This is a genomic window from Pseudoalteromonas nanhaiensis (assembly GCF_051235485.1).
Lineage (GTDB): Bacteria > Pseudomonadota > Gammaproteobacteria > Enterobacterales > Alteromonadaceae > Pseudoalteromonas > Pseudoalteromonas lipolytica_C.
The window spans coordinates 57,672-115,342 of the sequence record NZ_JBPNYQ010000009.1 but is presented as its reverse complement, the minus strand read 5'-3'; the positions used below and the strand labels follow the sequence as shown (position 1 = coordinate 115,342).

The 57,671-nt window shown below is 39.9% G+C and carries 39 protein-coding genes (2 of these 39 cut by a window edge); 27 read left to right on the top strand and 12 right to left on the bottom strand.

Annotated features, from left to right (window positions below; translation table 11 throughout):
* The 5 genes from ACSFVZ_RS10255 to ACSFVZ_RS10235 form a co-directional block, all read left to right on the top strand.
* A protein-coding gene (locus ACSFVZ_RS10255) for a hypothetical protein (protein ID WP_435558784.1) crosses the window boundary here: on the top strand, nucleotides 1-2,777 show its 3' portion. It extends 1,498 nt beyond the left edge of the window; the window shows 2,777 of its 4,275 coding nt (coding positions 1,499-4,275); its start codon lies off the left edge, out of view; it ends in the stop codon at nucleotides 2,775-2,777.
* Nucleotides 2,770-6,849, top strand: a complete 4,080-nt coding sequence (locus ACSFVZ_RS10250; protein WP_435558783.1) for a poly-gamma-glutamate synthase PgsB — start codon at nucleotides 2,770-2,772, stop codon at nucleotides 6,847-6,849. The genes ACSFVZ_RS10255 and ACSFVZ_RS10250 overlap by 8 nt, the downstream gene beginning before the upstream one ends.
* 249 nt (nucleotides 6,850-7,098) lie before the next feature.
* Nucleotides 7,099-8,331 carry a DUF642 domain-containing protein gene (locus tag ACSFVZ_RS10245; protein WP_135925642.1) on the top strand — a complete coding sequence of 411 codons (1,233 nt, stop codon included), beginning with the start codon at nucleotides 7,099-7,101 and terminating at the stop codon, nucleotides 8,329-8,331.
* A 428-nt stretch (nucleotides 8,332-8,759) separates the two neighbouring features.
* Nucleotides 8,760-10,004 carry a DUF642 domain-containing protein gene (locus tag ACSFVZ_RS10240; protein WP_435558782.1) on the top strand — a complete coding sequence of 415 codons (1,245 nt, stop codon included), beginning with the start codon at nucleotides 8,760-8,762 and terminating at the stop codon, nucleotides 10,002-10,004.
* Between the two features lie 340 nt (nucleotides 10,005-10,344).
* Nucleotides 10,345-12,063, top strand: a complete 1,719-nt coding sequence (locus ACSFVZ_RS10235) for a DUF642 domain-containing protein (RefSeq protein ID WP_435558781.1) — start codon at nucleotides 10,345-10,347, stop codon at nucleotides 12,061-12,063.
* Nucleotides 12,064-12,127: 64 nt separating this feature from the next.
* Here the strand turns inward: ACSFVZ_RS10235 and ACSFVZ_RS10230 are convergent, their stop codons facing one another.
* Nucleotides 12,128-12,658, bottom strand: a complete 531-nt coding sequence (locus ACSFVZ_RS10230) for a thioesterase family protein (protein WP_435558780.1) — start codon at nucleotides 12,656-12,658, stop codon at nucleotides 12,128-12,130.
* A 109-nt stretch (nucleotides 12,659-12,767) separates the two neighbouring features.
* Between ACSFVZ_RS10230 and ACSFVZ_RS10225 the strand changes: the two genes are divergently transcribed.
* A complete protein-coding gene (locus ACSFVZ_RS10225; protein WP_135925652.1) occupies nucleotides 12,768-13,256 on the top strand; it encodes a hypothetical protein in 489 nt (162 codons plus the stop codon).
* Between the two features lie 79 nt (nucleotides 13,257-13,335).
* On the opposite strand, the gene tyrR is transcribed toward ACSFVZ_RS10225, so the two are convergent.
* From tyrR to bcsE, 3 genes are all read right to left on the bottom strand, one after another.
* Nucleotides 13,336-14,892 carry a transcriptional regulator TyrR gene (gene tyrR, locus ACSFVZ_RS10220; protein ID WP_135925654.1) on the bottom strand — a complete coding sequence of 519 codons (1,557 nt, stop codon included), beginning with the start codon at nucleotides 14,890-14,892 and terminating at the stop codon, nucleotides 13,336-13,338.
* Between the two features lie 104 nt (nucleotides 14,893-14,996).
* A complete protein-coding gene (gene bcsG / locus ACSFVZ_RS10215; protein WP_435558779.1) occupies nucleotides 14,997-16,571 on the bottom strand; it encodes a cellulose biosynthesis protein BcsG in 1,575 nt (524 codons plus the stop codon).
* A gap of 169 nt (nucleotides 16,572-16,740) precedes the next feature.
* Complete coding sequence (gene bcsE, locus ACSFVZ_RS10210) at nucleotides 16,741-18,369, bottom strand: cellulose biosynthesis protein BcsE (protein WP_435558778.1); 1,629 nt, start codon at nucleotides 18,367-18,369, stop codon at nucleotides 16,741-16,743.
* Between the two features lie 119 nt (nucleotides 18,370-18,488).
* Here bcsE and bcsR point away from each other — a divergent pair, with 119 nt between their 5' ends.
* The 12 genes from bcsR (at nucleotide 18,489) to ACSFVZ_RS10150 (ending at nucleotide 38,342) form a co-directional block, all read left to right on the top strand.
* Nucleotides 18,489-18,692, top strand: a complete 204-nt coding sequence (bcsR, locus tag ACSFVZ_RS10205; protein WP_135925662.1) for a BcsR/BcsP family cellulose biosynthesis protein — start codon at nucleotides 18,489-18,491, stop codon at nucleotides 18,690-18,692.
* Between the two features lie 13 nt (nucleotides 18,693-18,705).
* The gene (gene bcsQ, locus ACSFVZ_RS10200) at nucleotides 18,706-19,425 is read left to right on the top strand and encodes a cellulose biosynthesis protein BcsQ (RefSeq protein ID WP_135925664.1); all 720 of its coding nucleotides are present in this window, start codon (nucleotides 18,706-18,708) and stop codon (nucleotides 19,423-19,425) included.
* The gene (gene bcsA, locus ACSFVZ_RS10195; protein ID WP_435558777.1) at nucleotides 19,415-22,078 is read left to right on the top strand and encodes a UDP-forming cellulose synthase catalytic subunit; all 2,664 of its coding nucleotides are present in this window, start codon (nucleotides 19,415-19,417) and stop codon (nucleotides 22,076-22,078) included. Before bcsQ ends, bcsA begins: the two co-directional genes overlap by 11 nt.
* Nucleotides 22,075-24,324, top strand: coding sequence for a cellulose biosynthesis cyclic di-GMP-binding regulatory protein BcsB (gene bcsB / locus ACSFVZ_RS10190; RefSeq protein ID WP_435558776.1), 2,250 nt, complete (start codon nucleotides 22,075-22,077; stop codon nucleotides 24,322-24,324). Before bcsA ends, bcsB begins: the two co-directional genes overlap by 4 nt.
* Nucleotides 24,324-25,439 carry a cellulose synthase complex periplasmic endoglucanase BcsZ gene (gene bcsZ, locus ACSFVZ_RS10185; protein ID WP_435558774.1) on the top strand — a complete coding sequence of 372 codons (1,116 nt, stop codon included), beginning with the start codon at nucleotides 24,324-24,326 and terminating at the stop codon, nucleotides 25,437-25,439. Before bcsB ends, bcsZ begins: the two co-directional genes overlap by 1 nt.
* Nucleotides 25,430-29,242 (top strand): cellulose synthase subunit BcsC-related outer membrane protein, encoded by a 3,813-nt coding sequence (locus ACSFVZ_RS10180; protein ID WP_435558773.1) that lies wholly within the window; start codon nucleotides 25,430-25,432, stop codon nucleotides 29,240-29,242. Before bcsZ ends, ACSFVZ_RS10180 begins: the two co-directional genes overlap by 10 nt.
* Before the next feature lie 244 nt (nucleotides 29,243-29,486).
* Nucleotides 29,487-30,917: a peptide MFS transporter gene (locus ACSFVZ_RS10175; RefSeq protein ID WP_075594538.1), complete on the top strand. Its 1,431-nt coding sequence runs from the start codon at nucleotides 29,487-29,489 to the stop codon at nucleotides 30,915-30,917.
* 115 nt (nucleotides 30,918-31,032) lie between these two features.
* A complete protein-coding gene (locus ACSFVZ_RS10170; protein WP_435558772.1) occupies nucleotides 31,033-33,756 on the top strand; it encodes a metallophosphoesterase in 2,724 nt (907 codons plus the stop codon).
* 314 nt (nucleotides 33,757-34,070) lie between these two features.
* Nucleotides 34,071-35,117, top strand: a complete 1,047-nt coding sequence (gene hppD, locus ACSFVZ_RS10165; protein ID WP_062564358.1) for a 4-hydroxyphenylpyruvate dioxygenase — start codon at nucleotides 34,071-34,073, stop codon at nucleotides 35,115-35,117.
* Nucleotides 35,118-35,272: 155 nt separating this feature from the next.
* Complete coding sequence (gene fahA / locus ACSFVZ_RS10160) at nucleotides 35,273-36,586, top strand: fumarylacetoacetase (protein ID WP_435558771.1); 1,314 nt, start codon at nucleotides 35,273-35,275, stop codon at nucleotides 36,584-36,586.
* A gap of 132 nt (nucleotides 36,587-36,718) precedes the next feature.
* Entirely contained in the window at nucleotides 36,719-37,864 is a 1,146-nt protein-coding gene (locus ACSFVZ_RS10155) for a M23 family metallopeptidase (protein ID WP_138556806.1), read from the top strand.
* The gene (locus ACSFVZ_RS10150) at nucleotides 37,854-38,342 is read left to right on the top strand and encodes a bactofilin family protein (RefSeq protein ID WP_135925682.1); all 489 of its coding nucleotides are present in this window, start codon (nucleotides 37,854-37,856) and stop codon (nucleotides 38,340-38,342) included. The genes ACSFVZ_RS10155 and ACSFVZ_RS10150 overlap by 11 nt, the downstream gene beginning before the upstream one ends.
* On the opposite strand, the gene ACSFVZ_RS10145 is transcribed toward ACSFVZ_RS10150, so the two are convergent.
* Entirely contained in the window at nucleotides 38,339-38,815 is a 477-nt protein-coding gene (locus tag ACSFVZ_RS10145) for a hotdog fold domain-containing protein (RefSeq protein WP_435558770.1), read from the bottom strand. The two genes, ACSFVZ_RS10150 and ACSFVZ_RS10145, sit on opposite strands and share 4 nt — an antisense overlap.
* A 166-nt stretch (nucleotides 38,816-38,981) precedes the next feature.
* Here ACSFVZ_RS10145 and ACSFVZ_RS10140 point away from each other — a divergent pair, with 166 nt between their 5' ends.
* The 4 genes from ACSFVZ_RS10140 to ACSFVZ_RS10125 all read left to right on the top strand — a co-directional run bounded on the left by ACSFVZ_RS10140 (nucleotide 38,982) and on the right by ACSFVZ_RS10125 (nucleotide 43,421).
* Nucleotides 38,982-40,154: a multidrug effflux MFS transporter gene (locus tag ACSFVZ_RS10140; RefSeq protein WP_435558769.1), complete on the top strand. Its 1,173-nt coding sequence runs from the start codon at nucleotides 38,982-38,984 to the stop codon at nucleotides 40,152-40,154.
* Nucleotides 40,155-40,379: 225 nt separating this feature from the next.
* Nucleotides 40,380-42,218 carry a S8 family serine peptidase gene (locus tag ACSFVZ_RS10135; protein ID WP_235382302.1) on the top strand — a complete coding sequence of 613 codons (1,839 nt, stop codon included), beginning with the start codon at nucleotides 40,380-40,382 and terminating at the stop codon, nucleotides 42,216-42,218.
* 97 nt (nucleotides 42,219-42,315) lie between these two features.
* The gene (locus tag ACSFVZ_RS10130) at nucleotides 42,316-42,948 is read left to right on the top strand and encodes a LysE family translocator (protein WP_135925686.1); all 633 of its coding nucleotides are present in this window, start codon (nucleotides 42,316-42,318) and stop codon (nucleotides 42,946-42,948) included.
* A gap of 8 nt (nucleotides 42,949-42,956) precedes the next feature.
* Entirely contained in the window at nucleotides 42,957-43,421 is a 465-nt protein-coding gene (locus tag ACSFVZ_RS10125; RefSeq protein WP_135925687.1) for a methylglyoxal synthase, read from the top strand.
* Between the two features lie 32 nt (nucleotides 43,422-43,453).
* Here ACSFVZ_RS10125 and yegD read toward each other — a convergent pair whose 3' ends face one another.
* The 6 genes from yegD to ACSFVZ_RS10095 form a co-directional block, all read right to left on the bottom strand.
* Entirely contained in the window at nucleotides 43,454-44,821 is a 1,368-nt protein-coding gene (yegD, locus tag ACSFVZ_RS10120) for a molecular chaperone (protein WP_435558768.1), read from the bottom strand.
* Between the two features lie 67 nt (nucleotides 44,822-44,888).
* Complete coding sequence (locus ACSFVZ_RS10115) at nucleotides 44,889-45,722, bottom strand: DNA ligase (RefSeq protein ID WP_135926299.1); 834 nt, start codon at nucleotides 45,720-45,722, stop codon at nucleotides 44,889-44,891.
* Nucleotides 45,723-45,805: 83 nt separating this feature from the next.
* Entirely contained in the window at nucleotides 45,806-46,462 is a 657-nt protein-coding gene (locus ACSFVZ_RS10110; RefSeq protein ID WP_235382304.1) for an HAD family hydrolase, read from the bottom strand.
* Nucleotides 46,463-46,527: 65 nt separating this feature from the next.
* Nucleotides 46,528-46,827 carry a hypothetical protein gene (locus ACSFVZ_RS10105; protein WP_135925690.1) on the bottom strand — a complete coding sequence of 100 codons (300 nt, stop codon included), beginning with the start codon at nucleotides 46,825-46,827 and terminating at the stop codon, nucleotides 46,528-46,530.
* A 108-nt stretch (nucleotides 46,828-46,935) separates the two neighbouring features.
* Nucleotides 46,936-49,197, bottom strand: coding sequence for a TonB-dependent receptor (locus ACSFVZ_RS10100; RefSeq protein ID WP_435558767.1), 2,262 nt, complete (start codon nucleotides 49,195-49,197; stop codon nucleotides 46,936-46,938).
* 368 nt (nucleotides 49,198-49,565) lie between these two features.
* On the bottom strand, nucleotides 49,566-51,251 hold the full coding sequence (locus ACSFVZ_RS10095; protein ID WP_435558766.1) for a mechanosensitive ion channel family protein: 1,686 nt from the start codon (nucleotides 51,249-51,251) through the stop codon (nucleotides 49,566-49,568).
* 157 nt (nucleotides 51,252-51,408) lie between these two features.
* Between ACSFVZ_RS10095 and ACSFVZ_RS10090 the strand changes: the two genes are divergently transcribed.
* The gene (locus ACSFVZ_RS10090) at nucleotides 51,409-51,957 is read left to right on the top strand and encodes an HdeD family acid-resistance protein (RefSeq protein WP_135925692.1); all 549 of its coding nucleotides are present in this window, start codon (nucleotides 51,409-51,411) and stop codon (nucleotides 51,955-51,957) included.
* Between the two features lie 23 nt (nucleotides 51,958-51,980).
* Here ACSFVZ_RS10090 and ACSFVZ_RS10085 read toward each other — a convergent pair whose 3' ends face one another.
* Complete coding sequence (locus ACSFVZ_RS10085) at nucleotides 51,981-52,853, bottom strand: mechanosensitive ion channel family protein (RefSeq protein ID WP_135925693.1); 873 nt, start codon at nucleotides 52,851-52,853, stop codon at nucleotides 51,981-51,983.
* A gap of 199 nt (nucleotides 52,854-53,052) precedes the next feature.
* Here ACSFVZ_RS10085 and ACSFVZ_RS10080 point away from each other — a divergent pair, with 199 nt between their 5' ends.
* The 4 genes from ACSFVZ_RS10080 to ACSFVZ_RS10065 all read left to right on the top strand — a co-directional run.
* Nucleotides 53,053-53,262: a hypothetical protein gene (locus ACSFVZ_RS10080; RefSeq protein WP_135925694.1), complete on the top strand. Its 210-nt coding sequence runs from the start codon at nucleotides 53,053-53,055 to the stop codon at nucleotides 53,260-53,262.
* Nucleotides 53,263-53,477: 215 nt separating this feature from the next.
* Nucleotides 53,478-55,616: a M3 family metallopeptidase gene (locus ACSFVZ_RS10075; protein WP_235382307.1), complete on the top strand. Its 2,139-nt coding sequence runs from the start codon at nucleotides 53,478-53,480 to the stop codon at nucleotides 55,614-55,616.
* Between the two features lie 147 nt (nucleotides 55,617-55,763).
* Nucleotides 55,764-57,191 (top strand): amidohydrolase family protein, encoded by a 1,428-nt coding sequence (locus tag ACSFVZ_RS10070; protein ID WP_435558765.1) that lies wholly within the window; start codon nucleotides 55,764-55,766, stop codon nucleotides 57,189-57,191.
* Nucleotides 57,192-57,290: 99 nt separating this feature from the next.
* Nucleotides 57,291-57,671, top strand: partial view of a carboxylate/amino acid/amine transporter gene (locus tag ACSFVZ_RS10065; RefSeq protein ID WP_435558764.1) — the start only. Its footprint extends 477 nt past the window's final position; 381 of the gene's 858 nt are visible here — the first part of the coding sequence; it begins with the start codon at nucleotides 57,291-57,293; its stop codon lies off the right edge, out of view.

Here is a 57,671-nt window from a genome sequence, read left to right as displayed (position 1 = left end):
TACAACCCTATGCGCCAGCAAGGAGAAAAGTTAAGTTACTAAATTGGCAGCAATCTATGCTAACCGCTAAGGATTTAGCTAAATCGGCACCATTAGATGCACTTGCCTTTTTAAAACCATTAACGCAAAACCCCGATCCATCAGTCGCAGAGCAAGCATGGCAAGTTAAAATAGATATTTTACGTGAACAACACCAGTTTCATCTTGCTACGAGTTATTTAGAAGGACTATATAAAAGTACGCAACAAAAGGAATTGCAACAGTTTGCATTAAGATCGCTATTAGAAACTTATCAAGCCGAACAGCAAGAGCTTAAACTGTTTGCGCTATGTGCTGGTAACCTAAATATATTAAGCGAGTGCAGAAATATACTGATCGAACTTGCAACTAAGCAACAGAAAAACCGACTTGCGCTTTGGCTTGCACATCAAGCAGAAGAATCTCAGATTGCCGAACAAAGTTATACGGCTCTAAACTACCATAGTTTGAGCTCTACAATAAAAGCCGAAAATAAACAGTATGAATTACTATCTGGTGCGCAAGAAACATTAATAAATTCACAAGGGAAGTTGCAAAACACCGTACTCTCTCAACATATGCCTTGGCAATATACAGCATTAGAACCAGTCCACCTGAGCATAAGTGCACGGACTGAAGCCAAGCAAAATGGCGAGTATCAAACCGCATGGTTAATGGCTGATAGTGAATACCAGCATAAATTAATACCAATCTTTAGTGATATACCTTCAAACACATTGGTCGTTGAAAGCCAACAGGCAGCCTCTGTTTCTTCAACGATGATCGTTAGTCTGCAAGCTGGAGAAACACTTAATTTATCAGCAGATCAGAAGACCTTTCTAGATGTCAAAGATATCACTGATTCGTTATTTACACGATTTGAGTATTATTCTGATGCTACGAACAAAGTAATCACAGGCGATATTATGTCGCTAATTTATGCCTATGATGCAACACAACGTGAGCTGTTAATTAATGGCCTATATTTATTATCTAAAAAGCGTTTAAACAATAATGAATACACGCAACTATTACAGCGGATCGCTACAATACCCGCCTCCGCTTCATTGACCTTTTTACAAAATAGAATAGAAAGTTTTGGTCACTGGCAACCTCTAGATAGCCTTGTAGATTATGCTGGTACACGCCTTTTCGATATCCAAAGTTCTGCACAAACTAGCTTTGCTGATAGGTTTAACCAATTCAAAACGCATTTAAAAAATAATGAAGGATTATTGATTCGACCATTCCACACACTTTACATAGATTTAGCCCAAACAGAGGGAGAACAAATTCGTTTCGTATTTAGTTTTTCTACTGCAGAGCTGGCTCAAGCTAATGTGGCAAACTTATCTATAAAACTCGCTAACAATTTAAAAATATGGTCAGTTACCGAGCAGCAGAGCATTCCTTTTACATTTAACAAACAAGAGCTAGATAATAACATTATTGCCCTTCACTGGCTTAATCCCTATTTATCTCAGCAACTAAAAGTTGAAGCACAACAATATATTGCAGGTCGTTGGAGAAAGTTAGATTTACCCACAACCATGCTATTTTATTCTGTAGTCCCTAACACACCACTAGTGGCAACGTTGAATGCAGATCGCTTGATTAAATTAGAGAAAATGAATAACTACAGTCGTAACGAACGTCAATTTTTCCACCCAGCAGGAAAAATTGAAGTCAAAGCCGCTGAGCTTGAGCATGTACGCCTTTATACATGGGAACTGAGTGATCTTAACAATAAGATTTCAGAGTTTACTCAAGCGCAAATTCCTTTGCCAGACTTAGTCACTTATCAAGCACCTGAGCAGCAAAAAATAGTAAGTGAGCAAACATCATTTCAAAGTGATGATTTAAATTGGCAAGCTTTCATTCTTTACGATCAACAAGAAATATTTCAGAGCGCTGAAAATATCCCAACGCGACGAGACATTGATGTTGGTGCTCGCTTACGTATTAACGACGAAAACAATTGGTATCAATTAGAAGGCTATTATTCATTTAGTGAAAACCAGACAGACATAATGGCGCTTAATGGCTATTATTCATGGCAAGATGATACAACCCCCTGGTATGCGGGTGCGCAACTTCAAAGCCGCTGGCAACCAGGTCATGATGGCTTTGACAGTCAATATGCTCTTGATGGCAGCCTTTATGTTGGGCAAAAATGGCAACGTGACTCAACACATCGCCATCAATGGCAACTGTCACCATTTATTCGCTATAGCAGCGCTGATTTAAACGATTATCTCCGTGACGACTTACTTAATTCAAGAGTGTTCAATTTTTATCGTGAAAACCATGCATCTGGTTGGCAGGGATTTTATCAATACCGCTATCAACCTTGGGTCGACAATTATTTAAATTTTAGTGTTTCATCCAGTTCAAATGATGATTGGACAAGCCTAGATTATTTACGCTTCAACACAAGCTGGAACCAATATTATCATGACCATATTTTCCAACTCGGCATTGATAGTTATTACCGCTTTAAGGATGAAAATCGTGCTACAGCCACTTGGCAATACATCACACAATTTGCTTGGCAAACGCAAATTAATTTAGGTGATTTCTCGCATGGTTGGCTAAAGGTTCGATTACAACAGGATTGGGTATGGGATAACCACAATATAAGTATCGAATTTTCATCAGGTAATAATCAGCATACAGGTTTTGCCCCTTTTGCACATGATGAAATTATATTCCCAACACTTCAGTTAAATCATTTGCTAGAGCACAGTGACTATGAGTAGTAACGGACTTACAAAACGCCTTGAAAATTTGCTTTTCGCAGATATTGCCAGTTTCTGGTTAGATTTATACCGTCAAAAATACCGCGAACTCGTAGATGAATTAAGTCAATGGGAGCTAATCAAGGATCAGCCTGAAGATTATGACGAAGATGACTGGCTATTACTGCAAGCCATTGCATTTTTAACTCATAAAATAGATACCTTACAAAATCAATTGACCAAGCTTGATAGCGATCACAGACGCTTTATTGAACGTTTAAATCATGCTGAGTTAAAAGCGGAAAGACAATTTCATATTTTAGACTATGCAGCAGCGCTTGGCGCAAGCAAATTGCAACTGCAAAAGGATCAAGAGGCATTTCAACGTTGGTTTGATGAAGGAGCCATCGTAAACCGATACCAAGATAAAGTCTCTGAGCTTGAGCAATCATTGAAATTCTTAATAGGTAAACTAGGTGATCTAACTAATCGTTATTTACGCATTCACTCGGGAGAAATAACTAAATCATGGTTAACACTTAACTTAGAAAGTTTCTTTTTAGGTTTATTAGAAAAAACTGAGAATGAAGCAATTCGTAACTCTATTTTTCGCGCTCTTGCCAACCAAGTTAATTTAATTAGTGAATATGTCGGCGAAACTAAGTTCGATTCCAATCTTGTTGAGCTACTACTGTTTTCTCTTGAGAAGCAATCAACACCTCATGCCGCTAAAGTAGATATTTTAGAGATCCTGATCAATTTAAGACCCACTTTTACCCGCTATTTTATGCGTTCACAAATTGATTTAGATGTCTTGCCAAATGCTAAAGTAGAACGACAACATTTGTTTCTACTGACATCTTTTTCAAAAATTATATGTAAACAACCAAAATTAAATGAGGCTAATTATAAATTACTAATCTTGCTTGCAAAACACGCCTATCCCCGTGTAAGACAGAGTGTTATTGAACAATGCCCACTATTACAGTGGCCTTTTGCTATCAAGCTTTTAATAGTTCGCTTACAAAAAGAAACTCAACAAGCTGTAAGGCTGACACTCATCAAGCAATTAACGGATCCTCGTTTTACCGAAGAGCTACAATCGTTTCATATATGGCGCCAACAGTTAAAAAAAGTACAAAGCTTTGCAGAAAAACGATTGCTGTTGGAGCTTACGCCACGGATCATGTTTAATTTACAAGTTGAATGTGAAGAGCAAAATCAAGCAGATATATTATTTAAGTCATTTATTAATGTATTAAATAAACAACTTGAGAATGAACAAAGTATTGCCGTCAGACGCGTTATTACCCGTGTTCGAGAGCAGTTAGTCAGCTTTATGTATCAGCAACAAGTTGCTGAGATCGAATTTAATTTAAACTCTCATTTAGATATAAATTTAAGCTCGAAGGAGATAGAGCAAGATTTACTTGGCCGACTTTTAAGCAAACAAGCACAAAATAATGAAGCCTTCAACGTAAAAGAAAAAAGTAAAAGCTATCTAATAACAAGGGGATATAAGCGTGGTTTCCGCTTTTGGCGGCTCTGGCACGAATTTAGAAACCCAAGCACAGGAAAACGCCAAAGTTTTAATCATACACAAGCTAGAAAGCCAAGTGCATTTATGCACGTCCCGAGCTGCACTGTTGCAGAGATCAGCAAAACAGAAGTGCCTGGCGAGCCTCGCTTCGATAATAAACAGTTCAGCGCTCGACCACACTTACCCATGCTTGATTTTTTATTAAGTATTTTGTCGCAGGATAACTTAAAAACACCTGCAAAATCATTTACACCTGATGGTATTTTAGTTATCACGCCACCCTCTAACATACTCAAACGTATGTATGCGTATAGTTGGATTTCATTCAACTTTGAAAAATTAGATGATCTACGAAATGGTTCAGAGGTTGAACAGCGAGATTTCTTAGATCTCATAAGAAGTAAAGGTTTTGTACTTGAATTTCAGCAATATGGGTCTGTTCTTGATGCAGAGTTTCCAGTGGAATCAAGTATTGCCAACTTATATAAGAAACTATCTATAACGCCTTTTTTATTCAATATGTGGGCAAGTTTTAAAGAGTATGCCTATTCACTTTATCAAAATAGTATTGGCCAATTAATCTTTTTTGTTTTGGCTTTTTCTACATACTTTTGGGCGCGCCATATTAGGATAAGTAAACAAATAAAATCGGATAGAGCAAAGATCCCCGTTTCAATCGGTGGCTGGGGCACCCGGGGTAAATCAGGAACTGAACGCTTAAAAGCTGCATTATTTAGTAGTTTAACCTTAAAAGTAATAAGTAAAACAACAGGTTGTGAAGCTACACTTATTTATGCAAGAGCAAGTGGAGAGCAGTTCGAAATTCCATTGTTCAGACCTTTTGATAAAGCGAGTATTTGGGAACAAAGTGATGTACTTCATTTTGCAACAAACGTGAAAGCTGATGTATTTCTTTGGGAATGTATGGGGTTAACCCCACGTTACGTGAAAATTTTAAGAAACTGGATGAATGATAATTTCTCTACGATTACCAATGCTTATCCAGACCATGAGGATATTTTAGGGCCAACAGGAATAGATGTCGCAAATGAAACAAGTCATTTTATTGGTGAAAATAGCCTAGTATTCACCAGCGAACAAAATATGGCTCCAATTCTTGACTTAAATGCGAAACAAAAGAACTCAAATTTAATTCAAGTACATTGGGCTGATAGCTTACAAATAACAGAGGACATACGCTCTCTTTATCCATACCAAGAGCACCCTGCCAACATCGCACTGGTTTGTAAAATGGCTGAGCATATAGGCTTAAATAAAGACTATGTATTTAAAGAAACATCAGCACGAATTGTTCCAGATATAGGTGTATTACAACATTTTGCCAAAGCACCAATTGCAACAATAAGCCAATCATTCGTAAATAGCATGTCCGCAAACGAGCGATTAGCAACATTAGAAAATTGGCAACGTCTCAATATATATCAATTAAACGACGATCCTAAAACTCAGGTCATCGCACTAATTAACAACCGTAATGATCGTGTTGCACGTTCAAAGGTATTTGCCTCAATATTAAGCAATGATCTCCGCTTTGACCGAATCGTAGTGATTGGTAGCAATGTAGATGGATTTTATAGCTATTTTTTAGATGCGCTCACAGAGAGAGTCGATAAGTTAATTGAAATTAATGATATTGAAAACTTAGAGACACTACTAGAGCAATTTAACCTACTCACAGGCTCACAAGTAAAGGCGCGGCTAAGTAGTGCTTATGGCAGCATGATAGCAGAAAACCTTCTCACCCTAAGCGAAGGAAGTGTCAATAAGTCTTGTATAAAAGAAATCACCGGAGACATTTCATCTCAAGAAATCGCGACTATTCTCTATACCCTGCGCCACTACTATCAGCGTATAGCTTTAGACTCTTTAAAGTGTGATATGCAAAAGTACAGGGATGAGATAAAAGAGCGATTAATTTTAATCACAAAGTCAAAAGTTACTCTACTTGACGACAGCAACATATCCGCAGATGAGATAACCAAAGCTATTGCAAACCTAGCTTTACCGAATACCCATCAAGTGATTGTGGGCATGCAAAATATTAAGGGAGCGGGATTAAATTACGTATACGCTTGGCAACAGTGGCAAAAGGTATCTCAAACTATAACAAAAATGCTGAGCAAACATTGCTCTGCAAAAGAATTTAGAACGGCATTAACAAACTTAAATATGATTGTATCATTTAATTTATTAGAAATAGATTATTTAAAGCAAAACTTAGTTACTCTTAAGAAAAGCCAGCTTGCACAAAATGAGTTTTGCCAAGCTGAAATAACTGCTCTTCAAGAGAAAATTTCTAGCGATAATACGTCAGTAAACGAAGAGAATTCGCAACCTCGTGCACTTCGTTATTTAAATCAAATGATCGAATCATTTTTAGATGCAGGTGCTGCTGTTAAGCGTAAAAAGCGAGCCATTCAAATTTATGATGATATTGCTGAAAAACGCATAACATTAGAAAAAGCGATAAAATTACTTAGTGAGATGAATCGAAACCAAAGCTCAGGGTGGTTTACTAAGAAATCGAAATAAGACTAACTTTATGTCGATTATATTAAAACAATATAAAACTTAATTATTTAAAATTTAAACAAGAGCAAAACGCACATTAAAAATCAGAATTTTCCTATTAAATTAAGAAATATAAAACTATCATAAACTTAGATTAGAAAACCCTGTAAAACCCACAAATAAACCCTGTACCTAAATTGAAAATATTCATATAAAGGATGAAAATAAAGAAGATAAAAACACTTTATCTAATCAAAGAAAGGATATTTTATGAAGAATTTAGTTTGTAAGTTAGCTGTATTGCCACTAGCGGTTGCCTCAGCGTTTGCTGTAGCAAACACAAATCTTGTTGAAAATGGATCATTTGAAGCAGAAGTTGTTAGTGGTCAATGGCAATTATTCAATGAAATTACAGGTTGGACACGCAGCGCTAATGCCCCTTTTGAAGTACAAACAAATAGTTTGGGTATTCTTAAAGCAAAAGATGGCCAACAATACCTAGAACTTGGCTCTACGCAACAATATAGCGTGTCTCAAGTTGTATCAACAGAAGCTGGTAAAATGTATGAATTTAGCTTCTATTACTCAGCACGTGCTTCTGGCGATGACACAGCTAGTAAAGTTGAAGTATTTTGGAATGGTGAATCTTTAGGCGTTGTTAATGCTAAATTTAAAGGCTGGACAAAATACAGCTTTACTGTAGAAGCGAGTGAAGCCAGTTCAGAAATCACCCTCAAAGGTATTGGAACAGGTGGTAGTACCGGTGGCTTTATAGACAATGTATCTGTCGCTGAAGTTGCAGAATATTGCTCAGTTAAATCTGGTTTATACGCGATTAATAAATTTGGTTCTGATACTGAAGGCTACATTTATCACTTAGATCCAGAAACATCTGCAGTTTCACCAATTGCTGGTGTTACTAACACTGCTGCAAATATCGCTGGTAAAGACGGAAAGCTCTACTTTATGGAGCAGTTAGATAGCGAAACTAGAGATTCAAAAATCTATAGTCTTGATTTAGAAACAAATACACAAAGCGAACTAGCAGATACTAACTCGTACACTATTACCCGTTCGACAGTTTCTCCTGATGGACTTAACTTGCGTGCAACAAGCAAAACTTACATGTACGACTTCAACCTTGAAACTGGGGCGAAAGAAGTATTAGGTAAATTTAGCTTCGAAGGTGAAGAGTTCACTGGCGGTGATATCGCTTATTCATATGATAATAACGTACTTTACCTATTAACTGATAAAGCACTTTACACTGTAGATGAAAGCACGTTAGAACTAACTTTAGTTGGTGAGCATGGTGTAAATTGGGCATCAGGCCTAGCAGTTGCCGATGATGGTACTATTTACGTTACTGGCAGAAAGAGTGGTCAAAGCGCGAAACTTTATACGCTAGATCAAAATACTGCTGAAGCAACTTTTGTATTACGCGGTCCTGCACATCTGAATGACCTAACTTACATTAGTGAATCAGTTTGCTCAGTTGAATAAATACATTTGATATTTTAATGCCAGTTTAATACTGGCATTATTTCAACATCCCATCATTTTTATATAAAAACCTCTCCTCAACATTGATTTAAAATTACGCGTAAAAAATCTAAAAAATAAAACACAAAATAAATAAGACCTTCAGAAAAAACACCTCGAAAAAAGCAATAACTTTTTAACTAGAAAAAATAAAAACACAAATACAAAAAACCTACCCAAAAAATAAATCAAAAAATAAACTTTAAAATAAGAAATTTCCTAGATAAAAACAACACAATAAAAGTCAACAGGTTAACAGGTTAACAGGTTAACAGGTTAACAGGTTAACAGTTAAATTAGACAACACTTAATATAAACAGACTAATATACATTTGAAAAAGAGCCGAATAATATTAGAATTTTAATATTAATACATAACGGAGAATGTCATGAAAAAATTTGTAACCAAACTAGCAGTTTTACCTTTAGCTATCGCATCTGGCATTGCAATGTCTAGTACAAATTTGGTAGAAAATGGTTCTTTCGAAAATACTGATCCTGTAACCGATCATAACGGCGAATGGCAGTTATTTGATCAAATTCCAGGCTGGACTAGAAGCAGTAATGCTAAATTTGAAATACAAACAAACAAACAAACGAGCTTACTAGCACAGGATGGTGAGCAACGCCTAGAGCTTGATTCAACAGAAAATTACAGCATCTCACAAAATGTATTGACACAAGCAGGTAAAAAGTATGAGTTAACCTTTTACTATTCTGCTCGTTCAGAAGGAAATGAAACAACAAATAAAGCAGAAGTTTTTTGGAATGGTACCTCTATAGCTTTAGTAAACAGTACTACTCGAGGTTGGACAAAATATAACTTCACTGTTGAAGCAACTGGCGGTACATCTGAAATAATGTTCTCTGGTGCGGGAACCTCTGATTCTTATGGTGCATATATTGATAACATCTCTTTAACTGAAGTTCCTGAGCCTTGCCCTGTCACTACAGGCTTATATGGTATTAATAATTTTGGTTCAGAAACCGAAGGCTACATCTACCACTTCAACCCAGAGTCAAATGCTGTAACCATTGTTTCAGGCGTGTCTAATACTGCATCAAATATTGCAAGTTATGGCGGTATGCTTTACTTCGTAGAACAGTTAGATAGCACAACGAAAGCTTCAAAGATTCATAGCTATGATCTATTAAGTGGTGTACAAGGAGAAGTTGCTGATACCACTTCATACCCTATTTACCGTTCTGTAGTGAAAGCAGGTGGCGAGACTTTACGGGCTACAAGTAAAACCTACATGTATGATTTTAACCTACTGACCGGTGAGAAGGACATCGTTGGAAAGTTAACATACTCGGGTGATACATTCACTGATGGTGACATTGCCTACTCAAGTGACAATAATGTGCTTTACGTACTAACTGGTAAAGCTTTATACACCCTTGATGAAGGCAGCTTTGAGTTAACATTAGTCGGTGAGCATGGTATTCACTGGGCATCTGGTATTGCGATTGCGGATGACGGTACCATCTATGTATCTGGCCGTGAAAGCAAAGAAAACGCAAAAATTTATACTCTAGATCAAAATACTGCTGCAGCGACATTCGTAATGGATGGTCCTGCACATGTTAATGATTTAACTTATGTTAGTGAAGCAATTTGCTCATTCGAGTAAATTGATATAAAGCCATAAAATGCCAGCTTGTGCTGGCATTTTTTTATCTCGCGAAACTAAAAAGAAAAAACAAGCTTTTAAATAGCATTAAAGAAAACCCTAATAACGACCACCAAAACAATAAAAACAAACTAAAATTTAAAATAAACACAATAGTAAAGTACAAAACAAAGCCAAAAATAATATGAAAATTCCTAGAAGCACCTTAATTTATAATTTTCAATAACATACAAAATTACAAACCTAACCAAAACAAGAAAACACAAACAACAATTGAAAACCACTTTAATTAAAATAAAATTAACTCATATAAATAAAACCAAATATAAATGGGTTAATCATGATTAAAAAAATATCAAAACTAGCAATATTACCTTTAGCTATCGCATCAACTTTTGCTGTTTCAAATACTAATTTAGTTGAGAATGGTTCATTTGAAGCTGATGAAATAAGTGAAAGATCTGGTACTTGGCAGCTTTATAATGAACTTTCAAATTGGAGCAGCAGTGAAAGTGTATATTTTGAAGTTCAAACCAACCTTTTAAAGGAAATGACAGCACAAGATGGTGATCAGTATTTAGAACTTAACTCAACAAAAAATTATCGTATCTCGCAAAAAATAACAACAACTCCTGGTAAAACATATGAATTTAGCCTCTATTATTCTGCACGTGTTAACGGTGCACAAGGTACAAATAATATAGAGGTATATTGGAATGGTAGATTATTAGAAGCTTTAAATAGTAGTCAAAAAGGTTGGACAAAATACACCTATACTATCGAAGCTAAAGGAACAAAATCTGAAATCGCAATTGCCGGTGCCGGTGCAGCAAACGGCTATGGTGGATTAGTAGATAATATATCTGTTATAGAAGTTACAAACCCAACAACAAACTTAGTTCAAAATGGCTCTTTCGAAGTAGACAGAGTAGCCTCTGCTGATGGCCGTTATCAATTTTTTGAAAACTTAACTGACTGGAGCGCCAATGAAAATCTTTGGCTTGAATTACAATCGTCTTCTTTAAATAAGATTGATGCTCAAGATGGTGAGCAGTACTTAGAGTTAAATTCAAATGGTGCTTATAGCGCTTTTCAAGAGATACCTACAGAAGCAGGTAAACAATATGAATTTAGCTTTTACTACTCTGGTCGAGTAGATAATGCTGAAGATGTTAATAATGTTGAGGTGTTTTGGAATGGTGAATTACTAGAAGCATTAAACACGACTCAGCGTGGTTGGACTAAGTATAGTTACACTGTTGAAGGCACGGATGTAAGTTCTCTTATCGAATTAGCAGGTACAGGTAGTCATGCAGGTATTGGTGGTTTTATTGATAACGTTGTTGTGACAGAAGTTGCTGAACCTTGTGCTGTTACTACCGGTTTATACGGCATCAACAACTTTGGCTCAGAAACAGAGGGCTACGTTTATCACTTTAATCCAGAGTCAAGCGCTGTGTCGATTATTGCTGGCCTTAACAATACGGCATCAAATATCGCTAGCAAAGATGGTATGCTTTACTTCATGGAGCAGCTTGATAGCAGCAGTAAAGAATCAAAAATCTACAGCCTAGATTTAGCCACTGACACACAAGCTGAAGTTGCAGATGTAACATCATTCCCGATTTATCGCTCGACGGTAACCCCGGATGGCCTATCTTTACGTGCTACAAGCAAAACATACATGTACGATTTTGACCTAGCAACAGGTGCGAAAACAGTATTAGGGAAGCTTTCGTATGAGGGGGATACTTTCTCTGATGGCGACATTGCATACTCAAGTGACTTCAACGTGCTATACGTTTTAACAGGTAAAGCACTTTATACTTTAGATATGGGTAGTTTTGAATTAACCCAAGTCGGTGAGCACGGTGTTAATTGGGCATCAGGCCTTGCAATTGCTGATGATGGTACAATTTATATTTCAGGTAGAGAAAACGGTGAGAATGCGAAAATCTATACCTTAGATCAAAACACAGCAGAAGCGACATTCGTGATGGAAGGCCCGTCACATGTAAGCGATTTAACATTTGTTAGTGAAGCAGTTTGCATGAAGTAAACTGAGTTTAAAGCCATAAAATGCCAGCTAAGCTGGCATTTTTTTATTGATCACTAAATTGGTATCATTTATTTGTTAGTTTCTTTTGCTCTAACATTTCTTTCCAATGCATCACTTCTGTTGGCAAAATAGGTGTTACACCTTTAAAGCCAGCGACTTCAAGCATTTCCTCAACGCTCACAACGCCATTCTTACGTTTAAATACACCACGCACATAAGCAATCGCATGTAGACCACGCTCAGAGTGAAACTTTTGCTCAATATAAAAGTATTTATGATCCCAGCCAACTAAACGCGTACTCACTGTGTATTTTTGAAGAGGTTTGATATCACGAATATAGGTAATTGCAGTCGCATTAACGATTGGGAACCAACGGCGTTTCATAATATGTTTTAGTAAGCCTACTCGCTCAGTCATCCAGGTACGAGCAAGATCCATCATCGCTAAATAACGAGAATTAGTCAGATGCAAATTAATATCGCAATCGGTTGGTAACGCTTTGAATTCAATATCAATCGTGTCTAATAATTGTTGATAATCACGATTACGTTTAATTTTAAAAAACAGCAGTATTAGTCGAAAATAGAGGTTCACAGTAAAGGTCTAACCAGTTGATAATTCACAAAGTGTATCACAGCATATTGCTAAGGCGAATAATCTGCTCTAATCTGTGCATATATTAGTATAAAAAAAGAATAACCTAATGAAATTATTTAGTTTGGTAACTCTATTTAGTGCAAGCTTTTTCACCAGCTCAGCATTTGCTGACTTTAACTTTCCTGGTGAGGGCTCTTTACGCTATCCAACGGGTGTCGAAAAGGCATTTAAGTTTGGTTTTGCGTGGCAACAAGAAGCTGAGAAGTTCACCATTGGCGATAAAAGTTATGACATGTCACTACCAGAATCTTACTCTGTAGCCATCACGCTTAGTAAAGATGAAGAGCAAGTGTGGGTTCAAGAATTCAATAATGGCTTCATTGAAGGCTTTAGTTGGAATATTGCCGATCACACCTTAAAACTTGAAAAGAGAAAGTTCAGTGATTCTGTTAAAGGTGATTACGTAATTAGCCTTGATAACCGAGATTACTTTTTTGCCCGCAATAATATTAGTATCGTGATCAAATTCGATCACGATGGTATAAAAAATATCGCCATTGATGGTGTCACCAAAGATATGGGTACCAAACAATAGTATTCAATAGAAAAGTAAAAGGCTTAGTTTTCACCTAAGCCTTTTTTGCTTAAATAAATATTATTGCAAGCTGTTACCATTAAACCTTCACAGTCTTTCGGTTAATCCCATAATCTCTAAGTTTGTTTGCCACTGCGGTATGACTCAACCCCAAACGTTTAGCGAGCTGACGAGAACTTGGGTATGCAGGGTATAACTTACGCAATAGCGTTGCTTCAAAACGTTTTACCGCTTGGTCTAAGGTTCCTTCAAAGTCAGACTCAAGATAACCTAAATCATGGGTAAAAGTTGGTAACTGCAGGTGCTCAATACGTAATTCATTATCATCTAACAAGGACACAGCACGGTAAATCGCATTTTCTAATTGGCGGACGTTTCCAGGCCAAGGATAATCCTGTAAAAAACGTAAGCAATCTTCCGATAATACAGGTACTGAATGACCATTCTGCTGGGCATATTTTTGAATAAAATGCTCTGCTAACGGGCCAATATCAGCTTTTCTATCGCGTAGTGGTGCAATTTCTAGAGTTAGTACATTGATACGATAATATAGATCTTCTCTAAATGTGCCCTCTTGAACCATAGCAGGTAAATCTTTTTGTGTTGCAGCAACGATACGCACATTTACTTTTACTTCGTTTTCATCGCCAACTTTACGGAAGGTACCGTCTTGTAAAAAACGTAGTAGCTTAGTTTGCAGCTGAGTCGACATTTCGCCAACTTCATCTAAAAATACCGTACCACCATCAGCTTGCTCTAAAACGCCGCGTTTTGGTGCTGCGTTTTCTTCGTAGCCCGCATAACCAAATAATTCAGACTCTGCGACATCATCCGGCAGTGAAGCACACGATAATGCAATAAATGGTTTTACAGAACGATTTGACGCGTAATGACAGGCACGAGCTAAGAGCTCTTTACCAGTACCGGTTTCACCTGTTATGAGGATCGGAGCCTCTAACTGCGCCATTTTACGCGCCTCGCGAACAACACGGCGCATTGCTGTACTAAAATTATGTATGGTAGCAAAGCTTTCTTGGCCGTAACGACGAAACGCACTCACTTGCTGACCTAGGCGACTTTGCGACTTAATATTAATCACCGCGCCAGCTAATACATCCCCTTCAGCACCTTGTGGTACAGAAATAGGCAAAATATCTGCAATAAAGTCTTCACCTGCCACTTCTACCCGTGTGGTTTGACCAAGAACCTCTTTCCCTTCAAGCCAACGAGTAAAATTAAACCCTTTTAGCAAGTTATTGATGTTGGCACCTATAACCTCACTTTCAGATAATTGCAGGTCGCGACAAGCAGCATCATTACACAAGCGCACCCACCCTTTTGCATCAATAGAAATAACACCATCAGGTAATGCACGCAGTAATGTATTTAATTCATTATGCTCTCGCTCAGAAGGTAAAAATGCAGTGGTACGGACATCTTTTACACCATCAATCAGGCGGATTGATGGCATAATTTTTTGGAATTGTTCAAACTCAATAGGTGGGAAACTGACGTACATACGACAATTTACCGAATCTACTTCGATGCCTTTTAAATCGACCTGGTAACTCACCAAGATATTGAGAATCTCTTGTGCGATACCTATTCGGTCAGCACAGTGGATATCTAAACGCATTACATCCTCAAAAAACGGGAACCTATAGTATGAGAATAATACGCTAAGTCCCATCAACTGGGTAGTCTATTGTAAAGAATTTTGGACAAATTTAAGTAAACTGTCTATTTACCGGGATATTTCGTCCACTCTCCACCATCAAGCTGAATATAAGGTTCATTTTTAAAATACATCATTACTGTGTCTTGATTTTCTGCTACTTTCGCAGAGGTAGGCAGATTATCTAATACACGCTTAACAGGCACTTTAGCGGCGAATATATCAAGTTCAAAGGCATTATTAATAAGCTCAGATAACGAAAAATAGCTCATCGTTTCATTTACTTCGGTTAACTGAGAATGCTGTATTTTAGGGCCAATAAACTTCACAGCTGCTGGCACAGAAACAATAGAAGGACTCGGAATTTCTCGTAAGCCTGCAAACTGAAGCTTATCACCTTCTAAAGCAGCGCCATGCTCTGGCACTACCACAAGCAATACATTTCGCCCTGAACTTTCTAATTGACTAATAAAAGTATCAATGTCATCGAATAAACGTTGCTGTCTAAGCGGATAACTTGCCAAACTATTCATCCTCTCACGGCCAGCAACTTGATTGCCATCATGGAGACTAATGGTATTGTAGTAAAGTGCTTGAGGCTGCTGACTATTCTGATGCTTTTTCGACCAATTAGATAAAATATCAGCATCAGAGTATATAGGCTCACCATCAAAACCATATTGAGCAGGCTTTAGATTACTAAAATCAAGTTTAGGTACCGAAACACCACCATACTGTCTGATCAAGCCAATAAAATCATCAAAATGTCCATCATGATTCATAGCCACATTTGTGTTAAATCCTAACTCTGCCAAATTATTAAATAGTAAGCACTCTTGTCTGGCAGGTTTAAATAAGTCAGCTTGGCTTGTTTGTCCACAACTTGCTCGCAGCAAGCGAATAGCTGCCGGACCACTATACGAGGTCGCAGAATTAAATTGACTAAATAAAATGTCAAAATTAGCAAAAAGTGAACTAGGCTTTACACCAATTGCATTGAGGTCTGCCGTTGCCAATGAACATATGTTAAGCACAACAACATCAAATGGTTCACCATTAAAGGCTTTCGGAAACTGACTAATAAGCTGCGATTGCTGTTGATAAAAGTCACCTAGCTGTTGATCTGGTGTTCTCTGCTGAGCACTCTGCGTCACAGTGACAGGCGTTTGAGCTTTTTCATTAGTAGCCATTAAAACCAGTGAAGAGCTATCATTTAAAGGTGTTGAGCCAAGCCAGTATACATAGATAAAACCAACAACTGACAAACTGGTATATCGTAACCATTTAACAGTTAGAAAATAAAAAACAATTGCAATAAATAAAGCGAAGACAAAATCTAAATTGATCAGGCGAAAGGCTATTTCAAAAAAATAGCTAATACTGAAATCTTGTAAATTATCTGCTTGCTTTGTTAAACGCGAAATAGGCGGCAGCCAAGAATCCTGATACATCAAGACAATGCCAATGACCACACTGATAGCCTGTTTAAGCCGTGTTAACCAAACCTTATCAAATGAAATAACCAGAAAACAAAAGAACGCTAAATTTGCAAATAGATCAAAGGAAATAGCTCCTTGGCTAAACAATACAAACTTAATTAAAAAATATAAATTCCAAATACCTAGACCTGACAACCTCACTTGTTATCCTTCTTTTGCTTTTTAGGGGTATAGGGGGTCAATATCACATGCCTAAATGTCAATGTGCGATATAAAAGTAAGGCTCTTTTAAACAGTAACTTACCTGCTTTACTAACAAAGAGCCCTAACACCAATGCAACAGCAAAGGTGATGAAAAATTGATTTAAGCTCATAATACTTCGCTTTTTAAGGTCACTTTAACCTGTTCTGAAATTGGCCGGCTAAGCTCTCTAAATTCAGGCTTCTCTTTATCCAAGTTTGCGATACCTGCCGGCTTTGCAGCTAATATATTTCGCACATTATTTTGCAATTCTTTTGTGTAATCAGGTACATCGCTGTCAGCATAGCGTTGATGAATACGTCGACATGCCTGTTGAATATAAAAATGATCTGCAATGATATTTTTTGATGAAAAGAAATCACTTATTTGCAACTTAAACAAATGTTTAATCGCATTCTCTACATCGTGTTCACGACAAGCATGAAGGTACAAATAGATATACCCATCTGCATAACTAAGAATGTCCCCCTCTCGTTTTACGTGAAATAAATGCAGCGGGTGAATAGCATCTATTCTTGGTAACAATTGAAGTTTTACAAACACCCCACTGACACCTAAATTAGCTGCTGAATCACTGTGCTTTAATACTTGCTCAGAAAATTTCGTGATTGGCAAATAACCTTTTGATAACACATTTTCGCTTTCTTTAAGCACATCATCCAATGAGTGAGGAAGCGCTCTAGAAAATTGAAACCCTTGAATTGATTGAATTTGAGATAACAAACGTGATGGCTCTGAAAAACTATATAAAATAAGATTTACACCGAGCGTTAAAAATAGGCACTCATCTTGGTGACGAATGACACCATCTACATTTTGTATTACCAACTTTAATTTTCGACCACACTTTTTACGAAGTGAAAAACAATCTTTAGCTAACGCTAATAAGTCTGTATGGCGTGAAACAGCAAAAACTATGGTTGCCGCCTTCTTAGTTAGACTGATTGAAAACAAAGTATCATTATCATCTATCGTTTTAAATGAAGCCGGGAGCTTGGTACCTTGAGGAACTGCATTCCTAGTCAGCCATACCTCGTCTTCGTCTAAATCTTGTTGTAATAATACATCGCTCTCTACAGTACGATTAACGTCTGAATCTATTAGTGCTAATTGACCATTAAATAATTGCAGGTTAATTGTACGCCCAGCAATTACACCTTCTCTATGCGCCCAAAAATCATACTCAAGCGAGCGAATTGACGCTTCTTTTGTCATATGAACTAAACCATCAAAAAAGCGATTCATAGCGTGTAATCGCTGTCTCGCTTCACCAAGCTGCGCACCTGATATTAAAAAGACTAAAGTCACATCCTTAGTTTTAGTGAGTGCTTGGTAGAGGGTAAGCTTCTCAATTAATTGCTCATCGCTTAGGGATGCGATAACAGCAGAGTCTAAATGCACAAAGACACTGCTATTTTGTAGCTGTTTGTAGTGCTTTAATTCTCGGATGATGCCTCGTGAAAAAGAGGCGCTTTTTGATACGTTATTACTATGCTGTAAATGAAACGGATAGAGTAACCCTTGCTCAAATAAATTAAACAAAACATCCGAGCCTTGGTTATCAAAAAACAAATCAATTTGTTCAGACAAGACAAATACAGGTTCTTTATTGTTAGACAACATATGCCCAACTAACTCCAAAAGCTGGCTATTTAAAGGTGAAAGAAACGCATAGCTTGCCCCTCGCCTTAACTCAGAATACGCAGCCTTTAACCCTGTTATGTCTAAATATGACACAAATATTTCCTTTAAAAAAATACTTTAGTACTAGTTTTAAGCGATATTCTATATATAATGCAGGCTATGTCCATCGCTTGTTGATATTTTTTAAACAAATATTTTTCTATGAGTTTTAAATGAATAACTTTGCAGTAACTAAATCGAATACATTAACTCAATACGACATAGACAACTTATTGCAAAAGTTTGGTGGCAGGCAGCAAGAGTATGTCGAAATTACAGATGTCGAAAAAAATCGTAAAACAATAGAGAAGTATCCTCTTATTAGCGATATTTCAAACGCAATAGCAGATGCCCAATACACAAGAATAATAAAGTAGTTAAAGAGTCATCATGAAAAGAGTTTTCTTAAAAGGAATTAAAGGAGGCACAGGCACAACCTCAGTGGTTGCAAACCTTGCCTGCGCGTTAAGAAAATCAAATGAGTCTGTATTTGTCATAGACTTAGACCAAAAAGGAGATCTAGGGCTTCATTTCGGACTAGCTTGGGAACACCGCTTAGGATGGACTGATTACGCTGATTTTGCTTCTGCTTGCGAGCAGTTTCACCAAGATAATGATGGCGTCATTTTTTTACCCTATGGTAATCAAACCAATATGGGGCTTGATTTTTCAAGTATTATCAAACACTCATTGCAACTTGATTGTGATGAAAATACATGGATGTTATTCGATTGTCCTGCGCATATCGATGTGCTTCGCTATCCACTAAATAGCAATGATATAGTACTTGAAATCGTTAACTGTGATGCCATTTGTCATAGTTTGGCATATAAGCGATTACAGTCTCTAAAAACGGCTACTTCAACTTGGCAGCACTATTTTTTAATCAACAAATACCATTCAGCCTCAGAAATTGAGTCCGACCTATTACAATTATGGCAATCGGAATTGCCGCTGCTAGCACCGCTATTTATTAATAAAGACGAAGTGATTAAAGAAGCCACCGCTTTTCGCAATGTTGCTATCAATTGTGCTCCGTACAGTGTTGCCAATGACGATTTTGAAACACTCGCAGGCTGGCTTGTAAGCCGTGCAAGTTATGACAAATAACCACAATAAAACACTCAGTTGGCCTGAGCGAGTCAGCAGAATAATATTAAGCTTCTTTTTGACTAAGAAGCTCGTTCGCTTTGTTTTTTATAAATTTCATGGTTACTATAACCAACACAAAATGAGCCTGATTGGCGCATTCACATTGCCGTTTCTTTTATTACTAACGTCTGTATTTATAAAGTTAGACAAGCAACGAAAATACCAAATAAAACAAAAGCTAACATATTATTTTCCGCATATAAATCAGCCTGTATTCACTGCCAGCAATTGTGTCCGTATTTTATTACAGGCGTTTTACCTTGCCTTATTTAGAGTAACAAACAAAACATCAAACGATAAAAGCAACATACTATCTTGGCAAAAGGTTAGTGCTTTTTTTCGCTATTTAAATTTAATCGATCGGCTGTTAGTAAGAATTTGCAAACGCACATGGTCATTTAGTGTAAAGCGTGTAAAAGCAGCACCTTATCGACAACCTTTTGATTCAAAGTTGTGGCATCACCGCTATCTAAAAGTGTTATTTGCAGTGCTGCTCTTTTTCGCTGTTGCAGTGTTTGTCACTGTGCCTTTTAGTATTGAAGCACAAGCAATATTTATTAGTTTAATTTTAGTCGTCGCATATTCTTTGAGACGAGTAAAGGGTCAAATGGCAACGATTGTCTTAGTCACTTTAGCAATCACAACATCAACACGTTACCTATGGTGGCGCTATTCAGATACACTAAACTTTGGCGATCCACTTGCCCTTGTATTAGGGATCGGCTTATTGCTGGCAGAAACCTACGCTTGGTTAGTGCTAATTTTAGGTTTTTTTCAAACCATCAACCCATTACAGCGTAAACCGATCGCATTGAGTAAAGATACGTCTAGTTGGCCGACTGTCGATATTTATATACCAACGTATAACGAGCCACTTGATGTCGTTAAACCAACAACAATTGCCGCTCAAAGTATTGATTGGCCAGCAGATAAGCTTAACATTTATATTTTAGATGATGGTAAGCGCCCTGAGTTTGCCGAATTCGCAAAGCAAATTGGTGTTGGCTATTTAACTCGTCCTGATAACAAACATGCCAAAGCTGGCAATATGAATCATGCGATGAAAGTAACCAATGGCGACTACATTGCTATTTTTGACTGCGACCACATCCCTGCTCGCTCATTTTTACAGATGACAATGGGCCAGTTCATCAATGATAGTAAAGTGTGCTTAGTGCAAACACCTCATCACTTTTTCTCAGCCGATCCGTTTGAGCGAAATCTAAAAAATCATCGAAAAATCCCTAATGAAAACATGCTGTTCTATGGGTTAATTCAAGATGGCAATGATATGTGGGATGCGACCTTCTTTTGTGGTTCGTGTGCTGTTTTAAGGCGCAGTGCCCTAGAAGAAATTGGGGGTTTTGCCGTAGAAACCGTCACAGAAGACGCCCATACAGCTCTTAGAATGCAGCGCGCTGGCTACAAGACCACGTACATTAATATTCCGCAAGCTGCTGGCCTTGCCACCGATAGTTTATCTGCACACGTAGGTCAGCGTATTCGCTGGGCACGCGGAATGGCGCAAATCTTCCGTTTAGATAACCCATTATTAGGCAAAGGCTTGAGTATTGCGCAACGCGTATGTTACCTCAATGCCATGCTGCACTTTTTATCGGGCATACCGCGTATTGTTTTTCTTACTGCACCACTGGCATTAATTTACTTTAATGCGCAAATTATCTATGCCCCCTTTATCGCAATCTTTCTATATATTGTTCCCACATTATTGCAAGTCAAAATGACCAATTCTCGTATCCAAGGAAAGTACCGATACTCTTTCTGGGGTGAGGTTTATGAATCAGTACTTGCTTGGTACATTTTAAAACCCACAACAGTTGCCCTTATCAATCCAAATAAAGGTAAGTTCAATGTCACCGAAAAAGGCGGCTTGAACAAGTCAGAACATTACGATTGGATAATATCAAAACCGTATATATTACTGTTACTTATCAATGTAATTGGTATGGCTTATGGCCTATCGAGATTACTCTTTGGTGATAGTTCTCATATCGGGGTTTTACTCATTAGCATGCTATGGGCAAGTTACAATATTATCATTTTAGGTGCCGCAGTCGCTGTTGCTGCTGAAGCAAAGCAAGTGCGCAGCTCACACAGAGTCAAAGCCAACTTCCCCGCTGCCATCCGCTTAGCAAATGGACGCACTATTAAAGTTCGCGTAACCGACTACTCAAATAATGGGGTTGGTATTGACACAGGCCACAATCATTTGTGCCAAGTAAACGATAAAATCGAGCTATTAATGAGTCGTGGTTTAAAACAATTTTCGTTTGACACCTATGTCTGCAATACCCGTGATTCATTGATGGGGTTAACCCTTAAAGAGCTCGATTTAGAGAAGCAAAAAGCATTTATTCAATGTACTTTTTCACGTGCAGATGCGTGGCTTGATTGGCAAGACAACTTTAAACATGACAAACCGTCATACAGTTTTTCACATGTTTTCTATACCAGCCTAAGAGGCTTTAAAAACTTAATATTTCATGCTCCAAATCAATTAAGACCGTTGATTCTATTTGTATCAAACATATTAAATTTTGTAGCGTCGTTATTACCTAAAAAACCAATAAAAGCATTAAAATCATCATGATAAAAACAATATCAACATTATTGCTGACTGTTTACGCACTAAGTTTTTCGCAGTGGGTCGTCAGTGCAGAGCCTCTTGCAAATAAAGCTATTTTTGAAGATGGCTATCCAGAGCAGGCACCTGTAGAAACGCTGACTATGAGCTTTGAAAGCCTAGGGTTAAGTACATTCAAGTTAGATGGTATCAATAATAGTACCCGTGTTGATTTTACAAACCGATTAGACAAGTTAGGTAAGCAGTTAACGCTAGACTTTTCGTATACACATTCACCGTCTTTGATTGGCAAGGTGTCTCACTTAAAAGTGTTCTTAAATGAAAACCTAATGACGGTATTACCCATCGGTGATAAAAATAATCTTATTGGTAACAAATATGAGCATAAAGTTGCTCTTAATCCCAAGTTAATCAAGGACTTTAACCAAATTCGCTTTGAACTTGTCGGTTTCTATGACCTCGTTTGCCAAGATGATCACAGTGCCACCATTTGGGCGGAGCTAAGTAAAAGTAGCCGGATCACAGTTGATAATCAGTCACTAGCACTTGACAGTTTATTTGAATATTTCCCAGCACCATTTTTTGATAACCGTGATTCAACGAAGGTCAATTTACCTTTTATATTTGCATCACAACCTGATGAACAAACACTTGAGGCTGCTGCCACATTATCAAGCTTCTTTGGTGCGCAAGCCAAATGGCGCAAAGCGCAGTTCCCAGTAAAAATCAATCACGCGCCTACTCAGCACAGCGTTGTTTTTGCCACCAATAACAATAAGCCTGATTTTTTGTTGAATTACCCTGATGTTGAAAAACCTACTGTAGAAATTATCAGCAGCCCGACTCAACGCTACGCCAAAGTACTTCTAGTATTAGGTAAAGACACTGCACAATTAAAAGAAGCCGTTGTTGGTCTAGTCTTTGGCTACAAAGTAATGACGGGTCGCAGCGCAACAATAGATGGCATAAACACGCTTCCTCTTAGAAAAGCCTACGATGCGCCTTTTTGGGTGCGCTCAGATCGCGCAGTCACATTTGCTGAGCTTATTGATTACCCAACCCAATTACAATCAGAGGGCTTACGTGGTCAGCCAGTGCGTCTTGATTTACGCTTTGCACCAGACTTATTTACTTGGCGTGAAAATGGTATCCCGATTACCTTAAATTACCGTAACACTCCCGTTGAGCAAAACATGCTGTCACGTTTAAATATGCTGATAAACGGTCAGTTTATTGATGGCTTTATTTTAAGTAATAAAAGCAGTGACACCCTATCAAGCCAGACCATATTACCTCTACTGGCAAACGAAAAGTTGAACCAATCTCGACAAGATTTTGAGCTTAATGGTCTCGACTTATCAACAAATAATCAGCTTACTTACAATTTTAACTTTGCTGTTTCTAAGTCTGGTGAATGTAGTGCAATACCAGCTGGCGGTGAGTTTGGTGCAATTGACGGCAGTTCAAGTATTGATGTAAGCCGCTTTCACCACTATATTGCAATGCCAAACTTGCGCGCTTTTGCCAATGCAGGCTTTCCGTTTACTAAATTTGCTGACTTACATCAAAGTACATTATTGATGGAGGCAAATAGCTCTGTTAAAGCGATCAGTTTACTGCTCAATTTTACCGGTCACTTAGGAGCGATAACAGGCTATCCTACGCATCAGTTAGATATCCAGTTCCCAAGCGAACCGTTAAACCTCACTGATAAAGATATTATCATTATTGGTAAGCCCGACTCATTCACACAATCGCTAACAAAAGACAGTGATCTCAGTGTGTTAATCAATAATAGCCAACGTATTGTTGATCAAGCGATCTACAATGGTGCATACGACACACAAGATAGCGACAAAGTTAAAGTAAGCATAAAGAGTGTTGGTCGATTAGCGGTAATATCAGGCTTTCAATCACCGTTCGATTCTGAGCGCTCAGTGGTGTCGTTAATCGCCACTAACGATAATGCTTACACGCTGTTATCTGACACGCTCTTAAGTGACGAAAAAACAGCCCAAATTATGGGTAGCTCAGCGATCATAAATAGTCAGGGTATAAAAACGATTAAAACGGATGAACAGTATTATGTCGGCCAAGTGCCAATCCATACTTTAATATGGTTCCATCTCTCAGATCGCCCCTTTGTTTTAGCAATTTTATCGCTTATTACATTATTACTTATTTCATTTATTTTTTGGCGATTGTTGGCACTACTAACGAAAAAACGTTTATCTGAAGGAGATAACGCATAATGAAAATCTTTGCTTCTTTACTATTCGTTTTGACATTGTCTATCAATGTGTCAGCCGAGCAAAACTGTGCGGCTTGGCCTCAATGGAATACATTTAAACACCACTTTATCTCGCCTGAAGGTCGCGTGATCGATTTAGGCTCTCAATACGATATAACGACTTCAGAAGGACAGTCTTACGCACTTTTTTTCGCATTGCTTGCTAATGACAAAGCAAGCTTTGATAAGTTACTCGAGTGGACCGAAGTGCAGCTTTCTGAGGGTGACTTAAGTACACGCTTACCTGCATGGCAATGGGGGATTAAAAACAATCAACCACAAATTTTAGACTCTAACCCCGCTTCTGATTCAGACTTATGGATTGCTTACACCCTGTCACAAGCTGCTATTTTATGGAATGAAAGACGATACGCAGTACTTAGCTCAGTGATGGCTGAACGCATTATTCGCGAAGAAACAGCCTATATTCCCAACCTTGGCCTCACATTATTGCCAGGGCCAAACGGCTTTGAGAAAGAAACACATTGGAAACTAAACCCTAGTTATGCGCCATTATTTATTTTGGCCCAATTTAGCCAGTTATACCCTCATTCACCGTGGCAGCAATTACATGATAACTCCGCAGACATGCTAATTAGCACTGCTCCCAAAGGTTTCAGTCCTGATTGGGTTAATTACAATACCGATAAGGGTTTTTATCACGATGAACATGCGCCGCCAACAGGGAGCTATAATGCTATTCGTGTTTACCTTTGGGCTAGTATGATGGCCAAAGATGCAAAATACAAAACAGCACTTATGCAGCAGTTCAAACCCATGGCCAATAGCGTAACTGCATCTGGTAAAGTGCCATTACAAACTAATGCTATTAACGGTAAAACTCGTGGCACAGGCCCAACAGGATTTAGCGCTGCGATGCTACCTCTTCTAGAAACTGAGAATCAATCACAAGCTGTCGGTGCTATTCAACAAACACTAATGATGGATACACGCTTTACAACTAATCGATACTACGACAGTGTACTTTATCTATTTAGCAATGGTTTTATGACAAAACGTTTTAGTCTTGATAAAAACGGTGCCTTAACAACCAACTGGAGCAATAAATGCCAATAAAGTGGCTACTTGCTGTGTTTTTAGCAAGCTCCAGTGCATTCGCAGCAACAAATAAAGACCTTAATACTCAGTCTATTGATTGGCTAATTAGCCAAATACATTTAGGTGAAGTCGAGCGCGATACGCAATTAATGTCTGACAGCTTAGAAAAGCTGTTAAGTATTGCGCCGCAAAACACCCAAGTAAAATGTGCTGAAATACGTGTTTTGTATGCCCTTAAAGAAACGACAAAAGCACGTTCACGACTGAGTGAACTGTCTGAAAAATCACACCCATGTGTAGCCAACATTGCACTGCTTATTCGGGTCGATAACGAAGACAAGGCGGTTATCCAACAAGCCCGTTTACGTGCTCGTGCAGGTCAGTATATTGAGGCTGTGAAAATTTATAACCGCTTATTTAAATCAACCTACCCAAGTATTGAATTTGAGCTTGAGCATATTAACTGGCTTGCGCAAGACGATGAACAATATGAGTATGCTTTAAATGGCTATCGCTCCTTAATGTCTCGATATCCGCACAGCGGTCGTATCGAGCTTGCCTATGCGCGCCATCTATTAAGTAAAAACCCAACAAATAAACAAGGCTTGGATCTATTAAGTCATTATGCCCATAGTAATTTTTACAGCGTTGAAGCAGAAAGTGCATGGCTATCAACACTAAAGGCGATGCCTCTTGATAAAAACACGCTTCACGCTTACGAGCAGTATTTAGATGCTTTCCCACTCAGCAGTAAGGGAAAACTTCAATTTAATGATTTTAAAAAGGATTACCAAGCGGAGCTAAAAAAACAAGCCGATCCAGCTTTCAAAACATGGCAAAAAGGCAGTGTCGAACTAGAAAAGCGAAATTTTACAAAGGCCGAAGCGCTATTTAAACGCGCCTTACAGGGCCGCCCAGATGATCCTGAAATATACAACAGCCTAGGTTTACTAAACCTAAGGCAAGGCAGAAATGCCAATGCCTACCAGTACTTTAAAAAAGCTCAAAAATACAGCATAGATGCAAATCGCATAACGGTATTAAAAGGTCTCGCCAATACCGCACGTTTTTGGCAATACATAGATGAAGCTAAATCGGCCATCAGTAGCAATGAATTAAAACAGGCTGATCTTAAGCTTGATTTAGCAGATACGTTAAATGAAGACCCTAATACCGTGTTGTTTTACCGCGCAGAACTTGCCAAACAAGCTGGGCAATACCAAAACGCGATGAACCTTTATAAGCAAGTGCTAAAAGATGATCCCCTACAACAGCCTACTTTGCTTGCCATGCTTGAATTAACTGCCTCTGATGGTAATTATGCACGTAGCCATCAATTTTATAATGGTTTAACTCGTCAGCAACAGGCATTGGTTGCTGAGGATTATACCCTCTTACAAACCCAACAATTACGAGCCCGTGCAGACGAACTTACAGCGCAAGGCAAGCTTGATGAAGCGGTTGATGTATTACTGGTAGCAATCAAACAAAGCCCTCGCCAAAGCTGGCTTTACTACGACCTTGCAAACTTATATCAACAACAAGGTTTGGTTGATCATGCCAAAGCACTTTATAAAAAAACCTTGTGGCAATTTCCGTTAGATGCCGAGCTACGCTACAGCCATGCTTTATTTTTACGTTCGTTAAATGATTACCAAGGCGCACTGGCAACCTTAGATTACATTCCAAATAACGCACGTACTGAACAAATTAATGTACTAACAGAGCAGCTGAATATTAATACCAAGCTTGAAAAACTCTCTGCCAACAATACAGCGACTAATAAAGCCACGGTGATTTATAAGCTCACCGAGTTAGAAGCTCAACCATTAACGCCTTTAATGCAAGCTGAGCTTGCCAGCCAGTGGCAGCAAATCAATGAGCAACAGTATGCGATTAGGCAACTGAAGAAAGCCCTTACTCGTGACCCAAGCTTGAGCCCTTATTGGCATATGACTTATGCAAATTGGCTAATTGAAAGTAACGATAAAATTGCCGCTGAGAGCTGGTTTGCAGACTATCAACTGCCGAGGAACGCAACCGATGCTGATCAATCACAATGGTTAGCACTGCAAGTTAGTTATATTAATCGTTTTATTGTTAATAATCATAGAGTTGCTAAGCTGTCTGAACTTGCAACACAATACCCTGATAACTCAGAACTGGCAGAGGCGCTGATCAATGCTCATATCGAGCAAGGCAATAACAAAGAGGCTATTACTCGCTTTGAGCAGCACACCGCAAATGGGCAAACTGTGTCAACGGATACTGCTTTAGCTATTGCGACACTTGCTCGTCAGCAGCAAAGAGATGATTTAGCTGATCGCATCATTGCTGGGCAAATTAATCAGGTTTCAACTGAGCAAAGTTATCGTCAACAGCAGTTAATGACCGCACTTGAACAATTTGCAGATACACAAAGTGCCATTAATCTCGCTGAGCAATTGCTGGCTAAATCAAACAATAACCAAGAGCTCTATTATCAAGCGGCAGCAGTTGCACAAGCTAAACAACAAACTACGCTTGCACAAAGCTGGTACCGTGCAGCCGTTGATAAAAAAACTGCAACAAGCAATTTAACTGATGAGCAGAACTATGAGCTGTATGCCCTTGATGAAAATGAAGCTTGGTATGTCAATAATGCCAAACGTCAATTGCAAAGCATCGAGCGCGATGAGCAGGCGTATATCACTGCAGCAATCAACCTAAGCAGCCAAACCAGTACGCAAAATGAGTCAACTCTTGGCGCTGGTGCAACACCTATTGAAGCTGGTTTTCCACTTTGGGGTGGCACAGGAATTGTTAAACTAGACCCGATGACAATATCGAGCCAAGAAACCCGCTTTGATGAAACCTTTGCAGGCAGTCGCTATGGACAAGGGGCTCTGTGTATTTTTGACTGTCCATTTTTAACAATTAAACCAGAGCAACAAGGCACGGATATTGGCCTTGCCTGGCAAAATGAACAATGGCGCTTTGATATTGGCACTACCCCACTGGGATTTTTAGTCGAAGACATTGTGTGGGGCGTTAATTACAAAGGTGATTTAGGCGATTTTGGTTATGGCGTCACGTTTAATAAACGCCCAGTCACCAGCTCTGTATTATCGTATGCGGGCTTAGAAGATGTCTTTACCAACCAAGTATGGGGTGGCGTTAGAGCAACACAATTACAACTTAGCCTATCCCATGACCTAGGCCTAGACTGGGGTTTTTGGGCAAGTACCAACTATCAAATCTTGCAAGGTAAAAACGTTAAAGATAACCAAAGCTACAGCCTAATGGGTGGTAGTTATTATCGCTATATTCGTGAAAGAAACACTGAATTAAGCCTAGGACTTAACTTATTGCACTGGTCATATAAGTATAATTTAAGTGAAGAAACCTGGGGGCACGGAGGCTATTACAGCCCACAAAACTACTTGGGTGCATCTTTACCTGTTATTTTTGATAAACGGGTTGGTCATAATTTTATTTATAGGCTTCGTGCTGGGGTATCTTGGTCAACCACCACCACTGACGACATCGCGTTTTTCCCGAACGACCCTATTTTACAAGGCCAAGCTGAGGCACAAACTCCTGTAACGGGTGTTGTGCCTTACTTTGAGGGCGATACCAGCAGTGGTTTATCGTATAACTTAGAGGCAAGCTTTGAATACAGGTTCACGCCCCACTGGTTCTTTGGCGGTTATTTTAACCTAGATAGAGCCGATTTTTATGAGCCGAACTACGGTCAGTTGTATTTCCGTTATTACTTTAATCCAGTCTACAGTGAGCTGGCTTTCCCGGGTAAACCTGTAGTGCCTTATGCAAACTACTAACTATCGCACTACATAGGGGAAGTGTCGCAAGATCTTCCCCTCACCATAAGGTCTATGTATACTGTAGCGCACTTGTAGCTAGGATAAGGGTGTGTCCCTTTCCTTCAAGTACAAAACTTGAGCAACAAACCATTATCTTAGCTGCATCAAAAAACATGGCCACCCGTTCACTCATTCTAAATATAGAACGACTAAAGCAAAAACAATAAGGCCTCAATAAAAATCTTAGAGTTAGGAAGTAAATATGAGTTCATTACCTAAAGCAGGTGACTTTTTAGGGCATCCTAAAGGGTTATTCCTGTTGTTCGGCACAGAGATGTGGGAACGTTTCGGTTATTACGGCATGCGCGCTATTTTAGTATTATATTTAGTTGCTCTTGTGCAAGAAGGTGGTTTTGGTTGGTCAAATGCCGATGCACTAAGCCTTTACGGTACCTTCACTATGGCTGTTTACATTACACCGTTACTGGGTGGATGGTTAGCTGATAATGTTTTAGGGCAACGTAAAGCGATTATCCTTGGTGGTTTATTAATGGCTGCGGGTCATTTCACTATGGGTATTCCTCACAGCTATTTAGCTGGCCAAGAAGAAAACGTTTTCTACATTGGTTTAACACTGCTTTGTTTAGGTAACGGTTTATTTAAACCAAATATCTCAACCATGGTAGGTGACCTATATAAAGAAGGCGACCAACGTCGTGATGGCGCGTTCACTATCTTCTACATGGGTATTAACTTAGGTGGTGCATTAGGTCCACTTGTTGCAGGTTATGCTGCAGCAGCAATGGGTTGGCAATGGGGCTTCATCGTAGCGGGTATCGGTATGGTGATCTCTGTACTTATGCAACTTGCATTAAGTAACAAATACTTAGGCGATATTGGTGTTGTACCTTCGGCTAAGCTTTCACAAGCTCAATCTGAATCAAACACTAAAGAGCCACTGACTAAAGTTGAAACTGACCGCATCAAAGTTATTTTCACTATGAGTGTATTCAGCATTATCTTCTGGATGGGCTTTGAGCAAGCAGGTGGTCTTATGAACTTGTTTGCTAACGACTACACTGATCGTATGTTACTTGGTTTTGAAGTGCCAGCTTCTTGGTTCCAATCTTTAAACTCAATTTTCATTATTGTATTTGCACCTTTAGTTGCCATTATTTGGTTAAAGCTTGATAAACGTGAACCTAATTCACCAGTTAAGTTTGCTATTGCACTTATTTTCTTAGCACTTGGTTTCATCACTATGATCCTAGCGCTTATGACACAAGGTCAAGGTGAGCACTTACAAATCAGCATGATGTGGTTAGTATTATTCTACTTATTCCACACATTAGGTGAGTTATGTTTATCGCCAATTGGTTTATCTATGGTGAGTAAACTTGCACCTCTACGTTTAGCTTCAATGCTTATGGGTATTTGGTTCCTATGTACAGCGGTTGCAAACAAGATTGCTGGTTTCGTAGGTTCATTCCTAGGTGAAGGTGAAGAAGCGCTAGATAACGCTATGGGTATCTTCATTGGTTTAGGCGCAACAGCGGTTCTTTCTGCTGTTATCATGTACTTACTAAGCGACAAACTAGTAGCTTGGATGCATGGAGCTGAAGGCCAACATGAGCCACAAACTACTGAGCACATCTTAGCTGAAGAGCTAGAAGTGACAGCTGAAAAGCAATAATATTTATTCCCCGTAGCGCCCGCTGCGGGGTATTTCTCTCTTCCCTATTCCCTCTGCGTCCTTAAAACTGATACTATATTCCGATATTAATTTGGTTTGCAAAGGAACTGAGCAAGTGCGCTTAAACACTCAACTACTGGTCATTATTCTGACTAGCTTATTACTGACAGCATGTGGTGGCGATAAAACAACAAAAGAAGTCGCAACAGCTCCTGATCAGTCTGGTTTAATTATTTCTGTTGAAAATGGTTTTTCCGCACAATTTGCACAAGGCGATGTCACACTTAACGCAACAAGTAACACGGTTACAACAGATACCACGTTTACTTACACTGAAACAACCGCTTCAAGCACAGATATAGAGCAAGGTATTGTCTCCGCAATTCATACTTTTCGCCCCAATAATCTGATATTTGCAGAGCCATTGAGTTTGGCGATTAAGTTACCAAATGAGCAAACTAACCTTGCCTTTAGCATAGTGCAGCTAGTCGATGAGCAATGGCAAACGCTAACCACTGAGCTAAGCGACGATGGATTTGCAGTCAGTGCTATCACTGAATTTGGCAGTTTTGCTTTAATGTCGCGCACCGTGCCTGCAGTAAGTAAAACCATTGGCGAGCAATGTAGTGACACTGCCAGTAACCAAACTGTACGCTTTATCCATGTTGCTGATTTACACGCGCGCTTTGGCTTTAAAGAGCAGTTATTTAGCCGTATTCGCAGTTACTACGACAATGCCAAACTTGAAAACCCAAATACCTTATTTACCAATGGCGGCGACGATTATGAAAAAGGCACCGTAGCTGAACAAACATCACAAGGGTTAGCCACTGTCGAAGCAATAAAAGCCATGGCCTTTGACGTACGTGTGATTGGTAACCACGACTATGCATGGGGACCAGAGCAACTGCTAGATTTTGCCGATGACGATAATGCTATCGTGTTATCAAGTAATACCAAATATGATGGTAGCGATGATACGCCGTTTGCCGGTGTCGATTTTTCAGTTGTTCAAGTTGGTTGTCTTCGAATTGGCTTTTTTGGCATGACTTCAGTACCTTGGAATGAACTTGATGAACCAGTTGAAGACGATCCTATTCCCGATTTTATCGCTAATTTCAAAATGAATTGGCAATGGCAAGAAGTGGCGGAGCAGATTGTTAACCAATACCGTCAAGATGTTGATTACATGGTGATGGTAAGTCACTTAGGTGAAGGCACAGATACCCGAATTGCACAAAATGTAGCGGGCATTGATTTAGTGCTTGGTGGGCATACCCATGGCGGTGAAAGTTATCAAACCTTAGATAACGGCAGCATTGTTATTCAGCCAAACTTTTTTGCACAAGGGCTAACTGATCTTACCTTAACCTTTAACCTTGAAGACAAAACTCTTGCTGATGTTGATTACAATACAGTTCCAACCGCCAGCATTACGACCCTAGATGAAAGCACTAAAACTGCCATCGATGAAATCATGGGTCGTTATGCGCCAGATGCAAACACCGAAATTGCCGTTTCAGAAAATTACCCAACCGCAGAAGAACTCACTGCAATTACAGCCAAAGCGACTATGCAGCAGTTCCCTGCTATTGATGCCGTCTTGCTTGATGCAAGCCAAGTACAAGATCGCTGGCTACCGGGTACATTAACCCAAGAAGACTTTCATGCCGCGTTTAAGGTTGAACGCCAGCCATCAAATACCTCAGGGTTTAATGCCATTTATCAAATCGCGGTGACTGGTAGCCAATTAAAAACCATGCTTGCAAGCCAGCCTGAATGGGTCTCTTTAGTGCCAGATAACATTAACGATGCAAGCACTTATCAGGTTGCCCTATTTAAAGGCCCGGCGCTTAATACTGGGTTGTTCTTTCCTACTCTGCCAAGCTTAGAAGCCCAAATGGTCGCTGAAAGTTGGTGGTTGCTTGATAACTACGCGCGATCACGCACCAGCCAATGTTTATATATCGACACCGATAACACACTTAACGCCTGTAAAACGGATGATGCAGTCACAGTATGGAATTTTAATAACCCTGAGCAAGGTTTTAGTAGTGACTTTGGCCCCGCAACACTTAGCTTTTATGACCCTGAAGACAAAAACTGGGGGCCAGAGAATAGTCAATTTGCCACCACCACAGAGCTTGAAATTGCTGATTTACCAACTGGTGCCTCAGGCGTGTTAGCTTTCGCTCGCCATAGCCCAACCCAAGGCTTAATCTTAACGGCTAATAGTGCTGCCAACGGTGATTACCAAACAGAAGGGTTTATCGCTGATTACACCTTAGTGATGGATATTATGTGGCCAGAACAAAGCACCAATGAGTGGCGTTCATTATTACAAACCGATATGACTAATAGTGATGACGCAGACCTATACGTTAGCCGAGATAACGCCATTGGTATTGCCACCACCGACAGCGGCTATTTTGGTGAAGTACCTGCTAACAGTTGGCATCGTATTGCCTTTGTGTTTTATGCTGCTCCAAACAATGGCGCACTAAAAATTTACCTTGATGGCGAGCTAATTGGTTTTAAAGATGAAGGTGAAATTGATGAACGCTGGGCAATTAACAACGCGGCGCTGCTTTTAACCGATAATGACTACGAAACTAAGCCGGGTTACTTAAACGCCTTGTTATTTGCTGGTCGTGCGATGACTGATGCCGAAATTGCCAATATGGGCGCAGCACAGCAACAACTCAATTTCACCCAATCAACCCGTACCCTAAACCAAGTGGTTGAGCGTCATTATCAAGCTGCACCACAAATTATGAGTAATCCTTGGTTACAACAACGTAGCAAGTTTTTTAACAAAGCGCGCCAAACCGTAAACTAAACTATACAATCAACTTAATAAAAAAGGCCGTTTAAGGCCTTTTTTATCGCCTTGCAAATACTAAAATTAATGATTTAAAACAAATAGATAACCTAAATAAAGGATGACATCCATTAGTCAAAGTAGTGCCCTGTTCATTGCCTTTGATAATGCAACTGCTGAAATTAAAATCATTGTCCCATTTAATTTACAAAGGCTGCTTTGACTAAATGTAGTCGAGATCTTCCCCTTATTAAGATTCTGGTTAATCATCCGCTCATTACAGAACAATAATTCTTTTTAGCGCAGTGCTTATAATTGCGGGAGTAATGACAATGAGCGAAGTAAATAATCCGTTAGGCCTAGTGGGCATTGAATTCACTGAATACGCAACACCAGATGCAGATTACATGGACAAAGTGTTTACTGATTTTGGCTTTTCAAAGCTAAAAAAATTCAAAGGTAAAGACATTGTTTATTATAACCAGCATGACATTCATTTCTTACTAAACAATGAGCGTGATGGTTTCTCTGCTGAATTCGCTAAAAGCCACGGTCCAGCGATCTGTTCTATGGGTTGGCGTGTAGAGAATGCACAAAAAGCATTCGAAGTTGCTGTTGAGCGCGGTGCAAAACCTGCCACAGATTCAACACACAAAGATTTACCTTACCCAGCTATCTACGGTATCGGCGACAGCTTAATCTATTTCATTGAGCAATTTGGCGACAAAGGGTCTATCTATGAGTCAGACTTCGAAGATCTAAGCGAACAAAACATTGTTGAAGACAAAGGCTTCATCCGTATCGACCATTTAACCAATAACGTTTACAAAGGTACGATGGAAACATGGGCTAACTTCTATAAAGACGTATTTGGTTTTACCGAAGTACGTTACTTCGACATTAAAGGTCAAAAAACAGCGTTATTATCTTACGCACTTAAATCACCGTGCGGCACTTTCTCGATTCCAATCAACGAAGGTAAAGATAACAACAACAACCAAATCGATGAGTACTTAAATGAGTACAATGGTCCGGGTGTACAGCATTTAGCATTCCTTACCAATGACCTAGTAAGCTCACTTGATAAGCTTGACCAATCAACGATTGCGACGCTTGATATCATCCCTGAGTACTACGACACCATTTTTGACCGTGTGCCTTGGGTTAAAGAAGACAAAGAGAAGATCCGTAAGCATCAAATCCTAGTAGATAGCCAAAGCGAAAACTGTTACCTACTGCAAATCTTCTCGAAGAACCTATTCGGTCCTATCTTCATCGAGATGATCCAACGTGTAGATGACGGCGGTTTCGGTGAAGGTAACTTCCAAGCCCTTTTCGAATCAATCGAACGTGATCAAGAGCGTCGTGGTGTAATCTAAATCATCATGATGAATAAAAAGCAGCGTGTGGTTTGGGTAAATTCACACGCTGCTTTTTCTCGTTTTGAATTCTGTTTTAAAGTAACTGTTTAAATTGCGTTGATTGCCTCCATATAGATAACTAACAAATCAGCGCGAACAAATAAGGAAAGAGTATGAGCCTAATTAACGAAACCCACGATATTAATTTAAAAAGCTGGGTTGCATCTGCTAACGAAGCGAACTGTGACTTCCCAATTCAAAACCTTCCTTTTGCAGAAGTACGTCGTAAAAATTCAGACGAAGCGTTCCGTGGCGCTGTAGCAATTGGTGACCAAGTTATCGATTTAGCGAAAGTAAACGAACTTGGTTTATTCTCTGGTGATGCACAGGTTGCTGTTAAAGCAGCAAGCCAAGCTACATTAAATGAATTTATGGGCCTTGGTCAGCAATATTGGTCTGCACTTCGTCTTGCCCTATCAAAAGCACTCCGTGAAGGTGCCAGTGAGCAAGCACAATTAAGCGAAGCGCTTATCGCTCAAGCAGACATCGAATTTGCGCTACCGTGTCGCATTGGTGATTACACTGACTTTTATACTTCTATTTACCACGCAACAGCAGTAGGTAGTCTGTTCCGCCCTGATAACCCACTTCTACCTAACTACAAATGGGTACCAATTGGTTATCACGGCCGTTCATCGTCAATTGATGTATCAGGTCAAACGTTCCACCGCCCTAACGGTCAAACCAAAGCTCCTGATGCAGAAGTCCCTTCATTCGGCCCTTGTAAACGCCTAGACTACGAACTTGAGTTAGGTATTTACCTTGGTAAAGGGAATGAATTAGGCGATGCGATTGCCATTGAAAACGCTGAAAACCACGTATTTGGTTTCTGTGTATTTAATGACTGGTCTGCGCGTGACTTACAAGCGTGGGAATATCAACCATTAGGTCCATTCCTTGCGAAAAACTTCGCTTCGACAGTATCACCTTGGATTGTTACAACAGAAGCACTGGCACCATTTAGAACAAACTGGACACGTGACGAAAACGATCCTCAACCAATGGACTATTTAGAGTCAGCTCATAACCGTGAGTTTGGTGCATTCGATATCAAAATGGATGTGCAAATTGAAACTGAAAAGATGCGTGCAGCTGGTGAAGCGCCAACACAGGTATCTAAATCAAGCTTCAAGCACTCTTACTGGACAGTTGCGCAAATGGTCGCTCACCACACAGTAAATGGCTGTAACTTCCAACCGGGCGATATGTTAGGTTCGGGCACGCAGTCTGGTCCTGAGCATGAAGAAGCCGGTTCATTATTAGAGCTATCTCGCGGTGGTAAAGAAAAGATCACTCTTGCGAATGGCGAGCAACGTACTTTCTTAGAAGACGGCGATAACGTAATTATGCGTGGTTGGTGTGAAAAAGACGGTTTTGCACGCATTGGCTTTGGTTCAGTTGAAGGTACAGTGTTACCTGCAAAATAAAAGTAATTATTTGTTATAAGGGCAATTTTTGCCCTTTTTTTTGCATTTTTTATAACTGGGTTACAAATTTTTGCTAGCTTTTTTGAATCATATTGCTATCTTAACTCGGTTATTAGTCATTTTTTATACGCTATGTTAGTTAAACTTAAGTCTTTTTATCGCACGTTTTTTCCAGCTAGACAGCTGTTGATCCGTCAGAACGGCGAAGTAAAGCACCTTATCCTTGCGCCTTGGTTACAACTAACGACGTTTTTAATTGTATTAACAGCAGTTGCTTGGTTGAGCATTTCGACGCTGCAAATCATTTCGCAAGCCGATCAAATATCCAGCATTGAACAATCACAACTTAGCAAGCAACAAGAATGGCAAAAAAAGCATGCTCAACAACAGCTTACATACCAAAAACAAGTAGAACAGTTGGCCATTCTAGAGCAAAAGCAAGCGTTATTACAAAGCATGATTGAGTCATTACCTGAATCAATCAATAAAACCACTCCTGAGGGCGGTATCGAGCCGGTACTGCTCCCAATTAAAGAACATGCCGAAGAGTTTCATGCTCCGTTAGAAGATGAACACCCTAAACAAGCAATGCAACTTGAGAGCTTTTCAGAGCGTATAGCACGACTTGATAAAAGCTATAACTACACTTTTGGCATGCTCGAGCAACAAATCCAACAACGCCATCAAGAAATTTTAGCAATGCTTGAAGGTGCAGGGCTTAATGATGCGCTTGTCCGAAGCGCAACTGACGAAAGCGACACAGCCCAAGGTGGTCCTTTAGATTTATTTGACGAGTCAAAAATTCCCGCTGAATTTCTAACGATTGCAGATAAATTGCTAGCGCTTAATAACCTTGAAAATCTGTTAAGTGAATTACCGCAAACCCTCCCTGCTGCAGATTATTATATATCCAGTAGCTTTGGTCTGAGAAAAGATCCAATGAATGGCCGTCGAGCATTTCATAAAGGGGTTGATTTAGCTGGCTGGCATAAAACCGAAATTTTTGCCCCCGCAGATGCAACCGTACTTCGCGCAGGAAGAAACGGTGGCTACGGCAACTTTATTGAACTTCAGCATAAAAACGGTTTTGTCACACGTTTTGGCCACCTAAATAAAATCAAAGTAAAAAAAGGCCAAACAGTTAATAAAGATGACGTTATTGGCTTAATGGGTAGTACAGGTCGCAGTACAAGTACTCATTTACATTACGAAGTTTTAGTAAATGGCAAGCATGTCAACCCAGTTAAAATAACAAAGGCGCTTTCTCGTGTTCGGTAAAAAAAAACAAGCTCCAGCTAGCTCAACTAGCTCTACTTTAAAAAGAACAAACCATACTCCCTCTATTATTGCAGAAGATGTTCGCTTAACTGGCACTTTAGTAAGCCAAGGTGAAGTTCAACTTGATGGTCGTATTGACGGTGATTTAAGAGTAAAACATCTTGTTATCGGCCTAACAGGCATGGTTGAAGGTCTTATAGAAGCAGATAGTGTCGTAATTAAAGGCAAGATCATTGGCTCCTTAATAGCGAATAAGGTAACCATAGAAAGTACAGCTCAAGTTCACGGTGATGTGTTTCACGATACATTAAGTATTGAAGCAGGTGCCAATATCGAAGGCAGCTTAAAGCATCGTCATGAAGAAGACAAAATTGCTCCTATCAAGCCAAGCTCAAGCGATGAAAGTAGCCCATCAATACTCCCTGACGATAGCAACGACTTGTCGTTTGTGAACAAACAAGCCGCTGATAAGTCTTAACGTTTTTTAGCCGTTACATACATCGTAATATCCGCGGTGAACACTAACTCATCGCGGCTATTATAAACCTTCACCGGGACAACGATATCTAGCTTATCTAACCACTCGTTTGGTACCTCAATCTGTGCGACTGCACGCATATCGGTATCAATTTTCGCTAAATAATTTACCGTCATCCCCTTTGGGATCCAGCGATGTGTTTTGGCCGGCACAGTTGCATCCACCATTAAGCCTGCGCAAAGCTCTGCTACATTACACTGGGCAATGGCGTGGATAGTACCAATATGATTATGAATTGCTCGGCGATTTTTAACGATTGCTCTGCAATGCCCTGCTGACAAATCTGTGATCAATGGTTTTATTGAGCCAAAATAAGGGGCTTTAAAACACACCGCTTTACTAAATAACCACTTCCCTTTTGGCAGTGACTGGCATTTAGTCCAAATTTTTAATAATGATGATTGTGAGCTCACGACGTTTATCCATTCTTTTTATGATGTGAGATAAAAAGCTAACACATCAGACCAGATAGCGAAATGGAAAATTTTTGTAAGCAGTTTTAATGATTACACATTTCGCTAAGTGAACGCTTTTCTTTTCCTTTAGGGGCACATAAAATACCGTTTTAAAGGAGAGCGAATGCAGTCACGCCAACACAAAAACCTAAGTCTATTATTCATCCTAGGCCTTCTGGTTATATTTAGTCCATTAGCAATAGATATTTACCTTCCAGCATTTCCTACTATTGCTGAACAGTTCAATGCTTCAGAAAAGCAAGTACAACAAACTGTAGCCATATTTATGTTAACTGTAGGGCTTGGCCAACTCATTGCTGGCCCTTTAGCTGATAAATTCGGTCGTAAACCCGTGGCTTTAGCAGGTGTTATAATCTATGGTTTAGCTGCTTTTAGCGCTTATCTGGCACCTGATTTTGCAAGCCTTATGGTAGCAAGGGCCTTACAAGGTTTAGGAGCTTGCGCTACGTTTGTGGTGGCATTTGCCATCGTAAGAGATAGGTTTGGTAGTGAACGAAGTGGCCAAATCATTACTTATCTCAATGGTATTGTCTGCTTTATTCCCGCTCTTGCGCCTATTCTCGGTGCTTGGCTCACAGTACAGTTTGGTTGGCGCATGAACTTTTTATTCATGGCTGGCTTTGCGCTAATTGGTTTATTCATAACTTTGTTAATGTACAAAGAAACACGCCCTGCAGACAGCATTTACAGCGGTCACCTGCTTGATTTACGTCGTTTTATTCCGATTATTAGCACACCTTTGTTTTTATTTCATAGCTTAATTTGTTTAGTAACTATGTCGGCTATATTAGTGTTTGTAACATTAGCACCTGGTTGGCTTATTACTGAATTAGGAGGCAGTGTTAGCGATTTTACATTCTGGTTTACTTGTAATGCGGTATTAAGCATTGTTGCCAGCTTTATTATGCCGCTGTACATCAAACGTCAACCAAAGCGCGCATTAAAAGCTGGTCTCTTATTACTTGTTATATCTGGTGTCTTAATGTTGGCACTAAACCAACAACGCACTGCTCTGGCATTAATGTTTCCTATGTTTATTGCTGCATTTGGCTTTGCACTGACACTTGGCTCATCAGCTGGTCGCGCATTAAGTATGTTTTCGAAACAAGCAGGCACCGCTTCAGCTCTTATTGGTGTAATGCAAATGAGTGGTGCCAGCTTACTGGTATTTCTTACACAGTTTCTAAATTTAACAACCCCATCACTGATTGGGGTACACTTTTTATTGCTCATACCATTTGCGTATCTATTATTTAGGTATAAGCAACTATCATAAAAAAGTTCACCCGCACTTTTATACTAAATACGGGTAAATGAGAATTGTTATACTTTATTTACCCGTTTAGACTTCCTGTTATACCATTAAACTATAAAAAGCCTTTTTATAGAATAAATTGTTCCGTTTTTCTGAGTAATTTACCTTGTACCCATACTTTCGTTAATTTATTGCTTAGTCTCGTTAACGCAAAGTTAACCAAACAATATGTCAGGGATACTATTTATGAAAAAGAATAAATTAGCTTTAGCTCTAATCCTAAGTGGCCTTTGTGCTGCGGGTACAGCAAATGCAGCAAACGATCGCTTCATCATCCAAGTAGATAACAACAAAAAAGGCGTAGTTAAAGCACTCGCTAAAAAACTCGGCGGTGATATAAAAGTCGACGGTAATGGCTTTATTGCAGCACAATTTACCGGTCAAGATTTAGCAAGCATTAAAGGCTTGCTTAATAACCCACATATCAAACTGATTGAAGAAGACCAAAAACGTGTACCAATGGCGCTTTATAACGATGATGCTGGTAATGCAATGCAGCAGCAATTAACGCCTTACGCAGTTTACCAATCACAAGCTGACCTAGTAACTTTTGATGCTAATGCGGGCATGAAGGTGTGTGTTATTGACTCAGGTCTTGATGCATCAAACCCTGACTTCATTTGGGGTAATATCACGGGTGACAACGATAGTGGCACAGGTAACTGGTATGACAATGGTGGCCCTCATGGTACTCACGTAGCAGGTACAATTGGTGCTGCAGATAACAATATCGGTGTAGTTGGTATGGCACCGGGTGTTGCAATGCATATCATCAAAGTATTCAATGCCGAAGGTTGGGGTTATTCTTCTGATTTAGCACATGCAGCAGATTTATGTTCTCAAGCAGGTGCAAATATCATCAGCATGAGCTTAGGTGGTGGTGGTGCAAATAGCACAGAGTCTAACGCCTTTGCTAATTTCACTAATGCAGGCGGTCTTGTTGTTGCTGCGGCGGGTAACGATGGTAACAGCGTACGCTCGTACCCTGCTGGTTATTCATCTGTAATGATGGTTGGTGCAAATGATGCGAACAATCAAATTGCAGATTTCTCGCAATTTCCTAGCTGTACATCTGGTCGTGGTAAACGCGCTACTACAGATGAAACTATCTGCGTTGAAGTGACAGCAGGTGGTGTTGATACACTGTCTACTTACCCTGCAGGCATGGCAACTTCTGCAAGCTTAGCTGCTGATGGCGCGGGCTTTCCAACATCGTCAATGGAAAACTCAGGTAATGCATCTGGTACTGCTTATTACATGGGTACTGCTGAGAGCATTGATTCTGGTGCAGCTGGTAAAATCTGTATGATTGACCGCGGTAATATCTCATTCTATGACAAAGTAAATAACTGTGAAAACTCAGGTGGTATTGGTGCTGTTATCATCAATAACGAAGCGGGCATGTTATACGCTACATTAGGTGATACCAACGATACAACGATTCCTGCTGTAGGTGCTGCACTTGAAGACCGTTCAGCGCTGCTTGCAAGTACAACGATTGATATTACCATCGGTACTAGTGACTACGGTTTCATGAGTGGTACATCAATGGCAACACCTGCCGTTTCAGGTATCGCAGCACTCGTTTGGTCAAATCACCCTGAGTGTACAGGTACAGAAATTCGTGACGCATTAAAAGCAACAGCACAAGACCAAGGCGCAGCTGGCCACGATGTGTACTTTGGTCACGGTATTGTTAAAGCAGCCGATGCGGATGCATATTTAACTGCAAATGGCTGTGCTGGCGGCAATAATGGTGGCGATCCAACACCGGGTGGTGATGAAGTTAGCCTTTCAGCATCTGGTTATAAATCAAAAGGCACAGCCTATGTTGATTTAAGCTGGAGTGGCGCAGCGACTAGTACTGTTGATGTATACCGTAATGGTACTTTGGTAGGTTCTGTAGCAAACACAAATAGCTACACAGATACCATCACAACAAAAGGCGGTGGTAGTTACACATACCAAGTATGTGAAGCACAAAGCACAACTGTTTGTTCAAACAATAGCACTGTGGTTTTTTAAAGCTTTCCCCAAACCAATATGAGCGGGCATTAATGCCCGCTTTTTCTTTTTTAATAAGCTTGTTAAAATCAGCTACCTGCTTTTTTAATTTGTGCCAATGATCAATCCAGAATCGTTACTGTCGTTTTTAGGCGCCAGTTTTTTAATTGCCGTAGCCCCCGGCCCTTCTAATGCATTTTTAATGGCGCAAACTTTTGCCAATGGCCGTAAAGCCGGAATGCAAAGTGCCTTTGGCTTTGCACTCGGTGGCATTGTGCATACCTTTTTTGCAGTCGTAGGCTTAACCGCAATTCTTAAAGCCTCTAGTGTCGCGTATACAACGGTACAATACCTTGGTGCCGCCTATCTTTGTTATTTAGGTATCATCACACTAAAGGACACCTTTAGTCAGCCAGAACCGCACTGTGAAGATAAACCTCATGTGAGCACCAGTAAAAAGCAAAATGTGATGTTTCAAGCGATGATGACTGAGGTCCTCAATCCGAAAGTAGCCTTATTTTTTATTGCGTTCATTCCACAGTTTGTTGATCCAAGTTTATCTTCAACGACCTTTCAGCTCGCTTTTTTTGGTTTACTCTACCCGCTTTTTGCTTTTCCAATCGACTGCACGTATATTTATTTCGGCGATAAGATAGCCAGCTATTTTCGTGAGAATCCACAAACCCAAATTTGGATTGATCGGATCACGGGCATAGTATTTATTGCCTTAGCAATTAACCTATTGATATAAGAGCACTTATGGAACAAAAACAACAAGCCCTCCCCGCCAAAAAAAATATAGCCCTCGTTGCCCACGATGGTAAAAAAGCAGCGCTGCAAGCTTGGTGTGAAAAGCATCAAGATGTGTTAAGTAAGCATACCCTTTACGGTACTGGCACAACAGGTCATTTAATTGAGCGCACCACAGGGCTTGAAGTGATTAAGCTATTAAGTGGTCCAATGGGTGGCGATCAGCAACTCGGCGCTAAAATTGCTGAACATGAAGTGCATATGTTGGTATTTTTCTGGGACCCACTTGCATCGCAGCCACACGACCCTGATGTGAAAGCATTATTACGCTTAGCTGCTGTTTGGAATATTCCTGTTGCCTGTAATGAAGTCAGTGCCGATATGCTATTAAGCTCACCTATGATGGAAACAGAGCTTTGTCGCACGCTGCCAGATTACGAAAAATACCTCGCAACGCGCCAAGTGACTCTTTAACTCTTAAAGTCGATATCTCAAAGTGGGGGCTATTAGCTATAAAGCTTTTGCGCCCACTTAGTTAAACCTGCAGTAACACTACCAAAGTGATCCCCGTTCAGCATAGTAATATCACCTAAATGGGATTTTAACGCGGCCTTGATCAGCGGTGATTGCGCACTACCACCCGTTAAGTAAATGACATCTGGCGTTGTGCCTGCCTCTTTAATCGCTTGTTTAGCTAAGCTCACTATTTGGCTTATCGAGTCATCAACAGCTAAGGCTAAATCTTTCAACGTTAAACACTGTGTTAGTTCTGAATCTAAGAAATGCAAGTCTGTGGTAAATTCATTCGCTGACGACAATGCAATTTTTGCCGCTTCGCCTTGCTGTACTAATTGGTGACCTTGCTTATTTTGCTGCAATTGAATTAAGCGTTTAAATAGCGCTGGCTCTTTAACTTCACGCAGCTGAGTCAATAACTCACGATGATGAGCATCACTATAAAACTGGCTTTGTAGGTTCACATCATTGATTTTACACGCTTGCCAAAACGGTTGATTCGGTAATGGCAGCCCAGACTTAAACTCAGTGCCTAAACCAAGCAATGGCATTAAACCATGAAAGCTCAGCGCAATATCTAAATCATTCCCTCCCACACGCTTACCACTGTGGGCTAAAAAGTCATTGTCACGGCACTGTTTTGCACGGAAGCTCGGCCCCATTTGTACAAATGAGCAATCGCTAGTACCCCCGCCAATATCGACAACTAACACTTTTTGGTCTTGCTGCAATGAGGTTTCATAATCAATCCCTGCCGCTAATGGCTCATATAAAAATGAAACCTCTTTAAAGCCAGCACGTTTTGCCGCTCGCTCTAATATACCCAGCGCTTGTTGATTAGACTCTTCACCACCTACTGATTGAAAGTTTACCGGTCGTCCAATTACCGTTTCTGTTAATGACTCTTGCAGTGATTGCTCAGCGCGTTGTTTTATTTTTAAAATCATCGCCGTAGCAATGTCTTCAAAGAAATTAATTTGCCCTTGCTTTAAGCCCACAGCGCCAAAGAACGACTTTGGCGATTTTACAAAATAACCTTCCTCAGGAAATTGCACATACTCGCTAATTGCTTCGCGACCTATAAATAAGGTCTCATCACCAGCTTGTATATCAAGATCAGATTTTATACGAGGAATAGTATTTAAAAGCGCTTGGCGCTCAGTTTTAAAGTCGTGCTCAAATGGGCTGCCAGCAAGGTGTTTTGCGACAAAATCAACAACCAACGCACTGTGATGAGTATAAAGGGTTGATGGTAAATACTGTTTGCCTTGCTCAAGCGGTACTAAAGACACTTGTTGCTCGTTATCTAAAACACCGATTGCACAATTTGAACTACCATAATCAAAGCCTGCAAACATACTACCACCTATACATCATTAAAAAGGCCGCGAAATTTAACACAGTCGCGGCCATTTTTGAATGACGCTATGGCCTTTCGTGTAAAAAGCTGGCAAAGCGTGGCAAGCCATTTTTTGTAAAACCATGATATTTATAAGTAATCGTACTGCCAATCGCTGGAGGAGACTTTCTTTGCAGATCAGAAAATCCAGAGCCAATTTTAAATTCAATCCCTTCATTGTTGCGTACTTTTAGCGCCCCAAGCATATTTTTATATTTACCTTTTCCTGCTATGTGTTCAATAACAACAGCCTCAGCATCCAGGTAAGGCTTCAATTTTAATAGTACATTACTGCGACCCGCGGTGTGTTCCGCTTTTGCTAAGTGCAGCATAACGCCTTCGGCACCTTGTGCAATCAACTCATCCATAAACATACTAAGCTGTTGATTATTATCAAAGTGCTTCTGTTCAACTGCTTTTATATGGGGGCTATTTAGCTGTCTAACTAAGCGTGAATAGTTTTCATAGCGTTTACTAAATGGTAACTCGGCATTTGGCATATCGAAAATTAGATAGCTAACGGTCTGCCATTCGCTATCAACAGGTTGCTGCGATCGCACAATACCACTGACCTTGGCAAAATCTTGATGCTTGGTCCAAAGTTCACCATCCAACCATATATCAGGCAGTGGCGCAGTAAACCAGGTTGGAGCATTAATAGGGTTACCATTACGGGTAATTAATTGCTTACCTGTCCATATGGCACGTACACCATCATATTTTTCACTAACTAAATAGTCAGATACATTAACCTTTTCGGCTTCATAGACGTTTGCCAAAAGTACTGAGGGAGCTTGTTGAGCTTTTACTGAGAAAGCCAAAAGTAACGAGATTGCGCATACCAATGCACGAGTGAACATAACCATCATTGCTTCCTTGCAAATTTGTAAGTATTAACTGGTTATTACTGCTTAAAAATAACTGTTTAGCAATAGCCGTTTAATTATAGTTTAGTTTCTAGCCATTTATAAAATTCATGCAAATCACTAAACACCCCAGCCGCTTTGCTAAAATCATGCTCTTGGGTAAAGTGATTAGGCACTGCATACACAGCAACACCAGCGTTGCTAGCGGCTGTAACACCAGTAAACGTATCCTCGACTGCGACGGCTTCATTGGCCGTAATATTTAACGTATCAAGCGCTAATTGGTATGGATCGCCAGCAGGTTTGGGATTGTTAACATCATCTTTGGTAACCACACAATCAAACCAGTCAAAAATGCCATAGCCTTTTAAAATAGGATAAGCTTCATCTTTGGCACTGCCTGTTACTAATGCCATTTTTAAACCACTGGCTTTTACTTGCTCAAGCACTGCTTTTGCGTGCGGCATGAAAGTTGGTAAGTTTGTACTGACAAAACGGCCAAATGCAGCATATTTATCATCTGTTAGCTGCTCTGGACTGATGTTAAGTTGATAGTTGGTAACAACCTCTTTAGCTGCTTCAAGGGTTGGCCTACCAGAAAAGCGCTGACAAAACGTAGTCTCATCATATTGCACACCAAAAGGCGCTAATAAGTCGTTCCAAATATTAAAATGCACACTTTCTGAATCTACCAAAGTGCCATCCATATCAAACAAAACCGCTTTTAAAGTCATCCTCATTCCTTTTACGATCTAAAAACTAAAAGGTGCCTATGGCACCTTTAAATAATTCAATATAATTACTCGGTTAGGCCTGCCGGAGGTTCAGCAAACGCTTCTTCACCTGTTTCTACATCGACCAGCTCATAGCCTCGTTGCTTTCTAACTACTTTTAAAATCGGTTTAGAAAAAGCCGTTTTTAAACGCTCAGCATCTGCTTCTAGTTCTTCAACAGTGTGACCAAACGGAGCAGCTCCTGTTTCAGACCAATTGGTTACTTTACCATTGAGGTTATATTCAACTTCATGAATTTGATATTGTGCCGCTTCATCCTTTGTTGCTTCACAAAAAATAACGCGGTAGTTCCAAAATCCAGCCATAGAAATTCTCTTCTCTTAAATTAATCCTGCCACTTTAGCAGTTACAAACGCGATTATAAACGAAAAAACCCGCTATACAGCGGGTTTTAATAGGCTTTTAATTTCAACTTAGAAGAACTTAACCTTAAACTCTGCACCGATGTAACGCTCTTCGTTCACCATTGCTGTGTTGTTATTAAAGTCGATAGCACCGATTGATTGCTGCTCGTCGAACATGTTACGTACGAATGCTGACACTTCATATTCGTAGTCGCCTTCTGCCCAAGCATAACCTGCACGTAAACCAACTTCAGTTAATGGCTTGCCTTCAAACTCAACTGACTCATATAAGAAGTAGTTGATTTCGCTACGGTAAGACACATCAGCGTAAGTGAAGAATTCACCGTCAGCAACTTCGCGGCTATAACGTAAAGTTAAGTTTGAGATCCACTCAGGAGCGTGCGGTAAGCTGTTACCATCAAGGACAGCTTGACCTGCGCTGTTTAATGAGTTTGTAACAGTACACTGTGCACATACGTCAACGGCTAAGTCTTTATCTTTAAGCTCAGTGTTGTTGTAGCTTAAGTTAAATGTAGCGTTTAGGTTGTCAGTTAATACCCACTCAGTGTCTAACTCAAAACCGTAACCAGTTGTCTTATCAGCATTAACTAAACGGTTGAAGTTTGCACCACCACCTACAGCTGTTAATTGTTGGTCATCCATTGTGTAGTAGAACACAGTTGCATTTACACGACCTTGGCCGTCAAGTACGTCTGATTTGATACCTGTTTCGAATGACGTCACAGTTTCAGACTCAGCAACAGTTACTTCGTCACCGAATAAGATACGACCTTGAATACTTGGTGCACGGAAGCTGTTAGCAACACGTGCGTACCAGTTTACGTCATCGTTGATCTTGTAGTTAGCAGATAAATCCCAGCTAACGTGGTCGTCACTTGGGTTTTCTGTAAGGTATAACGCACTACCACCAATTGGGCTTAAAGTACGGTCTGCTGAGAACTCTTTCTCATCATCTGAGTAACGAAGACCCGCAGTGATTTTTAAGTCGTCAGTGATTGTGTAATCTAATGAACCGAATACCGCCCACGCTTTAGTATCTTGTTGCTGGATAACATAGCCGTTTAACTCACCTGGCGTTGAACCATAAGTGTCGTAGCTGAAGTTTTCGATTGTTAGCGCTTCGTCAAAGTAGAAAACACCTACTTGGAAGTTAACGTCGCCAGCATAGTTGCTAGATAAACGAAGTTCTTGCGTGTATTGGTCTTGATCTGGAATACCGTCAGCACTTTCAGAGTAGAACGGAATAAAACCTGGGCCCATATCTGGTAAGTAGCTTGCACCGTAACCACCGTCGATGTCAGCGCGAGAATAGATTTCAGCACTTTCCCATGCAGAGATTGACGTAAGAGTTAAATCGTTGATATCCCACTCAAGCTTTAAGCTTGCGCCTTGAGATTCAACTTGCTGTGTCGCACGAGAAGCAGCATCGTGGTAAACCACATCGTGCTCATAGTTATCAGCTAAATCGTTTGTGCCTGCTTTGATAGCGTTACCACGAAATGCGATTGGCGTACCGTCCATATCACGTACGTGATAGTTGAAAAGACCTGTGAAATCGTCACCTTCATATAAGAACTGAACACGTGCCGCTTTTTCAGTGTAACCACCTAATACGTCATCTTGTTCAAAACCAGGAGCACGGTTATCGATGTAATCGTCTTTTTCTTGCCAAAGTACAGAAACACGCGTTGATAAACGGTCTGTTAAGCCACCGCCAACAGCACCTTCAAAATCAACTGCGCCACGGCTACCGTAAGATACTGAGCCATAGCCATCAAATTCTTGTGATGGTTTAACTGTATCAAATTTAACAAGGCCAGCCGGTGTATTACGACCGAATAAAGTACCTTGTGGACCACGTAGAACTTCTACACGTGCAACGTCAAATACAGGGAAACCTTTTAAAATTGCGTTCTCTTGAACAACTTCGTCTACAACTAGCGAAACTGGTTGAGAGGCATTTAGGTCAAAGTCAGTGTTACCTAGACCACGAACATAAAAGCGTGGGAAAGAACGACCAAACGAAGATTCGATTGATAGGCTTGGGATTTTCGCGTTCATAAAACGAATATCCATACCAGCTGAGCTATAAGCGTCTAAACTGTCACCTTGTAGTGCAGATACTGCTACAGGTACTTCCTGTGCATTCTCTACACGTTTACGTGCAGTGATTTGAATAACTTCTAATTGGTTGTTTTTTGCTGCTGGTGCTTCGTCTGCAGCAAGAGTTGAAAATGAAGTACCTGCTACGGCAGAGAACAACGTTGCATTGATAAGTGTTGCTAACGTAGATCTTTTCATTGCTTTCATGTCGGGTTTTAACCTTTTTTATGCACTCTTATTCAACGGTGATGATGTTGCGTCAATTCATTTGACGGGCTCGGCCAATTTTTCGCGCCTTGTAATAAGCTGCGCGGACCTCTTAATCGAGAGTGCAAAACGAGGAAAAGAGGCTGAACGAACGCTGACGATTATAACACTTTATGACACTTTTACTGCATTAAAAATTATAAATATACAAATTTTTTACAACAATTAGCGGCAACATCGCCGCATTTAGAAGATTTTATGCGATTATTTTTCAACAAAGCGGACATATGTCCTGTGCAAATAATCACGACAATGTGTAGGCATTGTGTACAGATGAGAGCCACTTTCATTTAACCCTTTTTCAGTAACTATTCACCAACGCGCGCGAATTCTGGATTAGCCAATTCACAATTATGCTCATTTAATAATCCTAGAATAGCAAGGTTTAACTCTTCAATTACTTCCATATAAAATGCAAAGTCAACCGTTTCTACGTAGCTTAGTACATCAATTTGTAAAGCCCAAGGTGTAAACCCTTTAAAACGCACTCTACAAGGTTCAAATGCAATATGCTGGTGCTGCTCTAAAAGCTCACGAAGGGCTGTCATAAAAGCTTGTAAGTTTTGCTGTTGGGTATTAGCGCTAAGCATCAGTTTAGGTCGATAAGAAATACGCTCACGCTCAGAAATATTCTCAAGCTGCATATCAATAAATTTAGCATTAGCAACATATATAACAGAGCGATCAAGGGTGCGGATACGCGTAGCCCTTAGCCCTATTTCTTCAATAGTACCAAGATGATTACCAAATTTGCACAAACTACCAATTTTAACCGGAGCCGAAATGTAAATTGTAATAGCCGCTATAATGTTCTCGACTGTTTTTTGCGCAGCCAAAGCAATGGCAAGGCCGCCAATGCCTAAACCTGCTAATAAGGTTGTTGCATTGAAGCCTAGATTCTCAAACCACACAAATAGCAACGAAATAACGATCGTCGTTTTTACAACATTGCTAACAGGTCTCAATAAAAATACAGCTTGTGGTTTATCTTGATTTATAAAGCGTTGGCTTAACCTATGCTTTACTAAATCAACAGCGCGCAAACACACCCACCCCCAGGCAATAAGTAACACAGTTGCACCATGAAATAGAGCCATCACCGCAATAGTGACATTAGACTGATCACTTAATGAACGTGACAGTAATACTGCAAGTAATAAACAAATAGGACCATTTACAAAGCTCAAGAGGTCGTCTTCAACCGCTACCTTTTTATGCCCAAGCACAAAAGTAATTAGCCGAGTAATGACAATCGCTGCAACTAAAAACAACACAAATGAAAAAGCAAAATAGATCCATTGCCATAACATTACGCCTAAAAATTCTAAATCAGGCAAATGCTTATATAACCATTCCCCAATCAAGTTATAGCCAAACTCCTTGGTTAAAAGAGGTATCTGACTAACGGTAGCGTTAGAGATTTTCCAGATCCGATTACCTGTTTTTTCATCGGGCACAAGCTGTAATAAAACCTGCACTTTTCCTTCAGATGTTTTAATTTCTCCCACTAAGTCGCGATAGCTTGGCACATCTTCTTTTTGCTTCCCTTTGGGTTTATTACTTAAGCTATCTACATCTACCCACAACGTGCGATCAAGCACGACTGAAAGGTTTTCTGCAAGTTGTAATTGACCTACAGCTAGCACCTCTTGCGGCAGGTTTCTGTAATCAAGGTAATTTTTCGCACGTTCAAAGTCACGGTTTCGAGCAGCTTTTAAGTAACCTTGCATGGCACTTCGTGGGGTGAGTCGATCAAAGGCATCAAATGGCTGATCATCATCTTGTTCAACGCTGGGGTCAGCGACAGTGGTTGTTACTTCTTCAACTTGAAGGGGGGACTTTTTTTCTTCTTGCTGTTCTTTGCTATCTTTATCGATGAGCGATTTCACGGTTACTTCAGGTGTTGTAGCGAATACAGGGTTAAAAAACAATGCCAATAACCACACCGATAAACTGGTTAAATATAGCGGAAACTTGTTAGCGCAACTCTTCACACATCATTCCTTGTTCGAAAAACATTAAATACGATTACAAATTTTATCCTATAAATTAGAGCATGGTTTGGATAACTGTACAAAAAATAATTAAATACCTATGCAAGCAGTCAGCTAAATGTTAGTTATAAAGGAACATTAGCAAAGGAAAAATATAATGCAGATCTCAAGTTCACTGATCCCTCATTGGTCATCTTTACTTATTCATGGGGCTATCGCCATTATCTTTGGCTTATGTGGTTGGTTTGCACCTCAAGCCTCTTTAGCCGTATTAATGTTTATATTTGCCGCTTACTTCTTTGTAGATGGTTCCATTCGAACCTGGCTTGCAATTGCATCTAAAAAAGACAACCCGCTTTGGTGGATGCTATTAATAGGTGGCTTGATATCAATTGCCGCAGCACTCGTTACTCTGTTTGCACCGAATGTGACTGCTATTTTAATGTTGTACTTTATTGCTGCGTGGGCAATTGCTATAGGGGTAATTGAAATTGCAATAGCCAGCAAACTTCGTAAAGAGATAACTAACGAATGGCTACTAATTGGCAGCGGTATTATTTCAATTATCTTTGGTGGTTACCTGATGTTTAACCCGGGTGCGGGCATAATTACCCTACTTTGGCTAGTTGCAAGCTATGCCATCGTGTTTGGTATTATGATGGTGTTGCTAGCCTTCAAGCTTAAAAAACTTAATGAACAAGCATAAAAAAAGCGGCTAAGCCGCTTTTTTTATTTTTGACTATTACGCCTTGTTAGGGCAATTTCACCATCGATATGAATATCGCGCTGTGGGAAAGCAATGGTAATGTTGTTTTCAGCAAATACTTTATAAATGCTAAAACGCAGTTCACTACGCACTTGGCGAAGCGGTGCTTCTGATTCGGCACACACCCAAAAAATAGCGCTAAAAGTTAAAGAGCTATCTGCAAAGTCATCAAATAACACAGATGATGCCGGTGTTTTTAAAATGGCAGGATGCTCATCAAGAATTTGCTTCATCAGCTTTTCAACTAACACCACGTCTGAACCATAAGCAACACCAACATTCACAAATGAACGAGCATTACGGTCAATCAAGGTCCAGTTTGTTACAGTATTCTCTAGCAAGTGACTATTTGGTACTAGCATGTGCACACCATCGTTACGGCGAATACGAGTTGAACGAGTATTAATAGTTTCAACCACTCCTTTTGCTGTACCCACTTCTAAAAAATCACCAATACGAATTGGTCGCTCCCACATTAATATCCAACCACTAATAAAGTTATTGATAATGTTTTGCGCACCAAAACCAACACCGATTGCAATGGCACCAGAGACAAATGCAAACGCCGTTAGCGGAATATTGAGTACCTCAAGTGAAGTAAACACCAGCACCGCGATAGTTACAACAAGGTAAATACGGGTGAATAAATGAACTGTGTCTGGCCCTAGGTTTTTTGCCAACAATGCTTTTTTAATTAATCGACCTATCCATGTGACCACAAACCACATTAAAAACAGCACCAGAGGCACTTGAATTACTTTAAGTACGGTAATTTGCACGTCGTTATAGGTGAACAACACAAACGATAATGCAGATTGCAGATCAGCAAAGGTCATAAATTAACATTCCTGGTAAAAAGAGAGTTTGATTCAGTTTTGACTAAGTTTAGCACGGCATAATAGGGTAAAACTTGGTAAATACTAAGTTCTTTATGCGCAAAATGCGCTAATTATTAACTCTTTTAGCCCATAGCTGCTATATACATAGGTAAAGCTTGTAGGTTTAGCAGGCTTTGAATAGCACGAGGAGAACACAATGTCACAAATGACACTCACACAAAAACTTGCCACTTTACAACCACTGGTTGATTTAAACTTATTTGAATCAAGTCTAGAATATCGCAACCGCATCTTGAACTTACTTGCTGAACAAGAACAGACACTTGCACTAATCAATAAAGAATTTGGTAATGCAATGCCTGAAAACTTTGGTTCAGAGAAAAAGTTTGTGTTGGGCTACAACTGATCAATGCCAGTTAACTCTAACAAAAATCTAATTTGGCAATCAGCGCCATTTTCAATTTAAGCTAGCCATCACCTTTATTTGATGGCTTTTTAAACACTTTATCCCTGAATCACTCTTTTTTGCGGCATACTTACCTATTAAAGCGACAAACTTGCTTCTTTCTACTTATAAATTTGATAAGTTAGAGAAGATTTATCCACATTTTTGGAGCTCTCATGCGTAAAACCTTAGTAGCAACCACCATTGCTAGTGTTCTTTTATTATCTGCTTGTAGTTCACAACAAGCTGACACTCAAACTCAAGTTGAAACAGCCGCTGAAACACAAACAGCCAATGTTGAAAACATTCTTTTTAAGCCAAGCCCTTTACAGTACATGGCACCAGAGTTTGATAAGCTTTCGACTAAAGACTATGAGCCAGCGTTTGAAGCAGGGATCGCACAACAAAAAGCTGAAATTGCAAAGATTGCAAATAACCCAGAGCCAGCAACATTCGAAAATACCCTTGTTGCAATGGAATACTCGGGTGAATTATTAGACCGCGCTTCTGCGGCATTTTTTAATTTATCGGGTTTAATCTCTGACAGTGAGTACCAACGTATCGCCGCGAAAATGGCGCCGATTATGTCAGCTCACACTGATGACATTTACTTAAACAAAGCTTTATTTGCTCGCGTACAAAGCATTTACGACAATAAATCGTCACTAAATGCTGAAGATCAACGCCTTGTTGATTACTACTACAAAAAATTCGTTAACGCGGGTGCAAAACTAACTGAAGCTGAAAAAGCAAAAATGCGTGAAATAAACGCAGAGCTTGCCAAGCTTTCAACTGAGTTTTCGCAAAACATCTTAAAATCATTTAAAGAAGATGTGATTTTAGTTAAAGATAAAAGCGAGTTAGCAGGTTTATCTGAAGGCGAAATTGCAAGCCTTGCGGCAGCAGCCAAAAAAGCAGGTAAAGAAGGCTACATGATCACACTAGTGAACACGACTCGCCAACCTATCTTACAAAGCCTTGAAAACCGCAAGCTACGTGAAAAAATTTGGACTACATCTGCAACGCGTGCACAAGCGACAAATGGCCCTATTATCATTAAAGAAACCAAGTTACGTGCAGAAAAAGCAGCATTACTTGGCTATAAAGATTGGGCTTCATATGTGATGACTAACCGTATGGCACAAACAACTGAAAACGTTTACGGCATTCTTGATGATTTAGCGCCAAAAGCGGTTGCTAAAGCAGAAGCAGAAGCAGAACAAATCCAGCAAGTAATCAAAAAATCAGGTGAAACGTTTGCACTACAGCCATGGGACTGGGCGTTTTATGCTGAGAAAGTTCGTCAACAGAAGTACGACTTAGACCCAGCTTTAGTTAAGCCTTACTTTGAAATGCAGTCAGTGATCCATGACGGCCTATTCTTTGCGATGAATAAACTTTATGGCATTACGTTCAAAGAGCGAAAAGATCTGCCTGTTTATCACGAAGACGTGATGGTGTTTGAAGTATTCAATGAAGACGGTAGCGCTATCGGCCTGTTCTATATGGACCCTTATGCACGTGAAGGTAAACGAGGTGGTGCATGGATGAGCGCCTATGTTAGCCAAAGCGGTTTAAAAGGCACCAAGCCTGTGATCTACAACGCACAGAACATTCCTAAGCCAGCTGAAGGTCAACCAACACTCATGACTTTCTCTGAAGTAACAACGATGTTCCATGAATTTGGTCATGCTGTACACGGTTTATTCTCTGATGTTAAATACCCAAGCTTAGCGGGTACAGCGACTGCACGTGACTTTGTTGAATTCCCTTCACAAGCAAACGAAGACTGGAATATTGAACCGACAGTACTTGCAAACTACGCCAAGCACTACAAAACAGGTGAGCCAATTCCAAAAGAGTTACTTGCAAAAGTACTTGAGTCACAAAAGTTCAACCAAGGCTTCGATACTACTGAGTATTTAGCGGCGGCACTGCTTGATATGGAATGGCACTCATTTGGTGTTGATGCTGATATCACTGACGTACAAAAGTTTGAACATGATGCATTAGACAAGCACGGTATCGCGTACTACCCAGTACCACCACGTTATAAGTCTTGCTACTTTAGCCACACTTTTGCTGGGGGTTACTCAGCTGGTTACTACGCTTATCTTTGGACTGAAGTATTTGCAGCAGATGCGTTTGCACACATGACTGAACAAGGTGGTTTAACACGCGAAAATGGTGACAATTTCCGTAAAGAGATTTTATCTAAAGGTAACAGCCGCGACTTAATGCAAAGCTATATTGAGTTCCGTGGTCAAAAACCAACTACAGACGCACTATTAAAGCGTCGTGGTTTAGTTGAATAATCACACCGTTATTTAAAGTATGAGGGGAAACCCTCATACTTTTTAGTTATTATCTTAATTTTCACCACGCTTTTATTCCTATTCACCTCAAAGCAATTGTCAGTTAACTCGTTTTTGCTAATCTCAAAGAAAAACACGAGTTCACACATGAAAAACGCTTTACTTTTAGGACTTTGTTCAGCTTTAGCTGCATGTTCATCAACCCTAGATGAGCACGCCGATATCGTGATAGAAAACGCCCAAATTATTGATATGCAAACTGGGGCTATCACAGCAAAGCAATCACTTGCCATTCGCGATGGGATCATCATCAAACGTAGTGATATACCTTTAAGTAGCCAATATCAAAGCTCAACATTTATTGATGCAAAAGGTCAGTATGTCATGCCAGGTTTATGGGATATGCATGTCCATTTTGGCGGTGGTGATGAGCTTATTGAAGAGAATAAACAGCTACTGCCACTGTATTTAGCCTATGGCGTAACAACCGTTCGTGATGCTGCGGCTGATTTGAGTGAATCTGTACTTAGCTGGCGTGAACAAGTAAAACAAGGTCAGTTAGTGGGCCCAACTATTTTTACCTCTGGCCCGAAATTAGAAGGTAAAGGGTCTATTTGGCCCGGTGATTTAGAAGTAGAAACAACCGCAGAAATGCATGCTGCAATGGATCTGTTAGACAGCATGGACGTCGATTTTATCAAAATTACCGACAGCGCTTTAACGCCTGAGCTTTATCTTAAGGCAGTAAAAGAGGTTAAAAAGCGGGGTTACCAAATTTCAGGTCATATCCCATTTTCATTGTCTGTAACTGATGTTTCTAAGGCTGGCCTTGATGCGATTGAGCATATGACCTATATGCTTAAAGCTGCAGCTAAAAACGAAGCAGATATTTCCGCAAAGGTTGCCTCAAAAGAGCTAAGTTATCGCACTGCGCTGCCCATTATCACCGCGCAGTTTAATGAACCAACAGCCGTTGAGAAATTTACAGTTCTTGCTAACAACGACACTGCAGTGGTGCCTACCTTGATTGGTGGCAAAATAACGGCTTACATTGATGAAGACAATCATCAAGACGATGCTTTTTTAGATTATTTGGGTAAAGGTTTAAAAGCAACTTACCAGTGGCGAGTCGATAGAGCTAACAAAGACACGCCCGCACAAATCAAACAGCGCAAAGAGCGTTTTATTAAAACCGCACAGTTACTCCCTATCGCCCAACAAGCAGGTGTGAGCATTATTGCAGGCACAGATGCAGGCTTTTTAAATTCGTATATTTATCCGGGGCTTTCTTTACACCAAGAACTGAGTATTTTTACTGAATATGGCCTAACACCACTGCAAACACTGCAAGCTGCAACTCTTGCGGGGCCTAAGTTTTTAAATAAACAACAGCAATACGGTGCCCTTACCGAAGGGAAAGTAGCCGATCTCATTTTGCTTTCAGAAAACCCACTTATTGATATTCGTAACACACAAACACTAAGCGGTGTTGTCTCGCACAGCACGTTTTACGATAGCAACGCACTCGAGCTATTAAAGCAACAAGCAAAAGCCTTTGTTGCCAGCCAACCCTAACCCCCCCATTGCCCATGACCGCGTATTATCCGTCATGGGCAATTTTAATTTTCAGCCATCTCATATACACTGCCCTTTTTTGCACATAACTCGAATAACATGACCTACTTATTTGCTGTAACCCTGCTTTGGGCCTTTTCGTTTAGTCTTATTGGTGTTTATTTAGCAGGCCAAGTGGATGCATGGTTTAGTGTGTTAATGCGCATTGGCTTGGCAACTTGCGTGTTTTTGCCCTTTTTACACTGGCGTAAAACCCCTAAAGCCTTAGCACTAAAGCTCATGGCAATAGGCGCAGTACAACTTGGTGTGATGTACAGCTTCTATTACCATTCGTTTTTGTACCTTAGCGTGCCCGAGGTACTGCTATTCACGGTAATGACGCCACTTTACATCACTTTGTTAAACGATTTGCTTGAAAAACGCTTTAATGCCAAGTTTTTATTCGCCGCTATGCTAGCTATTTTAGGCGCCGTTGCTATT

Bases quoted from the DNA above. Each gene is read 5' to 3' on its own strand.
- ACSFVZ_RS10250 (WP_435558783.1), top strand. From the start codon at position 2,770: ATGAGTAGTAACGGACTTACAAAACGCCTTGAAAATTTGCTTTTCGCA.
- ACSFVZ_RS10245 (WP_135925642.1), top strand. From the start codon at position 7,099: ATGAAGAATTTAGTTTGTAAGTTAGCTGTATTGCCACTAGCGGTTGCC.
- ACSFVZ_RS10240 (WP_435558782.1), top strand. From the start codon at position 8,760: ATGAAAAAATTTGTAACCAAACTAGCAGTTTTACCTTTAGCTATCGCA.
- ACSFVZ_RS10235 (WP_435558781.1), top strand. From the start codon at position 10,345: ATGATTAAAAAAATATCAAAACTAGCAATATTACCTTTAGCTATCGCA.
- ACSFVZ_RS10225 (WP_135925652.1), top strand. From the start codon at position 12,768: ATGAAATTATTTAGTTTGGTAACTCTATTTAGTGCAAGCTTTTTCACC.
- tyrR (WP_135925654.1), bottom strand. From the start codon at position 14,892: ATGCGTTTAGATATCCACTGTGCTGACCGAATAGGTATCGCACAAGAG.
- bcsR (WP_135925662.1), top strand. From the start codon at position 18,489: ATGAATAACTTTGCAGTAACTAAATCGAATACATTAACTCAATACGAC.
- bcsQ (WP_135925664.1), top strand. From the start codon at position 18,706: ATGAAAAGAGTTTTCTTAAAAGGAATTAAAGGAGGCACAGGCACAACC.
- bcsA (WP_435558777.1), top strand. From the start codon at position 19,415: ATGACAAATAACCACAATAAAACACTCAGTTGGCCTGAGCGAGTCAGC.
- bcsB (WP_435558776.1), top strand. From the start codon at position 22,075: ATGATAAAAACAATATCAACATTATTGCTGACTGTTTACGCACTAAGT.
- bcsZ (WP_435558774.1), top strand. From the start codon at position 24,324: ATGAAAATCTTTGCTTCTTTACTATTCGTTTTGACATTGTCTATCAAT.
- ACSFVZ_RS10180 (WP_435558773.1), top strand. From the start codon at position 25,430: ATGCCAATAAAGTGGCTACTTGCTGTGTTTTTAGCAAGCTCCAGTGCA.
- ACSFVZ_RS10175 (WP_075594538.1), top strand. From the start codon at position 29,487: ATGAGTTCATTACCTAAAGCAGGTGACTTTTTAGGGCATCCTAAAGGG.
- hppD (WP_062564358.1), top strand. From the start codon at position 34,071: ATGAGCGAAGTAAATAATCCGTTAGGCCTAGTGGGCATTGAATTCACT.
- fahA (WP_435558771.1), top strand. From the start codon at position 35,273: ATGAGCCTAATTAACGAAACCCACGATATTAATTTAAAAAGCTGGGTT.
- ACSFVZ_RS10155 (WP_138556806.1), top strand. From the start codon at position 36,719: ATGTTAGTTAAACTTAAGTCTTTTTATCGCACGTTTTTTCCAGCTAGA.
- ACSFVZ_RS10140 (WP_435558769.1), top strand. From the start codon at position 38,982: ATGCAGTCACGCCAACACAAAAACCTAAGTCTATTATTCATCCTAGGC.
- ACSFVZ_RS10135 (WP_235382302.1), top strand. From the start codon at position 40,380: ATGAAAAAGAATAAATTAGCTTTAGCTCTAATCCTAAGTGGCCTTTGT.
- ACSFVZ_RS10130 (WP_135925686.1), top strand. From the start codon at position 42,316: ATGATCAATCCAGAATCGTTACTGTCGTTTTTAGGCGCCAGTTTTTTA.
- ACSFVZ_RS10125 (WP_135925687.1), top strand. From the start codon at position 42,957: ATGGAACAAAAACAACAAGCCCTCCCCGCCAAAAAAAATATAGCCCTC.
- yegD (WP_435558768.1), bottom strand. From the start codon at position 44,821: ATGTTTGCAGGCTTTGATTATGGTAGTTCAAATTGTGCAATCGGTGTT.
- ACSFVZ_RS10115 (WP_135926299.1), bottom strand. From the start codon at position 45,722: ATGTTCACTCGTGCATTGGTATGCGCAATCTCGTTACTTTTGGCTTTC.
- ACSFVZ_RS10110 (WP_235382304.1), bottom strand. From the start codon at position 46,462: ATGACTTTAAAAGCGGTTTTGTTTGATATGGATGGCACTTTGGTAGAT.
- ACSFVZ_RS10105 (WP_135925690.1), bottom strand. From the start codon at position 46,827: ATGGCTGGATTTTGGAACTACCGCGTTATTTTTTGTGAAGCAACAAAG.
- ACSFVZ_RS10100 (WP_435558767.1), bottom strand. From the start codon at position 49,197: ATGAAAGCAATGAAAAGATCTACGTTAGCAACACTTATCAATGCAACG.
- ACSFVZ_RS10090 (WP_135925692.1), top strand. From the start codon at position 51,409: ATGCAGATCTCAAGTTCACTGATCCCTCATTGGTCATCTTTACTTATT.
- ACSFVZ_RS10085 (WP_135925693.1), bottom strand. From the start codon at position 52,853: ATGACCTTTGCTGATCTGCAATCTGCATTATCGTTTGTGTTGTTCACC.
- ACSFVZ_RS10080 (WP_135925694.1), top strand. From the start codon at position 53,053: ATGTCACAAATGACACTCACACAAAAACTTGCCACTTTACAACCACTG.
- ACSFVZ_RS10075 (WP_235382307.1), top strand. From the start codon at position 53,478: ATGCGTAAAACCTTAGTAGCAACCACCATTGCTAGTGTTCTTTTATTA.
- ACSFVZ_RS10070 (WP_435558765.1), top strand. From the start codon at position 55,764: ATGAAAAACGCTTTACTTTTAGGACTTTGTTCAGCTTTAGCTGCATGT.